The sequence below is a fragment of the Lelliottia wanjuensis genome (assembly GCF_030238365.1).
Lineage (GTDB): Bacteria > Pseudomonadota > Gammaproteobacteria > Enterobacterales > Enterobacteriaceae > Enterobacter > Enterobacter wanjuensis.
The window spans coordinates 1-56,494 of the sequence record NZ_JASSOT010000047.1 but is presented as its reverse complement, the minus strand read 5'-3'; the positions used below and the strand labels follow the sequence as shown (position 1 = coordinate 56,494).

55 protein-coding genes (1 of these 55 cut by a window edge) are annotated in these 56,494 nt (G+C 55.0%); 25 read left to right on the top strand and 30 right to left on the bottom strand.

Translation table 11 applies throughout. The features are described from left to right. The 15 genes from opgB to QQF33_RS03720 all read right to left on the bottom strand — a co-directional run. Positions 1-1,621, bottom strand: partial view of a phosphatidylglycerol--membrane-oligosaccharide glycerophosphotransferase gene (gene opgB, locus QQF33_RS03790; protein WP_285157406.1) — the 5' portion only. 671 nt of this gene lie to the left of the window's left edge; the window shows 1,621 of its 2,292 coding nt (coding positions 1-1,621); its start codon is at positions 1,619-1,621; its stop codon lies off the left edge, out of view. A 271-nt stretch (positions 1,622-1,892) separates the two neighbouring features. Continuing rightward, complete coding sequence (locus tag QQF33_RS03785) at positions 1,893-2,378, bottom strand: DUF2501 domain-containing protein (RefSeq protein ID WP_095280647.1); 486 nt, start codon at positions 2,376-2,378, stop codon at positions 1,893-1,895. Positions 2,379-2,462: 84 nt separating this feature from the next. Further along, entirely contained in the window at positions 2,463-3,200 is a 738-nt protein-coding gene (dnaC, locus tag QQF33_RS03780) for a DNA replication protein DnaC (protein ID WP_285157405.1), read from the bottom strand. A 1-nt stretch (position 3,201) separates the two neighbouring features. Continuing rightward, positions 3,202-3,741, bottom strand: coding sequence for a primosomal protein DnaT (dnaT, locus tag QQF33_RS03775; protein ID WP_285157404.1), 540 nt, complete (start codon positions 3,739-3,741; stop codon positions 3,202-3,204). Positions 3,742-3,851: 110 nt separating this feature from the next. Beyond that, positions 3,852-4,217: a DUF805 domain-containing protein gene (locus tag QQF33_RS03770; RefSeq protein ID WP_282491756.1), complete on the bottom strand. Its 366-nt coding sequence runs from the start codon at positions 4,215-4,217 to the stop codon at positions 3,852-3,854. Positions 4,218-4,321: 104 nt separating this feature from the next. Next, a complete protein-coding gene (locus tag QQF33_RS03765) occupies positions 4,322-5,308 on the bottom strand; it encodes a glutathione S-transferase family protein (protein ID WP_285157403.1) in 987 nt (328 codons plus the stop codon). A 73-nt stretch (positions 5,309-5,381) separates the two neighbouring features. Then, positions 5,382-5,774: a DoxX family protein gene (locus QQF33_RS03760; protein ID WP_282491754.1), complete on the bottom strand. Its 393-nt coding sequence runs from the start codon at positions 5,772-5,774 to the stop codon at positions 5,382-5,384. A gap of 268 nt (positions 5,775-6,042) precedes the next feature. Continuing rightward, positions 6,043-6,342 (bottom strand): YqjK-like family protein, encoded by a 300-nt coding sequence (locus tag QQF33_RS03755; RefSeq protein ID WP_282491753.1) that lies wholly within the window; start codon positions 6,340-6,342, stop codon positions 6,043-6,045. Further along, positions 6,339-6,737 carry a phage holin family protein gene (locus QQF33_RS03750; protein WP_282491752.1) on the bottom strand — a complete coding sequence of 133 codons (399 nt, stop codon included), beginning with the start codon at positions 6,735-6,737 and terminating at the stop codon, positions 6,339-6,341. Before QQF33_RS03750 ends, QQF33_RS03755 begins: the two co-directional genes overlap by 4 nt. Before the next feature lie 2 nt (positions 6,738-6,739). Continuing rightward, a complete protein-coding gene (locus QQF33_RS03745; protein WP_282491751.1) occupies positions 6,740-7,045 on the bottom strand; it encodes a DUF883 family protein in 306 nt (101 codons plus the stop codon). A 29-nt stretch (positions 7,046-7,074) separates the two neighbouring features. Beyond that, positions 7,075-7,443: a DUF1090 domain-containing protein gene (locus QQF33_RS03740; RefSeq protein WP_282491750.1), complete on the bottom strand. Its 369-nt coding sequence runs from the start codon at positions 7,441-7,443 to the stop codon at positions 7,075-7,077. Positions 7,444-7,598: 155 nt separating this feature from the next. Next, positions 7,599-7,982 (bottom strand): EnvZ/OmpR regulon moderator MzrA, encoded by a 384-nt coding sequence (gene mzrA / locus QQF33_RS03735; RefSeq protein ID WP_285157402.1) that lies wholly within the window; start codon positions 7,980-7,982, stop codon positions 7,599-7,601. A gap of 1 nt (position 7,983) precedes the next feature. Next, the gene (gene yqjA, locus QQF33_RS03730; RefSeq protein ID WP_282491748.1) at positions 7,984-8,646 is read right to left on the bottom strand and encodes a DedA family general envelope maintenance protein YqjA; all 663 of its coding nucleotides are present in this window, start codon (positions 8,644-8,646) and stop codon (positions 7,984-7,986) included. Between the two features lie 348 nt (positions 8,647-8,994). Then, the gene (gene exuR, locus QQF33_RS03725; protein ID WP_282491747.1) at positions 8,995-9,771 is read right to left on the bottom strand and encodes a transcriptional regulator ExuR; all 777 of its coding nucleotides are present in this window, start codon (positions 9,769-9,771) and stop codon (positions 8,995-8,997) included. Positions 9,772-9,890: 119 nt separating this feature from the next. Next, on the bottom strand, positions 9,891-11,189 hold the full coding sequence (locus tag QQF33_RS03720) for an MFS transporter (RefSeq protein ID WP_282491746.1): 1,299 nt from the start codon (positions 11,187-11,189) through the stop codon (positions 9,891-9,893). 480 nt (positions 11,190-11,669) lie between these two features. Here QQF33_RS03720 and uxaC point away from each other — a divergent pair, with 480 nt between their 5' ends. Both uxaC and QQF33_RS03710 read left to right on the top strand, forming a co-directional pair. Further along, positions 11,670-13,082, top strand: coding sequence for a glucuronate isomerase (uxaC, locus tag QQF33_RS03715; protein ID WP_285157401.1), 1,413 nt, complete (start codon positions 11,670-11,672; stop codon positions 13,080-13,082). A gap of 17 nt (positions 13,083-13,099) precedes the next feature. Then, positions 13,100-14,587, top strand: coding sequence for a UxaA family hydrolase (locus QQF33_RS03710; protein ID WP_285148204.1), 1,488 nt, complete (start codon positions 13,100-13,102; stop codon positions 14,585-14,587). Positions 14,588-14,704: 117 nt separating this feature from the next. On the opposite strand, the gene QQF33_RS03705 is transcribed toward QQF33_RS03710, so the two are convergent. The 3 genes from QQF33_RS03705 to QQF33_RS03695 all read right to left on the bottom strand — a co-directional run bounded on the left by QQF33_RS03705 (position 14,705) and on the right by QQF33_RS03695 (position 17,521). Beyond that, positions 14,705-15,673: a TerC family protein gene (locus QQF33_RS03705; RefSeq protein ID WP_282491742.1), complete on the bottom strand. Its 969-nt coding sequence runs from the start codon at positions 15,671-15,673 to the stop codon at positions 14,705-14,707. A gap of 275 nt (positions 15,674-15,948) precedes the next feature. Further along, positions 15,949-16,947 carry a Gfo/Idh/MocA family protein gene (locus QQF33_RS03700; RefSeq protein WP_285157400.1) on the bottom strand — a complete coding sequence of 333 codons (999 nt, stop codon included), beginning with the start codon at positions 16,945-16,947 and terminating at the stop codon, positions 15,949-15,951. Between the two features lie 70 nt (positions 16,948-17,017). Then, on the bottom strand, positions 17,018-17,521 hold the full coding sequence (locus QQF33_RS03695) for a YgjP-like metallopeptidase domain-containing protein (RefSeq protein WP_285145573.1): 504 nt from the start codon (positions 17,519-17,521) through the stop codon (positions 17,018-17,020). Between the two features lie 84 nt (positions 17,522-17,605). Between QQF33_RS03695 and rlmG the strand changes: the two genes are divergently transcribed. Continuing rightward, complete coding sequence (gene rlmG / locus QQF33_RS03690) at positions 17,606-18,742, top strand: 23S rRNA (guanine(1835)-N(2))-methyltransferase RlmG (RefSeq protein ID WP_282491739.1); 1,137 nt, start codon at positions 17,606-17,608, stop codon at positions 18,740-18,742. Positions 18,743-18,826: 84 nt separating this feature from the next. Here the strand turns inward: rlmG and QQF33_RS03685 are convergent, their stop codons facing one another. Further along, positions 18,827-20,848: an NADPH-dependent 2,4-dienoyl-CoA reductase gene (locus QQF33_RS03685; protein WP_285157399.1), complete on the bottom strand. Its 2,022-nt coding sequence runs from the start codon at positions 20,846-20,848 to the stop codon at positions 18,827-18,829. A gap of 234 nt (positions 20,849-21,082) precedes the next feature. Here QQF33_RS03685 and QQF33_RS03680 point away from each other — a divergent pair, with 234 nt between their 5' ends. From QQF33_RS03680 to QQF33_RS03665, 4 genes are all read left to right on the top strand, one after another. Continuing rightward, a complete protein-coding gene (locus QQF33_RS03680; RefSeq protein ID WP_285157398.1) occupies positions 21,083-21,922 on the top strand; it encodes a YPO3983 family protein in 840 nt (279 codons plus the stop codon). Further along, positions 21,922-22,395 carry a DUF943 family protein gene (locus QQF33_RS03675; protein WP_285148211.1) on the top strand — a complete coding sequence of 158 codons (474 nt, stop codon included), beginning with the start codon at positions 21,922-21,924 and terminating at the stop codon, positions 22,393-22,395. The genes QQF33_RS03680 and QQF33_RS03675 overlap by 1 nt, the downstream gene beginning before the upstream one ends. A gap of 99 nt (positions 22,396-22,494) precedes the next feature. Continuing rightward, a complete protein-coding gene (locus QQF33_RS03670) occupies positions 22,495-22,968 on the top strand; it encodes a DUF943 family protein (protein WP_285148212.1) in 474 nt (157 codons plus the stop codon). A 99-nt stretch (positions 22,969-23,067) separates the two neighbouring features. After that, positions 23,068-23,541, top strand: coding sequence for a DUF943 family protein (locus QQF33_RS03665; RefSeq protein ID WP_285148213.1), 474 nt, complete (start codon positions 23,068-23,070; stop codon positions 23,539-23,541). Positions 23,542-23,585: 44 nt separating this feature from the next. Here the strand turns inward: QQF33_RS03665 and lsrK are convergent, their stop codons facing one another. Both lsrK and lsrR read right to left on the bottom strand, forming a co-directional pair. Further along, complete coding sequence (lsrK, locus tag QQF33_RS03660; protein WP_285157397.1) at positions 23,586-25,166, bottom strand: autoinducer-2 kinase; 1,581 nt, start codon at positions 25,164-25,166, stop codon at positions 23,586-23,588. A 33-nt stretch (positions 25,167-25,199) separates the two neighbouring features. After that, complete coding sequence (gene lsrR / locus QQF33_RS03655) at positions 25,200-26,171, bottom strand: transcriptional regulator LsrR (protein WP_282494246.1); 972 nt, start codon at positions 26,169-26,171, stop codon at positions 25,200-25,202. A 217-nt stretch (positions 26,172-26,388) separates the two neighbouring features. Between lsrR and lsrA the strand changes: the two genes are divergently transcribed. The 6 genes from lsrA to lsrG are packed head-to-tail and all read left to right on the top strand — an operon-like array spanning position 26,389 to position 32,078. Further along, positions 26,389-27,876, top strand: a complete 1,488-nt coding sequence (lsrA, locus tag QQF33_RS03650; RefSeq protein ID WP_285148215.1) for an autoinducer 2 ABC transporter ATP-binding protein LsrA — start codon at positions 26,389-26,391, stop codon at positions 27,874-27,876. After that, positions 27,873-28,904, top strand: coding sequence for an autoinducer 2 ABC transporter permease LsrC (lsrC, locus tag QQF33_RS03645; protein WP_285145568.1), 1,032 nt, complete (start codon positions 27,873-27,875; stop codon positions 28,902-28,904). Before lsrA ends, lsrC begins: the two co-directional genes overlap by 4 nt. Further along, positions 28,905-29,888 carry an autoinducer 2 ABC transporter permease LsrD gene (gene lsrD, locus QQF33_RS03640; RefSeq protein WP_285148217.1) on the top strand — a complete coding sequence of 328 codons (984 nt, stop codon included), beginning with the start codon at positions 28,905-28,907 and terminating at the stop codon, positions 29,886-29,888. Then, a complete protein-coding gene (lsrB, locus tag QQF33_RS03635; RefSeq protein ID WP_095283484.1) occupies positions 29,885-30,886 on the top strand; it encodes an autoinducer 2 ABC transporter substrate-binding protein LsrB in 1,002 nt (333 codons plus the stop codon). Before lsrD ends, lsrB begins: the two co-directional genes overlap by 4 nt. A gap of 11 nt (positions 30,887-30,897) precedes the next feature. After that, positions 30,898-31,785 carry a 3-hydroxy-5-phosphonooxypentane-2,4-dione thiolase gene (lsrF, locus tag QQF33_RS03630; RefSeq protein WP_285145567.1) on the top strand — a complete coding sequence of 296 codons (888 nt, stop codon included), beginning with the start codon at positions 30,898-30,900 and terminating at the stop codon, positions 31,783-31,785. Beyond that, entirely contained in the window at positions 31,782-32,078 is a 297-nt protein-coding gene (gene lsrG, locus QQF33_RS03625; protein WP_285145566.1) for a (4S)-4-hydroxy-5-phosphonooxypentane-2,3-dione isomerase, read from the top strand. Before lsrF ends, lsrG begins: the two co-directional genes overlap by 4 nt. A 111-nt stretch (positions 32,079-32,189) precedes the next feature. Here the strand turns inward: lsrG and ygjK are convergent, their stop codons facing one another. From ygjK to ebgR, 6 genes are all read right to left on the bottom strand, one after another. Beyond that, positions 32,190-34,541 (bottom strand): alpha-glucosidase, encoded by a 2,352-nt coding sequence (gene ygjK, locus QQF33_RS03620; protein WP_285157396.1) that lies wholly within the window; start codon positions 34,539-34,541, stop codon positions 32,190-32,192. A gap of 16 nt (positions 34,542-34,557) precedes the next feature. Then, on the bottom strand, positions 34,558-35,616 hold the full coding sequence (ygjJ, locus tag QQF33_RS03615) for a protein YgjJ (RefSeq protein ID WP_285145564.1): 1,059 nt from the start codon (positions 35,614-35,616) through the stop codon (positions 34,558-34,560). A gap of 18 nt (positions 35,617-35,634) precedes the next feature. Next, positions 35,635-37,083 carry an amino acid permease gene (locus QQF33_RS03610; RefSeq protein ID WP_285148221.1) on the bottom strand — a complete coding sequence of 483 codons (1,449 nt, stop codon included), beginning with the start codon at positions 37,081-37,083 and terminating at the stop codon, positions 35,635-35,637. A gap of 56 nt (positions 37,084-37,139) precedes the next feature. Continuing rightward, entirely contained in the window at positions 37,140-37,589 is a 450-nt protein-coding gene (locus tag QQF33_RS03605) for a beta-galactosidase subunit beta (protein WP_285145563.1), read from the bottom strand. Next, entirely contained in the window at positions 37,589-40,648 is a 3,060-nt protein-coding gene (gene ebgA / locus QQF33_RS03600; protein ID WP_285157395.1) for a beta-galactosidase subunit alpha, read from the bottom strand. The genes QQF33_RS03605 and ebgA overlap by 1 nt, the downstream gene beginning before the upstream one ends. Positions 40,649-40,868: 220 nt before the next feature. After that, positions 40,869-41,852 carry a transcriptional regulator EbgR gene (gene ebgR, locus QQF33_RS03595; protein WP_285148224.1) on the bottom strand — a complete coding sequence of 328 codons (984 nt, stop codon included), beginning with the start codon at positions 41,850-41,852 and terminating at the stop codon, positions 40,869-40,871. A gap of 135 nt (positions 41,853-41,987) precedes the next feature. Here ebgR and QQF33_RS03590 point away from each other — a divergent pair, with 135 nt between their 5' ends. Next, on the top strand, positions 41,988-42,320 hold the full coding sequence (locus QQF33_RS03590; RefSeq protein WP_285148226.1) for a tRNA-binding protein: 333 nt from the start codon (positions 41,988-41,990) through the stop codon (positions 42,318-42,320). 68 nt (positions 42,321-42,388) lie between these two features. Here QQF33_RS03590 and ygjG read toward each other — a convergent pair whose 3' ends face one another. Next, a complete protein-coding gene (ygjG, locus tag QQF33_RS03585; RefSeq protein WP_282494259.1) occupies positions 42,389-43,768 on the bottom strand; it encodes a putrescine aminotransferase in 1,380 nt (459 codons plus the stop codon). A 435-nt stretch (positions 43,769-44,203) separates the two neighbouring features. Between ygjG and QQF33_RS03580 the strand changes: the two genes are divergently transcribed. Both QQF33_RS03580 and QQF33_RS03575 read left to right on the top strand, forming a co-directional pair. After that, on the top strand, positions 44,204-45,724 hold the full coding sequence (locus tag QQF33_RS03580; RefSeq protein ID WP_285157394.1) for a methyl-accepting chemotaxis protein: 1,521 nt from the start codon (positions 44,204-44,206) through the stop codon (positions 45,722-45,724). Between the two features lie 230 nt (positions 45,725-45,954). Further along, complete coding sequence (locus tag QQF33_RS03575; protein WP_285148229.1) at positions 45,955-47,514, top strand: methyl-accepting chemotaxis protein; 1,560 nt, start codon at positions 45,955-45,957, stop codon at positions 47,512-47,514. Here QQF33_RS03575 and QQF33_RS03570 read toward each other — a convergent pair. Beyond that, a complete protein-coding gene (locus tag QQF33_RS03570; protein WP_285145557.1) occupies positions 47,511-48,059 on the bottom strand; it encodes a PadR family transcriptional regulator in 549 nt (182 codons plus the stop codon). The genes QQF33_RS03575 and QQF33_RS03570 overlap by 4 nt on opposite strands. Positions 48,060-48,294: 235 nt before the next feature. Between QQF33_RS03570 and QQF33_RS03565 the strand changes: the two genes are divergently transcribed. Continuing rightward, positions 48,295-49,059 carry a siderophore-interacting protein gene (locus QQF33_RS03565; RefSeq protein WP_285157393.1) on the top strand — a complete coding sequence of 255 codons (765 nt, stop codon included), beginning with the start codon at positions 48,295-48,297 and terminating at the stop codon, positions 49,057-49,059. Here QQF33_RS03565 and QQF33_RS03560 read toward each other — a convergent pair whose 3' ends face one another. Beyond that, on the bottom strand, positions 49,060-50,229 hold the full coding sequence (locus QQF33_RS03560; RefSeq protein ID WP_285157392.1) for a coiled-coil domain-containing protein: 1,170 nt from the start codon (positions 50,227-50,229) through the stop codon (positions 49,060-49,062). A gap of 296 nt (positions 50,230-50,525) precedes the next feature. Between QQF33_RS03560 and QQF33_RS03555 the strand changes: the two genes are divergently transcribed. The 8 genes from QQF33_RS03555 to QQF33_RS03520 all read left to right on the top strand — a co-directional run bounded on the left by QQF33_RS03555 (position 50,526) and on the right by QQF33_RS03520 (position 55,964). Next, positions 50,526-50,825, top strand: coding sequence for a DUF1889 family protein (locus QQF33_RS03555; protein ID WP_285157391.1), 300 nt, complete (start codon positions 50,526-50,528; stop codon positions 50,823-50,825). A gap of 331 nt (positions 50,826-51,156) precedes the next feature. Continuing rightward, positions 51,157-52,941, top strand: coding sequence for an AIPR family protein (locus QQF33_RS03550; RefSeq protein ID WP_285157390.1), 1,785 nt, complete (start codon positions 51,157-51,159; stop codon positions 52,939-52,941). 805 nt (positions 52,942-53,746) lie between these two features. Then, on the top strand, positions 53,747-54,229 hold the full coding sequence (locus QQF33_RS03545) for an Hcp family type VI secretion system effector (RefSeq protein WP_229237645.1): 483 nt from the start codon (positions 53,747-53,749) through the stop codon (positions 54,227-54,229). Next, a complete protein-coding gene (locus tag QQF33_RS03540; RefSeq protein WP_285148237.1) occupies positions 54,226-54,702 on the top strand; it encodes a DUF2778 domain-containing protein in 477 nt (158 codons plus the stop codon). Before QQF33_RS03545 ends, QQF33_RS03540 begins: the two co-directional genes overlap by 4 nt. Further along, complete coding sequence (locus tag QQF33_RS03535) at positions 54,702-54,953, top strand: hypothetical protein (protein WP_285148238.1); 252 nt, start codon at positions 54,702-54,704, stop codon at positions 54,951-54,953. Before QQF33_RS03540 ends, QQF33_RS03535 begins: the two co-directional genes overlap by 1 nt. Next, entirely contained in the window at positions 54,950-55,198 is a 249-nt protein-coding gene (locus tag QQF33_RS03530; RefSeq protein ID WP_285148239.1) for a hypothetical protein, read from the top strand. Before QQF33_RS03535 ends, QQF33_RS03530 begins: the two co-directional genes overlap by 4 nt. Before the next feature lie 38 nt (positions 55,199-55,236). Then, the gene (locus QQF33_RS03525) at positions 55,237-55,671 is read left to right on the top strand and encodes a hypothetical protein (RefSeq protein ID WP_285148241.1); all 435 of its coding nucleotides are present in this window, start codon (positions 55,237-55,239) and stop codon (positions 55,669-55,671) included. Between the two features lie 35 nt (positions 55,672-55,706). Beyond that, positions 55,707-55,964, top strand: coding sequence for a hypothetical protein (locus tag QQF33_RS03520; protein WP_285148242.1), 258 nt, complete (start codon positions 55,707-55,709; stop codon positions 55,962-55,964). Positions 55,965-56,494 lie beyond the last annotated feature (530 nt).

The following is a 56,494-nucleotide window of genomic DNA, read 5'->3' as shown; positions in this document are numbered from 1 at the left end:
CGGCCAGCTGGAAGCGCAGCGGCGCGGAGTATTCACTCTCCGGCAGCGGTTCGACGCGGTTATCCGAGACGCGCAGGAGCAGCGGCAGGCGGAAATGGCTGCCCGAGAAGGCAATCATGTTTTTCTTCTGGTCGATGGTGAAATCTTTCATCTCTTTCGGGAAGTTCCACAGGCGGATCACGTCCGGTTTCCACGCCAGAATTTTCTCTTTCATGTTGAGGAACACTTCGGAGAGCGACTGGCCGGAGAGCGTGCTGCGTCCCAGCCCGATGAAGTTATCCCCGCCCAGAATATCCAGCACCGTCGCGCCGTTATCCATGGTGTTGCGTTTGGTGGCGATGACCTCCTGCTGAGGCTGATCGCCGCGCATCACGAAGAACAGGTTGCTGCGATCCTGTTTGTTCAGCTCGTCCCAGGCGGTGTTTTTCATCGCCAGATGGTCGGAAGAAACCACGATCACCGTGTTTTTGAAATACGGCGAGGCTTTGATTTTATTGATAAACGCGGCGATGTGTTCCTGGCTACAGGTCACGGCGCTGAACGACTGGTTGGTCTTGCCGTTGATGTCGTACTTTTTGCGCTCGCAGGTGCGCGAGATAAAGCCGTCCGGGTGGTGCGTATCGACGGTTAAGGCGAATAGCGAGAAGCGTTTTCCGGATTTAGACAGCTCCTCGAATTTCTTCCAGGTTTCGTCCAGCACCGTGTCGTCGTAAAAGCCCCAGTCATTGCGGTAGGACGGGTCGGCAACCGTGGTTTTCAACTCTTCCGCGCCATAGAGATGGTCGAAGCCATGGGATTTCAGGAACACGTCTTTCCCGGCGAAACGCAGGTTGGCCCCCTGCATAAAGTAGTTTTCGTAGCCGGAGTTTTTCAGGATGTCGCCGAGGCAGATATTCTGCGGGAAGAAGCTCGACATCGACGCCGAGGCGTTACCCTCGAACGGCGCGAACAGCGGGATGCCGCACTGGGAGGCGACCATCCCGGCGATGGTGTAATCGGTGCCCGGCAGCTGCGACGTGTGGCTGAAATCCAGCCCTTCGTCTTTCAGCGGGCCGAGATCCGGCGTCAGATTCGGGAAGGCATCGTTATCGAAATAGGTGCGCTCCAGACTTTCGCCGTAGATATAAACCAGGTTCAGCTTCGGGTTGGCGATGGTTTTCGATGGCTCTTTGTAGTAGGCCGTGAAATCTGGATCGCCGTCGCGGGACTGGGATTTCACCAGCTCGGTGATCTGATGGAACGCCGGGCTGGCATCCACGGAGCCGAGCGCCAGCACCAGAGCCAGCAGGCTGTAACCCATATGATGCGGAAGATGACGGCGACGGCGCAGCACCCAGCCGAGGGTGCCAAACACCGCAACCAGCGCCAGCACCAGTCCGGTGCCAGGAAGTATGTACTTACTAACTCCTGCGCCCGTCAGGCTGTTGGTGAGCGTATAGAGCACGGCGTCGTTGATACCGTCACCGGTAAAGTAATCGCTGGCGTACAGGGTAATGTTCAAAACAATAAAAATCCCCAACACCAGTAACGTGGCAATAAACCACCAGGTGTTGCGACCTGCCTTCCAGGCATAGATGCCAATGGAAGCCAGGAACAGGGCAAGGGAAATAAACTCTGACAACAGCTTATCCTCAATAGCGCCAGTCACTTAGCTGGCTAACTGATTATTTTTTGGTTAATACAATTTAATGGCGAAGTCACATAGCTGCAATTCTAGTGTCACTAAAATGTGCTGTTGTTAGGATTTGGTTTAGAAAGTGGAAATTTTGATCGCCGTCGCATCGCGTTATACGGGTGCTGAGACGTAAGAAGATGAGCAAAAAACGAGTCTGACGCCGCGTTGCCAGATTAACCTAACAAACGCGGCCTGTTGTGGCAGAAAAAGGGATGGATCAGGAGAGGAAATTAACGCCTTGTTTCAGCACCAGATCGCAGGCTTTGGTTTTCACCTGCTTCGCCAGCGCGGAGTCGCCGAGGGTGCTCAGGTTCAGCTGCTGGCCGTCTTTGGCATTCAGCAGGCCCTGAATTCCGTCCATATAGTTGGTGTCTTGTTTCTGCTCTTGCGTATCCAGGCCCAGCTTATCGAGAACCTGGTTTTTGATGTTCTGGGTGTCAGTGACCGAGGCCAGCTTCTGTTTCGCGCAATAGCCGAGGATACCCGCCGCGTTGTTCATGGTGCCCGCGCTCAGGCTCTGATTGCTGCCGCCTAACAGGCTGGTGAGAGACGATGCGGACAGACCGCCGTTCTGGGAACTACCGCTGCTTTTGCTCAGCTCGTTCGCTGCGCTGGACAAAGAGTCCTGCCATGACGCCGCGTGGGCGGCACCGGTGAGCAGAACGACGCTGAATGCTGTGCTGAGAAGAATGTGCTTTTTCATAAATTGAACTCAAAAGTGGCCCGTTTCGGGCTGGAAGTGGCTTCAGTATATACCCGCGCAAGGCGCGCCATTCCTGGAAATATCCTAATACTCTTTGCCGGTGACGCGATCGCGGTAGCTACCCCAATTAAAATTAACCCATAGACTCGCGCCAAGACGCATTCTATCCATTACACGCTCGCCTAAGAGCTGGGTCATTTCTTGAAGGGTATAGTTTGTTAGCATACCCGTAGGGCGCTTAGAAGAAGATCTTCTGTCAACTATCTGATTAATGATAACTTTCTCGTATTTTGATTCTGTCTGCACACCAATTTCGTCAATGACTAGTAAATCAACGTTACTTAGATCTTTGAGTAGCTGCTCTTCACTCATATTTTTGTTATTAAAGGTGTCTTTCATGGCGGACATGATATCCGCAACGGTGATTATCAATACTGATTTACCTTGTAGAAGAAGAGCATTGCATATAGCAGCAGCTAGGTGATTTTTACCAGTCCCAGGTTTACCAGTGAAGATAAAACTGGCGATATTATCGTCAAAACCTTCCACGTAAAGTCTAGCTTTTTCAAGTGCATTCTGTTGCCCATCATTTTCAACAATATAATTTTCAAATGAACAATTTTGATGCAGCGGACGAATGCCCGAGCGGTTGAAGGTGCGCTGCATTTTCATGGCGCGGTTTTCGCGCGTCAGGGCTTCGGAGCGCATTTTTCCCTGTTCTTTTTGCCAGGCCAGCAGCTCCTCGCCCGAGGTGAAGGCGGGCTTCACGTTGGCAGGCATCATTTTTTGCAGACGCTTCATCAGGTCGCCGACGTTTTTCATATCATCCTCTGAATCCTGGTGGGATCTGATTATCGGGTTCGGAAATCGTGTTGATATCCCGCTTAGGCTGGCCGCCGTTGCTGGCGCGGTTGATCTGCATGCTGCGGGCGAGTTTTTGCTGCCACTGCACATGATGGAATACTTTGCCTTCGGCCTGCCAGTAAGCGATAAACGCCGCCAGCTCTTCCGGCGTGGCGGGCTGCGTCAGGGCGATGCCCCACAGGGCGGCCTGTCGCTGGAAATTCGCATCCGGCTGCCAGCCAGCGTACATGGCAAATTTGCCCATCGGGACGGTAACCGGCGCGCTGGTCGGTTCTTCAAAGAATTGGGTGTCTAAGGTGACGTCGCTGGCCGGGCGCGACAGACGCGCCTCAATATCCAGAAGCTGGGCCAGGCGTTCAGGCGTGATCGCGTAAAACGCAGGCGCGTTGTCGGCAAACACGGCAAGAGTGCCGCCATCGGCTTTGGCTAAGACGCCACGAGGATCGCGCACAAAGGCATCGATACCGGCGACGCTGGTGGTCAGGAGTCTGGATGACATAACAACTTTCTCTACTGGAATACGACGTCGTGATATGGGGTCATAGTAGCACAGAGAGAAGGGGGGACGGAGGGGGATTTCCCCGGTGGCGCTGCGCCACCGGGGAACGTTCACGGCTGCAATTTCGGATCCGGCCCAAAGCGGTTTTCGCCCGGCGTGCCGCTCTGGCAGTTAAAGGCCAGAATGATCAGCCAGCCGACGATCGGGATCAACACCAGCAGCAGCCACCAGGCCGAACGATCCGTATCGTGGATCCGGCGGAACAGCACCGCCAGCGACGGCAGAAAGACCAGCAGCGCGTAAATGGTGGTGAGAATACCTTCGCCACCCGCGCGCTCCCATCCCAGAATTTTATCGACAATTCCCAGCACGAGCGTGAGGATGAAGTTCACCAGAACGAACATCCAGTACTCTTTGCGACGGGCGCGACCACTGAACCCCACGTAATTTCTCAGTACTTTTAGATACCAGTCCATTTTCTGCCTCGACATTCAGACAATCTCTTGTTTTTTAAGCGATCGAGGTAAGGATAGTCGCAGATTCTGAATTAAAAAAGGGCATCCGAGGATACCCTTAAAATTTAGCGAAAACGCGTATCGCGGCCGTGCGGCTCGTCCAGATCCTGCCACGGTCCGATGGAGATAATGCCCGTCGGGTTGATGGTTTTATGGCTGCGATAGTAGTGGGTGCGGATGTGGTCGAAATCGACGGTCTCAGCGATGCCGTCCATCTGATAAATATCGCGCAGGAAACCGTACAGATTCAGGTAATCGCTGACGCGGTGTTTATCGCACTTAAAGTGGGTGACGTACACCGGATCGAAGCGGACCAGCGTAGTCCACAGGCGAATATCGGCTTCCGTCAGGCGGTCGCCCGTCAGATAGCGGTGCTGGCCCAGGATCTGCTCCAGGCGCGCCAGGGATTCAAAGACTTTTCCGACCGCTTCGTCGTAAGCTTCCTGGCTGGTGGCAAAACCGGCTTTGTAGACGCCGTTGTTGACGTTGTCGTAGATCCAGCTGTTCAGCTCGTCGATCTTATCGCGCAGCTCTGGTGGGTAAAAATCACCGGCCCGCGCGCCCTGGGCGTCAAACGTCGTATTGAACATGCGAATGATTTCAGCAGATTCATTGCTGACGATAGTCTGGTTTTTTTTGTCCCACAGGACCGGGACGGTGACGCGACCCGTGTAGTGCGGGTCGGCGTGCAGATAGAGCTGATAGAGGAAATCGTGGTGGTAAAGATCGTCGCCGGTGGCAGCAGGGAAGTCGCTGTCGAAGGTCCAGCCGTTTTCCAGCATCAGCGGATTGACGACGGAAACAGGAATTAAGGAGTCCAGCCCTTTGAGCTTGCGCACGATCAGCGTGCGGTGCGCCCACGGACAGGCGAGGGAAACATAAAGATGGTAGCGATCTTTTTCTGCCGCAAAGCCGCCTTCACCGCTTGGGCCCGGTGCGCCATCGGCGGTCAGCCAGTTACGGAAAGCCGAAACAGAACGCTTGAAGCGTCCTCCAGTGGATTTGGTGTCGTACCAAATATCCTGCCAGACGCCGTCAACTAATTGTCCCATTCTTTCCTCCTTCAGACTTCAGATAGCAAAAGCGAGGAGAAATCTCCTCGCTTTTTTATTCAGTATAGCGTGCTTACCACTTCTTATTCAGAACACGGTCGATGCTGAAAGCGCCAGGACCGGTGATAGCCAGCAGCAGGAAGCCGCCTGCGATGGTCAGGTTTTTCATGAACATCAGGGAGTTCATACCTTCCGCAAAGTTGCTGTGGAAGATGAACGCCGTCAGCAGGGTGAAGCCTGCGGTGAACAGCGCGGTAGTGCGAGTCAGGAAACCGAACAGCACTGCCAGACCACCGCCGAACTCAAGCAGGATAGTCAGGGGCAGCAGGAACCCCGGGACGCCCATCGCTTCCATGTACTGCTGAGTACCTGCATAACCGGTAATTTTGCCCCAGCCCGCAGTGATAAACAGAATTGGCATCAATACACGCGCAACCAGCAAACCAACATCTTCTAATTTTTTCATTTTACTCTCCAGAAAACCACTTACGCGGCTGACGATTATTTGTGTGCAAATCCGGGTAGATACCGCGTGTTTGCTGTCGATGGAGAGGATAATAAACGTGACGAATGACAATTGTTAGCAAGGAAAACTGTCAATCTTCTTCAAAGATATTGAGTGAGTGGAATCGGGGAAGTGTGCCGGGTGGCGGCTTCGCCTTACCCGGCCTACGGGCACGGCTTGGTTTTGTAGGCCGGGTAAGCGTGAGCGCCACCCGGCAATACCACAGACGCTAAGACCGTAACTGCTGCTGGCGCAACGTCGATTTGACCAGACGCCAGGCACTCCAGGCACCGAAGCCGCGTCGTGCCCAGCGGACTAACATGCTGGGGTGACGAACCGACCAGATGGCCATCACGCTGCTGCCAACCAGTGCCCACGAGCGCAGGCTCAGGAAGGTGTTCCAGCCGCGATCGTAGGAACGCGTGACCTCCAGCCAGTCGCGACGGCTGGCCGTCAGATCCAGCCGTTGCTGCTGGATCTGGCTTAACAGATACGCTTTGCGTTTACGACGTTCCGTTGTGCTGCTCACGGCTTCTCATCCTCCAGCAGCGCGCGGTCGTTGGCCAGCTCCTGACGGGTATGACGCAGCAGCGTTGAACTGCGTGCTTTATGCAGCGTCCAGATCCCGCCAATGAGCGCGCCCACCAACAGCACGACGGTCGTGGCGATCATCGCGTTCAGGCGGTACTGCGGATCGATAGCCCAGATGATTAACACCATCAGGCTCATCAGCCCGAACGCGGCGAAGAGCATGGTCAGTCCCAGCATCAGCAGCATCTGGAAGAGATTGGCTTTCTCCTCTTCCAGCTCCACCACCGCCAGGCGAACCCGCGTTTCGGCAATCCCGACGAGCGTGGTTAACATACGCTGGCCAATGCCGAGGACGTTTTTAGCCGGCCCTTGTGCGTGACGAGGATCTTCCATAATCAGCGACGCGTCAGCAGAACGCCCAGAACCACACCGACGGCCGCGCCGATGCCCACGCCGGTCCACGGATTATCGCGGACATATTCGTCGGCCTTCGCAGCCGCTTCGCGGGTCTGTTTCGCCAGCGCATCACCGGTTTCACCCAGGCGATAGCGGCTCTCTTTCAGCGCGCTTTCCGCTTTGGAGCGGAGTTTGCTCAGCTCTTCTTTCGATTTGTCGGTAGAAGAGTTCAGTACCTCTTCCAGGGTATCCGCCAGGGATTTCAACTCAGCGCGCAGATGTTCTGAAGTCGTATCTTTAGACATAATTCTCTCCTGTTGAGATTTCCGTTAACTCAATAATCGCGAGCTTCAAGGGCTTTCAGTTCTTCTTCGGCCTCTTTCAGCTTATCTTCACGCTTAGCAATCTTCTCCGCATCCCCTTTCTCTTTCGCCTCTTTCAGGTCTTGACGGCGTTCAGCAATCTCGTCCTTCTGTTCAGCGATTTTCTTCTGGTGATCGGCACGCAGCTTGCTATCCGAGCAGTTGGCTTTCACTTCGCTCAGCGCTTTTTTCAGACCGTCGATACGGTGCTGATTATTATGCTTCTCGGCATAAGTGATCTCGCGCTGGATGTCCTTTTCTTTCTCCTGACAGAGAGTGTTAGCAAAGGACGCGGTGCTCAAAGAAAAAAGGGCCAAAGCCAGAGTGATGCGGTATTTCATTATAGAAACCTTCCATTGTGTTACGGCACTTGTAAAGAGTATGCCGCTTTTCCAGTGTCATGCGGAGAACTTCTGAGGGGTGCTCCGCGTACTTAAGCATAGTAAGTAAACGGGGTAATCACCAAAGTGAGTGAAAAGATTCAGAATCCTGGTAATTAACCAAACCGATGCGAGGTGTCTCGCAGCCGCGTTAACCACAGTGCCGTCTGACTCTCATCGTCCTGCAGCGCCACGATATACCCGCGCGGCAGGGAGCGGTCGAGAACCTCTTTCGCGGCAGCGCTTTGGGCGCTGGAGTCAAACTTGATCAGCAAAACGTCGTCCTGCGGCGTAATGCTTTTGAAGCGAATGCCGTTCGCATCCAGATGGTGCCAGACAGAAAAACCGTCCGGCACGCTGGCGCCCTGGCTCATCGGGCGAATGGCGAGCGTCGATTCCTGATGCTGAACTGCCGTCCACACCAGCACCATCGCGCTGAGGATCGTCAGCGCAATCAGGGCGTAAGACAGGCGGCGCAGGGAACGCGGCGTGATCACCATATTAATTGCGCGCCCCGTATTTCTTCTTCAGCAGGACGTACACCGAACCGAGCAGGCCGAACACCAGCAGCACCACCGGGAGCAGCATCAGGCAGGACATCAGCTGATCTTCGTATTTCAGGAACACCGGCGTTTTGCCGAGCAAGTAGCCGAGGGTGGTTAAAATCAGCACCCACAGCAGGCCGCTCATCCAGTTGAAGAACTGGAAACGGGCGCTGCTCAGGCCAGAAAGACCGGCGATGGTTGGCAGCAGGGTACGAACAAAAGCGATAAAGCGGGCGATCAGCAGCGCAGAGAGACCGTGCTTATGGAACAGGTGATGGGCGCGCTGGTGATAGTGGGCCGGAAGATGAGAAAGCCAGTTCTGCACGATGCGCGTATTGCCAAGCCATCGTCCCTGAATGTAACTCACCCAGCAGCCAAGGCTTGCGGCGATAGTGAGCAGTAACACCGTTTGCGGAAAGGCCATCGCTCCTTTAGCGCACAACACACCGACCAGCACTAACAGGCTGTCGCCGGGCAGGAAGGCAGCAGGAAGCAGTCCGTTCTCAAGGAACAGGATCATAAACAAGACGAAATAGAGCATGCCGATCATGGACGGATTGGCCAGGGTTTCGAAATCCTGGGCCCATAAGGCATTCAGTAATTGGGTCAAAAGTTCCATTCAGTGTTCCTGGAAATCGGTTAACGTCTCGCCTGTTATTCGGGGTAAACAGCTCAGCGACATCGTTTATGATTTCATTATGGTCGCTCGCGGACACAATGTGGTGGCCAGAACTGATCCCTGTTAAATGGCTAGGTAAGCAAGCACTAACTAAAAAATGCAATTTGCATCCAATTGTAACAAAGCCCGAGGTAATGCGTCACAGAATTTGCGATCGGCCGGGGAAATGATTTTGGCCTATGGAGAGGAACTGACGCGAGGGTATTTACACAGGCTGACACTATATATGTTTACTGACCCACAGCGAGCCGGAAGGCGCAGCGGTGCGCCTGCCAGCGTTGCGGGGACTTATTTTGCCTGACTGGATGCGGTATCGAGATGAACAACCGGATTATCAGCAAAAAGATAGCGGTCGGCGTTAAATTCGAAGTCATCACTGGTTTCGTTGAACAGCATCAGCTTGGTGTTTTCCAGATGCTGCCACATCGCCAGCTTCGCGGCATGCGGGTCTTTACGAATCAGCGCTTTAAGAATCTGATCGTGATCGTCGCACCAGTTGTCGACGGTACGGGAATCAATGTGATCGTGTAATTTCTTCCAGTACGGGTTGTGAACGCGCTGAGTCCACATTTTTTCGACGATTGCGGCCAGCGCCGTATTTTGCGTGGCGAGGGCAACCTGAACGTGGAATTGCAGATCCCATTCGGAATCGCGAAAACATTTTTCTTTGCGTGCCTGATCCTGGATTTCCATCAACTTCATGATGTCCTGCTTGGTCACCTGGGTTGCGGCAAATTCAGCGATATTACTTTCGATCAGCTGACGGGCCTGGAGCAGTTCGAACGGACCGTAGCTGGCGAACTCCAGACTTTCGTCCGGCACCGGGGAGTGTTTTGGCAGGTTGGAAATCACGTGAATGCCGGAACCTTTGCGCACCTCAACGTAGCCTTCGACTTCCAGCATGATGATGGCTTCACGCACCACGGTGCGGCTGACGCTCTTTTCATCAGCAATAAAACGTTCGGCAGGCAGTTTATCACCGACGAGATAGACACCTTGCTCGATGCGATCTTTCAGCTCGGCAGCAAGTTGCTGATACAAACGACGTGATTCGGTGATTTCCATATGCGCTCCAGGCAGGGTACGGCGGATGATTTGTTATACCACTTTTGCGAGCCAGTCTCCAGATTTCCCCATGAAAAAGCCGCCCGGAAGGCGGCTTCGTTGATATCAGATAAATTGCGCTAACTCTGTTCCGCGGGTCCGCCAACCTGAGAGTTGAGTAGCTCCTCGGCGGACTGGTTTTTCAGCACCGTCCAGATCACCACGGCACCCATCAGGTCGAAGATTGCCAGTACCGCGAACAGCGGGCTAAAGCCGATGGTATCGGCCAGCGCACCGACCACCAGAGCAAACATGGTACTCGCGGTCCACGCAGCCATCCCGGTCAGGCCGTTGGCGGTGGCCACTTCGTTACGTCCAAAGACGTCAGAAGAGAGGGTAATCAGTGCCCCAGACAGAGACTGGTGCGCAAAACCACCGATACACAGCAGGCCGATGGCCACGTATGGGCTGGTGAACAGGCCGATCATGCCAGGGCCAATCATCAGCAGTGCGCCCATGGTCACCACCATTTTACGGGAGACGATCAGGTTCACACCGAACCAGCGCTGGAACAGCGGTGGCAGGTAGCCGCCGACGATACAGCCGAGGTCAGCAAACAGCATAGGCATCCAGGCAAACATCGCGATTTCTTTCAGGTTAAAGCCGTAGACTTTAAACATGAACAGCGGGATCCAGGCGTTGAATGTCCCCCAGGCCGGTTCTGCCAGGAAGCGCGGCAGGGCGATACCCCAGAACTGACGGGTACCCAGAATCTGCCACACGGACATTTTTTTACCGTTGTTGGTCTGGTGATGGGATTCCTGACCGCCAATGATGTATTCGCGTTCTTCGTCAGACAGTTTCTTCTGATCGCGCGGGTGTTTGTAGAAGATCAGCCAGGCCATCGCCCAGGCGAAGCTCAGCACGCCGGAGATAATGAACGCCAGCTGCCAGCTGTGCATCACGATCGCCCAGACCACCAGCGGTGGAGCAATCATCGCACCGATAGATGAACCGACGTTAAAGTAGCCGACTGCTATAGAGCGTTCTTTTGCCGGGAACCACTCGGAGCTCGCTTTCAGACCCGCAGGGATCATCGCCGCTTCCGCTGCACCGACCGCACCACGCGCCAGCGCCAGTCCGCCCCAGCTGCCTGCCAGCGCTGTCGCGCCGCAGAAGATAGCCCAGGTGACGGCGAAGAAGGCGTAGCCCACTTTGGTACCCAGGATATCCAGAAGGTAGCCCGCAACAGGCTGCATGATGGTATAAGCCGCGGAGTAGGCCGCGATAATGTAGGAATACTGCTGGGTGGAGATGTGCAGCTCTTCCATTAGCGTTGGCGCAGCCGCCGCTATGGTGTTACGCGTCAGGTAACCCAGCACGGTGCCGAGCGTCACCAGTGCAATCATGTACCAACGTAACCCTTTAATTTTACGCATCTAAAACCTCATCGTTATAGTATTGCCGCGCCGGAGCACGGTACATCTCGACCGTTTCCGGGAGCTGTCTTGTAACGGGAGGGCGTAACCGGGAGTGTCTCCCGGAACGGCCCGAACCTTGCCAGTTGTCATCGTGCAGAAGTCGGTATCCGTACCGCTAATTCCGGTGATTTCACACCGGTAACGCATTCCGTCGGCTTATATGTTGCGACGGCGAAAAGATAACTTGTCATACAGCTTTAAAAGGTGAGTGACATCACAAATGTGTGAAACTTTGTGTGGTCATTATTAACCCTGCGCAAAGCCAGATGCGGCGCGGCTTGCGGCGGGGTTTGCTCCTTTAGGGGTAATTTATTTGTCAGCGTTTATTGATCTAACTCACGAAAAAAACATCGGTCTCTGGAAATTGGTGTGATAACTTTGCAGCATCTGAACACACGCTTTAGCTTTCCGACACTCTCGTGATAGAGGAAGACGATAATGACGCCGTTTATGACCGAAGATTTCCTGTTAGATACCGAATTTGCCCGCCGTCTGTACCACGACTACGCAAAAGACCAGCCGATTTTCGACTACCACTGCCATTTACCGCCGCAGCAGGTTGCCGAAAATTACCGTTTCAAAAACCTGTATGACATCTGGCTGAAGGGTGACCACTACAAATGGCGCGCCATGCGTACCAACGGCGTGGCCGAGCGCCTGTGTACTGGCGACGCGACTGACCGCGAGAAGTTTGATGCCTGGGCCGCGACCGTGCCGCACACCATCGGCAACCCGCTGTATCACTGGACTCATCTGGAACTGCGTCGTCCGTTCGGCATCACCGGCAAACTGCTGTCGCCTTCTACCGCTGACGAGATCTGGAACCAGTGCAACGACCTGCTGGCGCAGGACAAATTCTCCGCGCGCGGCATTATGAAGCAGATGAACGTGAAGATGGTCGGCACGACCGACGACCCGATCGACACCCTGGAGCACCATGCGGTGGTGGCACAGGACAGCAGCTTTGACATCAAAGTGTTGCCGAGCTGGCGCCCGGATAAAGCTTTCAACATTGAACAGGCGACCTTCGGCGACTACATGGCGAAGCTGGCCGAAGTCTCTGATACGGATATTCGTCGTTTCACCGATCTGCAAACGGCGCTGACCAAACGTCTCGACCACTTTGCGGCTCACGGCTGTAAAGTCTCTGACCATGCGCTGGATGTGGTGCTGTTCGCGGAATCGAATGAAGCCGAACTGGACAGTATCCTGGCGCGCCGTCTGGCGGGTGAATCCCTGACCGGGCACGAAGTGGCTCAGTTCAAAACCGCCGTGCTGGTGTTCCTCGGCGCGGAATACGCGCGTCGTGGCTGGGTGCAGCAGTACCACATCGGTGCGCTGCGCAACAACAACCAGCGCCAGTTCAAACTGCTGGGCGCAGACGTCGGCTTCGACTCCATCAACGACCGCCCGATGGCGGAAGAGCTGTCGAAACTGCTGAGCAAACAGAACGAACAAAATCTGCTGCCAAAAACCATCCTCTATTGCCTGAATCCACGCGATAACGAAGTGCTGGGCACCATGACCGGTAACTTCCAGGGCGAAGGGATGCCAGGCAAGATGCAGTTCGGTTCCGGCTGGTGGTTCAACGATCAGAAAGACGGCATGGAACGTCAGATGACGCAGCTCGCGCAGTTGGGTCTGTTAAGCCGCTTCGTTGGCATGCTGACCGACAGCCGCAGCTTCCTCTCTTATACCCGCCATGAATATTTCCGCCGCATTCTGTGCCAGATGATTGGCCGCTGGGTGGCTGCGGGTGAAGCCCCGGCCGATATCCAGCTGCTGGGCGAAATGGTGAAAAACATCTGCTTTAACAATGCGCGCGATTACTTCGCCATTGAACTGAACTAAGGCCGTTTGAGGTTGATATGCAATACATCAAGATCCATTCGCTGGATAACGTTGCCGTAGCGCTGGCGGATCTGAGTGAAGGCGCGGAAGTGACCGTGGAAAACCAGACCATCACCTTGCGCCAGGCGATTGTACGCGGGCATAAATTTGCCGTGTTCCCCATCGCCAAAGGCGAAAACGTGGTGAAGTATGGTCTGCCGATCGGTCATGCGCTGGCGGATATTGCGCCGGGTGAACATATTCATTCCCACAATACCCGCACCAATCTCAGCGATCTGGACGAGTACAGCTATCAACCTGATTTTCAGGCTGAAGAGGGGCAGGGGGCAGATCGTGACGTCGAGATCTACCGTCGCGCCAGCGGAGAAGTCGGGATCCGCAACGAACTGTGGATCCTGCCGACCGTCGGCTGCGTGAATGGGATTGCGCGTCAAATTCAGAACCGTTTTCTGAAAGAGACGAACAATGCCGAAGGCACCGACGGCGTGTTCCTGTTCAGCCACACCTACGGCTGCTCGCAGCTGGGGGACGACCATATCAATACACGCACCATGCTGCAAAATATGGTGCGCCACCCGAACGCAGGCGCGGTGCTGGTGATTGGCCTCGGATGTGAAAACAACCAGGTTGATGCATTCCGCGAAACGCTGGGGGATTTCGATCCTGAGCGCGTGCACTTTATGGTGTGTCAGCATCAGGATGACGAAGTGGAAGCGGGCCTTGAACAGCTGCATCAGCTGTATGAGGTGATGCGCCACGACAAACGCGAGCCGGGCAAACTGAGCGAGCTGAAATTTGGTCTGGAGTGCGGCGGGTCCGATGGTCTGTCAGGCATCACCGCCAACCCGATGCTGGGCCGCTTCTCGGATTACATGATCACCAACGGCGGCACCACCGTGCTGACCGAAGTGCCGGAGATGTTCGGTGCGGAACGTATCCTGATGAGCCACTGCCGCGACGAAGAGACGTTTGAAAAAACCGTCACCATGGTGAACGACTTCAAACAGTATTTCATCGCCCACAATCAGCCGATTTACGAAAACCCGTCACCGGGCAACAAAGCGGGCGGCATTACCACGCTCGAGGAGAAATCCCTCGGCTGCACGCAAAAAGCCGGTGCCAGCCAGGTCGTTGACGTCCTGCGCTACGGTGAACGCCTGAAAACGCACGGTCTGAATCTGCTCAGCGCGCCGGGGAATGACGCCGTCGCCACCAGTGCGCTGGCGGGCGCAGGCTGTCATATGGTGCTGTTCAGCACCGGACGTGGCACGCCGTACGGCGGTTTTGTGCCGACGGTGAAAATCGCCACCAACAGCGAGCTGGCAGCGAAGAAAAAGCACTGGATCGATTTTGATGCGGGGCAGTTGATTCACGGCAAAGCCATGCCGCAGCTGCTGAATGAGTTTATCGATACGATCGTCGATTTCGCCAACGGCAAGCAGACCTGCAACGAAAAGAACGATTTCCGCGAGCTGGCGATTTTCAAAAGCGGTGTGACGCTGTAAGGCGTCGCATGTGTTGCCAGGTGGCGGCTGCGCCTTACCCGGCCTACAAGGTCAAGGTCACCTGTAGGCCCGGTAAGCGCAGCGCCACCGGGCGATTTTCACAGGCGATAACGCAGCTTACTGCGCCTGCTGTTTCTTATCGTGCTGATGGTTAACCCACGCGTTAATGATCAGCGTCAGCGCCAGAATACCAAACACCACGCCCAGCGAAATCGCGATCGGGATATGGTAGAAATCGACGATCAGCATCTTGATACCGATAAACACCAGAATCACCGACAGGCCGTATTTCAGCATCGAGAAGCGCTCCGCCACGCCCGCCAGCAGGAAGTACATCGCACGCAAGCCGAGGATCGCAAACAGGTTAGAGGTCAACACGATAAACGGATCGGTGGTCACCGCGAAGATCGCCGGAATGCTGTCGACCGCAAAGATCACGTCGCTCAGCTCGACCAGAATCAGCACCAGCAGCAGCGGCGTCGCAAACAGCAGGCCGTTCTTACGCACGAAGAAGTGCTCGTTGTCGATGGTGTCGGTCATGCGCAGATGCCCACGGATCCACTTCACCAGCGGCTTCTCGCCAATCCCGGTTTCGTCCTCTTTCGCCAGCGCCATTTTCACACCTGTGAACAGCAGGAACGCGCCGAAGACATACAGCAGCCACTCGAACTGGGTAATCAGCCAGCTACCGGCGAAGATCATCACCGTACGCAGGATAATCGCGCCCAGCACGCCGTAGACCAGCACGCGACGCTGCAGTGCCGCAGGCACCGCAAAATAGCTGAACAGCATCAGCCAGACAAAGACGTTATCAACGGCGAGGGCTTTCTCAATCAGATAGCCGGTGAGGAAGGCGAGCGCCTGTGGGTCCGCCACCGCACGGCCTTCCGTTTGTGCCAGATACCACCAGAACGCGGCGCAGAACAGCAGGGAGAGGGTGACCCATACCAGCGACCAGGCAGCAGCCTGTTTCATGGTCATACCATGTGCGCCGCGACGGCCCTGTAAAAAGAGGTCGATCGCCAGCATGATGACCACCACGACTGCGAATCCGCCCCATAACATTGGAGTGCCGACAGAGTGCATAGAGATTTTTCCTTCCATAAAAAACAAAAACGGCCAACGTCAGAAGACGATAGCCGTTGCGTTATTTATGCAGGGACCTCGCCTTCCGGCAAGGTCTCACTTACAACCAAAAAGAACACGTGTCGTGACTCTTTTTCGTTGCCCGGCGACCGGATGCGGTATTGCACGCATCGTAATGACGACCCACCGGCAATGAAGTTACTCCCCTTTGCAGGTAACAAAATATGTCAGGACACTGATTTCGTCAATGCCCTTAACGATTCTATTACACAGCTTTACGCGATCGCTTTAGCGCTCACGTCATCCGCAGGGAACACTACACCGGTCTGACGACGAATTTCAGTCTGCAGTTTCGCCGTGGTGCGGCTCACGGCCAGCCCCGGGTGGTTCACTTCATTGGTCTCTACCAGGCGTGCGAATACCTCTGCCTCATACAGCATAGTGTTAATATGCTGAGGCTGCGTCAGCTCCTGCGCCTTGCCGCCGCGCGGAATAAAGCTCACCTTCTGGCACTCGGAGATCTTCTCGATAACCAGCGAACCCTCTTCGCCCTGAATCTCGCTCGGCAGCACCGAATCACTGACTTTGGAATGCTGGAGCGTCACGCTGAAATCGCCGTAATCCAGCACCACAACGCCGTGGGCATCTACGCCGCTATCCAGCAGGCTGGCGGAGGCGGTCACGCCGTGTGGCTCGCCCCACAGGGCCACCGCAGAGGCCAGGCAGTAAAAACCGATATCCATGATCGAGCCGTTCGAGAAGGCCGGATTAAAGGTATTGGGATTTTCGCCGTCGAGATAGCGCTGGTAGCGCGAGGAGTACTGGCAGTAGTTAATAAAGGCTTTGCGCACTTTGCCGAGTTTCGACAACGACTGCTGCAACAGCAGGAAGTTAGGCAGGCTGGCGGTTTTGAATGCTTCGAACAGCACCACCTGATTTTCCCGCGCCATCTGGATGGCGGCTTCCACTTCCTCAATATTGGACGCCAGCGGCTTCTCGCAAATCACATGTTTTTTGTGCGCAAGGAACTGCAGGGTCTGAGGGGAGTGCAGGGAGTTCGGGCTGGCGATATACACCGCGTCAATCGCATCGCTCTGGGCCATCTCATCAAGCGAGGTAAACAGATGCTCAACGAGATAATCGTTCGCAAACGTCTGTGCCTGTTCAAGGCTGCGGGAATAGACGGCGGTGAGTTTGAATTTGCCGGTTTCATGGGCGGCGTCGACGAACTGGCGCGTGATCCAGTTCGTGCCTATAACTGCGAAACGTATCATAAACGTTCACGTACTCCGTAGCGGGGAACCTTTTGTCACTTTAGCACGCGTTGATGACAAAACCAGTGCTTCACACCGCATTACCATTTAACGATAAATGCGTTAGCCACAGGCGCGTATCAAACTCCAGCTGGTGGTACTGCGGCTCCATGTGGCAGCACAACGAATAGAACGCTTTGTCGTGCTCCTTTTCTTTCAGATGCGCCAGCTCATGCACCACGATCATGCGCAAAAAAGCTTCCGGCGCATTGCGGAACACCGTGGCAACGCGGATCTCCGCTTTGGCTTTCAGCTTGCCACCCTGCACGCGTGACACGGCGGTGTGCAGACCCAGCGCATTTTTCAGCACGTGGATCTTATTGTCATACATGACTTTGTTGATCGGCGGGGCGTTACGCAGAAACTGACTTTTCAGATCCTGCGTGTACTGCCAGAGCGCTTTATCCGTCGCGAAGCTGTGTGTTCCTGGATAACGTTTTTCAAGAACACTGCCCAGGCGCTGTTCGGCAATTAAGGTGCGAACCTGGGAGAGTAAATTCTCCGGATAGCCCTGGAGATAACTAAGATTGCTCATCAACGCTCCACGCAGTTTATAAACAGGGTATACTCACGCACCCTTTTCAGGGATAACGCCAAATTTTACCACTCAGGAGGGCCGATGAGCCACTTAGACAACGGTTTCCGTTCACTCAATCTTAAACGTTTCCCGGAAACGGACGACGTTAACCCGCTTCAGGCGTGGGAAGCGGCGGATGAATATCTGCTGCAACAGTTGGATGACACTGAAATTGTCGGCCCGGTTCTGATCCTGAATGACACCTTCGGTGCGCTGGGTTGCGCGCTGGCCGAACACACGCCTTACAGCATCGGCGACTCCTATTTAAGCGAGCTCGCGACGCGTGAAAACCTGCGTCACAACGATATCGCGGAATCCAGCGTCAAGTTCCTCGACAGCACCGCGGAATACCCGCAGGCGCCGGGCGTGGTGCTCATTAAAATTCCAAAAACGCTGGCTCTGCTGGAACAACAGCTGCGCGCCCTGCGTCAGGTCGTGACGCCAGAGACGCGCATTATCGCGGGCGCCAAAGCGCGTGATATCCACAACTCCACAATTGAGTTGTTCGAAAAAGTGCTGGGTCCAACCACCACCACCCTGGCGTGGAAAAAAGCGCGTTTGATCAACCCGACGTTCACCAAACCTGAACTTGCCGATGCGCCAGAAACTCTGAGCTGGAAGCTGGATGGAACCAACTGGACCATTCACAACCATGCTAACGTCTTCTCGCGCACGGGTCTGGATATCGGCGCACGCTTTTTCCTGGAACATCTGCCGGACAATCTGGAAGGTGAAATCGTCGATCTCGGCTGCGGTAACGGCGTGGTTGGCCTGACGTTGCTCGAGAAAAACCCGGAAGCCAGTGTCATCTTTACCGATGAATCGCCAATGGCCGTGGCGTCGAGCCGCCTGAATGTTGAAACCAACATGCCGGAAAACCTGGATCGCTGCGAGTTCATGATCAACAACGCCCTGTCAGGCGTGGAGCCGTTCCGCTTCAACGCCGTGATTTGTAACCCGCCGTTCCACCAGAAACACGCCCTGACGGATAACGTGGCATGGGAGATGTTCCACCACGCGCGTCGTTGCCTGAAGATTAACGGCGAGCTGTACATCGTGGCGAACCGCCACCTCGACTACTTCCACAAACTGAAGAAGATCTTCGGTAACTGCGCAACCGTCGCCACCAATAACAAATTCGTGGTGCTGAAAGCGGTGAAACTGGGTCGTCGTCGCTAAACTGTTTTTGCCGGGCGGCGCGTCGCTTGCACCGGCCTGTGAGGTTTTGTAGGCCCGGTAAGCGCCGCGCTACCGGGCACCAGGTTAAATGGTTAACGCCAGTTTTGTCCCCTGCGCAATCGCGCGTCGGGCGTCCAGCTCCATCGCCACATCGCACCCGCCAATCAAATGCACCGTTTTCCCGGCCTCGCGCAGCGGATCCGCCAGATCGCGTTTTGGCTCCTGTCCGGCGCACAAAATCACATGATCCACGCGTAACACCTGCGGCTCACCGCCGATCGTCAGGTGCAGCCCCTCATCGTCGATCTTCTGATAACTTACCGCCGGGATCATCTTCACGCCGCGCGACAGCAGCGTCGCGCGGTGGATCCAGCCGGTGGTTTTACCCAGTCCTTCGCCCGGTTTACTGGCTTTACGCTGGAGCATCACGATCTGGCGCGGGCTTTTCGGCAACTGCGGTCCTTCCGGACGCAGACCGCCGGACTGATTCAGGCTGGTGTCGATCCCCCACTCCACGCAAAATTCAGCGATATTCTGGCTGGTCGCTTCGCCCGGCTGACTCAAATACATCGCCGTATCAAAGCCAATACCGCCGCAGCCGATAATCGCCACGCGTTCGCCGACCGGGACTTTATCGCGCAGCACGTCGAGATAGCTCAGCACTTTCGGGTGATCGATGCCCTCGATCGCCGGGGTGCGTGGGGCGATCCCGCTGGCGATGATCACTTCGTCAAACGCGGTCAGATCTTCCGCGCGGACAAACTGATTGAGCCGCAGATCCACGCCCGTCAGGGCGATCATCCGGCGGTAATAGCGCAGGGTTTCGTAAAACTCCTCTTTGCCGGGGATCTGCTTGGCGATATTAAACTGCCCGCCGATCTCCGCCAGGGCGTCGAACAACGTCACCGAATGCCCGCGTGACGCGGCATTAATGGCGAACGCCAGCCCCGCCGGACCTGCACCGACCACCGCCAGACGTTTGGTTTTCACCGCCGGAACAATCGGCATTTTAGTTTCGTGACAGGCGCGCGGATTGACCAGGCAGGAAGTGACTTTGCCGACAAAAATCTGGTCCAGACACGCCTGATTACAGCCGATGCAGGTGTTGATCTCATCCGCGCGACCGCTCTGCGCTTTGGACAGCAGCTCCGCATCGGCGAGAAACGGACGCGCCATCGACACCATATCGGCATCGCCTTTTGCCAGCACGTCGTCTGCGACCTGCGGATCGTTGATTCGGTTGGTGGTGACCAGCGGGATCGACACTTTGCCTTTCAGTTTGCGTGTCACCCAGCTAAACGCCGCGCGCGGGACCGGCGTGGCGATCGTCGGAATGCGCGCCTCGTGCCAGCCGATGCCGGTATTAATGATAGTCGCGCCCGCTGCTTCGATGGCCTGCGCCAGCTGAACGGTCTCGTCAAACGTGCCGCCACCTTCGACCAGGTCGAGCATCGACAGGCGGAAGACGATAATAAAATCAGCCCCGGCGCGCTCGCGTACGGCCCGCACCACTTCGACGGCAAAGCGCATCCGGCGCGGATAATCGCCGCCCCATTCGTCATCGCGCTGGTTGGTGCGTGCGGCCAGAAATTCGTTAATCAGATAGCCTTCGGAACCCATGATTTCCACGCCGTCGTAGCCAGCTTCACGCGCCAGTGCGGCGCAGCGGGCGAAGTCGTCGATCAGCGCGAGGATCTCCTCGTGGGTGAGAGCGTGGGGTTTAAAGCGGTTGATCGGTGCCTGAATGGCGGAGGGGGCGACCAGATGCGGCTGATAGCTGTAACGCCCGGTGTGCAGGATTTGCAGGGCGATTTTGCCGCCTTCTTTGTGCACCGCGTCGGTCACAATCCGGTGATGCGGCAGTTGGCTGACGTCGTTCAGCACCGCGCCGCCCTCCATGCCGACGCCAGAAGGGGCAGGCGCCACGCCTCCCGTGACAATCAGCGCCACGCCGTGGCGCGCGCGCTCGGCATAAAACGCCGCCAGACGCTCAGCGCCGTCCGGATGCTCCTCCAGACCGGTATGCATAGAGCCCATCAACACGCGGTTTTTGAGCGTAGTAAACCCCAGATCGAGGGGGGCAAAAAGCGACGGATAGCGGCTCATAATCTCTTCCAGTGTAAAATTATTGTTATGTGGTCGGATGAGTTACTAATTTAGCCAGTCGCAGGCAAAAGGGGAAAAGAGGAGTGCGGTGAATGTGATGGGATTCAAAGATCTGACTACCCAAAGCCCAGCAATAAACAATTTGATAAAAGACCTGTTTATGAAAGGGTTTTTATTTTAACGTGTGAGACTGAAATTTCATAACTCATTGATTATTAAATGGATGAATAATAAATGGATAACTCTTTCAGCTCATCAATGTATCTCCCCTGCACACTCTTTGAAACGGTCTCGCGCTTTGATGACAGGAGTGCCGACGACATGCAGTGTGGTGATATGGGGGAGCGAGAACTCCTGGCGCTCGGTCTCAGGGATATCTCTGCGAAAGTCGATCCCTACCGGCTTGTTCGCTATGACCTTCCTAATCGATATGAACTGGACTCCCCCTTTAGTTCATCGGTATCGGGTGTAAAAATATCTCACCAGCAGTGTGTTGATATTTTATTTAACGAAATGAAGGAGCTTTCCCAGATGTTCTCTTTTGAGGGCAAGTATAAGATGCTTATTGGAGAGATGATTGATCATTTTAGGTTTGGCAATGGCTGCGGGTTTTATAGTGAACGGCTGAATTTGGCATTTCATGAGAGATTAAATAGCTATTTACAGGATAACCCACGCTTACTAGTAGAAAGTTATATTGGGAAGTTTTTTTCAAAAAAAAACTATAATTATCCAGAGCTCTTACATGAGATTAAATATACATTATTACGTTCGGCTTTGCCTAAATTTAACTCTAATGAAGATAGGATTAATGGACTAGGTATTACGGTGCATGATATTGCAGCCCAAAGCATAACGCTTTTTTCGCTACAGGAATATGCTATGGGTTGGAGTGCGACTTTATTTTTCGAAGCCCAGGATCATTTTGGACTTGATGTCATCGATATTCAAAATAAACTTTATAATAAATTTCGATTTTTCCGTATTTGGTTTTTCTTGCAGCGGCACAGGGATTTTGCATTTAAACCTTTCTTTACGAATTTTCATACTGTAGAGAAAATTGGGAAATGGTGATGAAAAAGAAACTACCCGTTATGCTGTTATGTCTGTTCCTTCTTGGTGCATTCTATAATTTATGGACGATACGACCCGTCAATATTCTGTATGTCTATTCTCAAGAAGGCGTCACAGTGACAATAGTTGTCGATCATATGCCCTGGACCGACCAAGAAAAAATTTCCTGGTATCTGGCCCGTCGTGATGATTTCAAAAGAAAATACCCTTATTTTGGAGATATATGGCAATCCTATTATATCACCGATGTTAGTGACGGGTTCACCAATTATGAGAAAAGCCCGCATGAGGATCTGTTTTGCATCCCAACGATAAAAAGTGAGAATAATTGCCTTGTTAAAGATTATTTTTTAATTGTTCGGGAAGATCCTGACAGCAATACGCATTTTTATCTGGACAGTGAAAATGAGTACCAGCTCACCCCCGATAATAAAATCGAACGCATTTTCAGACCGGAATATCTGAATCAATAATGGTGAAGGTAGGCCGGATAAGCGATGTGGCACAGGGGTTTTACATTTAAACTTTGCTCTACCGAATTTTCATTCGGTAGAGCAAATCGGGAAATAATAATGAAAAAGAAACTTCCAGTGATGCTATTATGTCTGTTCCTTCTTGGTGCATTATATAATTTATGGACAATAAGGCCCGTCAATATACTGTATATCTATTCTGATGAAGGTGTCACAGTGACAATAGTCGTGGATCATATGCCCTGGACCGACCGGGAAAAAATTGCCTGGTATCTGGCTCGTCGTGATGAATTTAAAAGAAAATACCCATCATTCGATAATACGTGGCAAACTTATTACATCACCGATATCAGTGACGGGTTCACTAATTATGCCAAAAGTCCACATGAGGATCTGTTTTGCATCTCTGAGATAAAAGGTGACGATAAATGCCTTGTTAAAAACTATTTTTTAATTGTTGATGAATATACGAATAGCGGCCTGCGATTTTATCCGGATAGTGACATCGAGTACCAACTCACTCCCGATAACAAAATCGAACGCGTTTTTCGGCCAGAATATCTGAATCAATAATGGTGAAGGTAGTCCGGATAAGCGATGTGGCACAGGGGTTTTGCATTTAAACTTTGCTCTACCGAATTTTAACTCGGTAGAAAAACTCGAGAAATAATAATGAAAAAGAAACTACCCGCTATGCTGTTATGTCTGTTCCTTCTTGGGGCATTCTATAATTTATGGACAATAAGGCCCGTCAATATACTGTATGTTTATTCTAATGAAGGCATAACGGTGACATTAGTCGTGGATCATATGCCCTGGACCGACCGAGAAAAAATTGACTGGTATCTGGCTCGACGTGATGAACTTAAACGAAAATACCCACCATATGATAATGCATGGCAATATTATTACATCATCGATATTAGTGATGGTTTCACCAATAATGAGAAAAGCCCGCATGAGGATCTGTTTTGCATCCCAACGATACAAAATGAAAATAATTGTGTCGTTAAAAATTATTTTTTATCTGTTTATGAAAATCCTTATAGCAATACTCGTTTTTATACGGACAGTAACATCGAGTACCAACTCACTCCCGATAACAAAATCGAACGCGTTTTTCGGCCAGAATATCTGAATCAATAATATCGAAGGTAGGCCGGATAAGCATCGCGCCATCCGGCATCTTTTCAAGGTGCCACAACCCTTACAAGCCCCGGCGCCTGCCACATCGACGTCGTCAGCCCGCTATCCACCAGCCCAAGCTGATCGGCGTAGACAGCCTGCCACTTCTGCATCATGCCGTCGTACAGCTCGCGGTGCTCAGGATTAGGCGTAAACTCCCGGCTCCAGCGCACCAGTTTTTCCCCCGTGGAGGCCATATCCGCATACAACCCGGCCCCCGTACCTGCCGCAATCGCGCAGCCCAGCGCAGTCGCCTCTTTCACTTCCGGGACGCGCACCGGCAGTCCGGTGACATCGGATAAGATCTGACTCCAGAGAGCCCCTTTTGCACCGCCACCGGCGAAGACCAGGCTCTCAAACGTCACGCCGGAAAAGTGCGAAATCTGCGCCAGATTGCAGGCGGAGACAATCGCCGCATTCTCCTCCAGCGCACGGAACAGCGTCGCTTTGTTGCATTTTTCCGGGTCGATGGAGAGGTTAATAAACGACGGTGCCGCGTGGTACCACTGCTTAAAATGCATCGCGTCGGAGAAGATCGGCATCACGCCGTGTGAACCCGCCGGAACGCGACTTGCCATCTCTTCGAGAAGGGCGTAGGCGTCCATCCCCATTCGCTCGGCAATCAGCTTCTCTTCGGCGCAAAACGCATCGCGGAACCAGCGCATCGTCAGCCCGGTAAAGAAGCTGATGGATTCCGCCTGCGCCATACCGGGGATCACGTGCGGATTCACCCGGATATTCATCTCCGGGTCGGTACGCACCTGTGGGAGATTCACCACCTGCTGCCAGAAGGTCCCGCCCAGTACCGCGGTTTGCCCGGCGCGAACGACACCCAGCCCCAGACAGCCCAGCTGCACGTCGCCGCCGCCCATCACCACCGGCGTGCCTTCGCGCAGACCGCTCTGCGACGCCGCCTCGCGGGTCACGGCCCCGAGAACGGTACCGGTCTCTTTGACCGGCGAGAGAATATCGGCGCGCAGCCCGGCCATATCCAGCAGAGCAGGGCGCCAGTCGCGGCTGAACAGATCGAGCATCCCGGTGGTGCCCGCGTTAGAGGGGTCCACCGCCAGCTCGCCGGAGAGCTTCGCCGCCAGCCAGTCGCTGATCATGGTGATCGTCGCCGCTTTGCGATAGATATCCGGGCGATGATGCGCCAGCCACAGCAGGCGCGGCATGGCGGAGAGGGCCAGAGTCTGGCCGGAAACGTCATACACTTCGGATTCGAAACGGTAGTCGTGGATCTCTTTGAGTTCCGCCACTTCGCGGCTGGCGCGGGCATCGACGTTGGCGCAGGCCCAGATGGCGTCGCCGTTGCGATCGTACAGCACAATCCCCTCGCGCATTGAGCAGCAGGCGACAGACTGAATATCCGCCGCGCTCAGGTGCGCACGCTCCAGCGCCTGATGGATGCACTGACAGGCCAGCCGCCAGTTGGTGTCGAGATCGAACTCCATCGAGCCAGGCACGTTCTCCACGCTCAGGTGTTTCCACTCCGCCTGGCCGACGGCAATCTGGTTGCCCTGCAAATCAAAAACTACGGCGCGAACGCTTCCCGTCCCTGCATCTAACGCTAAAAGATAACTCATAGCATGCCTCGTGTCTGGCACGGGGCAGGTGGCTTAGTTCGCCAGGGCCAGCACCGCGCGGGCTGTCGTCTCTTCCGTCACCAGGCCATTAATCAGGCGACCTTTCAGTGCGGCGTAAATCGCATCTGCTTTCTCTTCCCCTCCGGCCACGCCGACGATGGTTGGCAACTGCGCCAGTTCGTCGAGCGTGACGCCGAGCAATTCCTGATGAATCTCCAGATCCGGCACCCGCTCGCCTGCGGCGTTGAGGAAATAGCCGAGGATGTCGCCGACCGCCCCTTTGCGCGCATACATGAGCTGCTCGCCTTCGCTGATATAGCCCGAGCGCAAAATGGTGGCGTCACGGCGCTGATTCACGGAGCCAATCCCCACGACCGCTGCGTCGGCGGCGGTGGCGGCGAGGATCACATCCCGCACGCTGGCTTCGCGTTTTAAAATTCCGGCCACTTCTGCCGATGAAACCCGCAGCGGAGCCGGGATCATGCTGATGCTACAGGCCGCATCCAGTTGGCCGATGCCGGTCATATACGGCCCCACGCCGCCGGACAGCGTCACCAGCCGCACCTGCTGGGAGCTAATAAAGCCGCTTAAGTGCTGAATGCAGCTCATGGTCGCTTCACCAAATCCCACCGCCAGCAGCTGTCCGGGTTCCAGTAAACCCATCAGCGACTGCGCCGCGCCAATCCCGAGGCGCACGTTCATCGGCGCGGTATTCAGGGCCGGCACCACGCGCACCATTTTCAGGTTAAAGCGCTGCTGTAATTCGGTCTCCAGCGCCAGACACCCTTCGTAGCGGGAGTTAATCTGTACGCGGATCACCCCCGACTGACGCCCTTTTTCCAGCAAGCGCGAGATCTTAAGGCGCGGCAGGCCTAAGCGCTCGCCAATATCATTCTGCGTCAGGCCGTCGTGGTAGTAACACCACGCCACCCGGGCGACCAGTTCTTCCTCTGCCAGCGCCAGTCCGGCAAACCGACTCTCTTCGGCAATGCGTTTATCGCCCATATTTGAACTCTTATAAAAATTTAGATCATATGTTCGCTCTGACGCGGGCAGAAAGTGTGAGCCACGCGGCAAAACGGATCATTTAAAAATCGATGCTCAGTAATTAGGATCTCAATCCATGAAATTGTGATCCCTGCACGGTTGTCAATATAGTTCACCGTCTACGCTTTTGAACATTATTAAATCAAAAAATCATTTGTTCAATAACGGAGCGATGATGACGGTCCTGATCGAAGCGCGTGATATCCACAAGCAGTTCTCCGGCGTACCGGTGCTGAAAGGCATTGATTTCACGCTGCTGTCCGGTCAGGTTCACGCCTTAATGGGCGGGAACGGCGCGGGAAAATCAACGTTGATGAAAATCATCGCCGGGGTCGAAACGCCCGACGGCGGTGAACTGACGGTGGAAGGGAAGCCATTTGCGCGCCTCAAGCCCGGCCAGGCGCACCAGTTAGGCATTTATCTGGTGCCGCAGGAGCCGATGCTGTTTCCCAATCTCACCGTGCGGGAAAACATTCTCTTTCGCCTGCCGCGCGAGAATACGCTCGAAAAACGCCTCGCCGAGAAACTCCAGCAGCTCCAGTGCCAGCTCAATCTCGACGCCGCCGCCAGCACCCTGGAAGTGGCGGATCAGCAGATGGTGGAGATCCTGCGCGGACTGATGCGCGAGGCGAAGATCCTGATCCTCGATGAACCGACTGCGTCGCTCACCCCTGGGGAAACCGAGCGCCTGTTTCGCCAGATCCGCGCGTTGCAGGCCCTCGGCGTCGGCATCGTATTTATCTCCCACAAACTGCCGGAGATCCGCCAGCTTGCCAGCCATGTGTCCGTCATGCGCGACGGGGCGGTGGTGCTGAGCGGCGAAACGACTGAATTTGATGACAACGCCTTAATTGCCGCCATGACGCCCGTCAGCCGGGATCATGCCTTAAGCGACACGCAAAAACTGTGGCTGGCCCTGCCGGGCAATCGCCGCACCCAGGCGCAGGATTTCCCGGTGCTGCGGGTGGAAGATCTGACCGGCGAAGGCTTTATCGATCTGAATCTGGAGATCTACGCCGGGGAGATCGTCGGCCTGGCGGGTCTGGTGGGATCCGGGCGCACCGAGTTTGCCGAAACGCTCTACGGACTGCGGCCCGTGCGCGGCGGAAAGATCTGGCTGGAGAATCAGGAGATCGGCGGCGATTCGGTGCTGTCGCGTCTCGATAAAGGGCTGGTCTATCTGCCGGAGGATCGGCAGGTGTCCGGCCTGTTCCTTGATGCGCCGATCCGCTGGAACACTGTGGCGCTGAATGAGCCGTCCATCTGGCAGCAGCGCAAGCGCGAAGCGGCGGTAGTGGAGCGTTATCACCGGGCGCTGGGGATCAAACTCAATCACCCGGATCAAACCGTGCGTACGCTCTCGGGCGGTAATCAGCAGAAAGTGCTGCTGGCGCGCTGTCTGGAGGCCAATCCGCTGCTGCTGATCGTCGATGAACCGACGCGCGGGGTGGACGTATCGGCCCGCGCAGACATCTATCAGCTGATCAAAAGCGTGGCGGCACAGAACGTGGCGGTGCTGATGATCTCCAGCGATCTCGATGAATTTCCGGGCCTTGCCGACCGGGTACTGGTGATGCATCAGGGCGTGCTCAGCGGTGAACTGCCGCGCCACGCCGTGAGCCTCGACCGGATGATGGCGCTGGCCTTTGGAGGGCAATCATGAAGACGTTACTGAAAAACCGCGAGTTGAGCGCCTTCCTCGCCATTCTGGCGCTGTTCGGCGTGCTGGTGGCCCTCAATCCGGCCTATCTGAGCTTTCAGACGCTGGGGATGATTTTCGCCAGCTCGCAAATCCTGATCCTGCTGGCCCTGGGCGCGACCCTGGTGATGCTGACGCGCAACATTGATGTCTCGGTCGGGTCTACCGTCGGGCTGTGCGCCATTGCCGTCGGTGTGGCGCTGAACAACGGCTACAGCCTGCCGGTTTCTATGCTGTTTGCCGTGGCGATTGGCGCGCTGGCGGGGGCCTTTAACGGGCTGCTGGTGGTTGGGCTGCGCATCCCGGCGATTGTCGCCACCCTCGGCACGCTGGGGTTGTACCGCGGGGCGATGCTGCTGTGGACCGGCGGAAAGTGGATCGAAGGTTTGCCCTCAAGCCTGAAAGCCCTGTCGGAGCCGGTCGCTGTCGGCATTTCGCCGCTTGGGATGGTGGTGCTGTTTCTGGCGCTGATCGGCGCGTGGACCCTGTCGCGTACCGCGTCGGGCCGCGATTTTTACGCCGTGGGCGATAACCTCGCCGCCGCGCGTCAGCTCGGCGTGGCGGTAAACCGCACCCGGATGATCGCTTTTACCCTCAACGGTGTGCTGGCCGCCTGCGCCGGGATCGTCTTCGCCTCGCAGATCGGTTTTGTGCCCAATCAGACCGGCAGCGGGCTGGAGATGAAAGCCATCGCCGCCTGCGTGCTGGGTGGGATTTCGCTTCTCGGTGGAACCGGGACGCTGATCGGCGCGTTTCTCGGTGCCTTCTTCCTCACGCAAATCGACACCGTGCTGGTGCTGTTCAAACTCCCGGCCTGGTGGAATGACTTTATCGCCGGGCTGGTGCTGCTCGGCGTGCTGGTCCTCGACGGGCGCTTGCGTCAGGCGCTGACCCGCCATCAGCGCGCGCTGAAGTACAGCCGTTTCCAGCCGGGCAACAAAGGGGGAAAGCACGTCACCCCGTTTCCGAAACGCAAAAAAGAGGTGGCGTAAATGAAGCTTAACTGGGAAAGCGCGCTGCTGATTTTACTGGTGCTGGAGATCCTGCTGTTCGGGGCCATCAACCCGCGGATGTTAGACATCAACATGCTGCTGTTCAGCACCAGCGACTTCATCTGCATCGGCATCGTGGCGCTGCCGCTGACGCTGGTGATCATCAGCGGCGGGATTGATATCTCTCTCGGCTCGACCATTGGCCTGTGCGCGATTGCGCTGGGCGTGATGATGCAGGCGGGGTGGCCGATGGGGCTGGCGATCCCGCTCACGCTGGTGCTCGGCCTGCTGTGCGGCCTGTTTAACGCCGCGCTAATTCACTACACCGGCATCAGCCCGCTGGTGATCACTCTCGGCACGCTCTACCTCTACGGCGGCGGGGCGCTGCTGCTCTCGGGCATGGCTGGCGCGACCGGCTACGAGGGCATCGGCGGCTTCCCGGACAGCTTCACGGCGTTTGCCAACCTCACGCTGTTTGGCCTGCCGATCCCGCTCGTGCTGTTCGCGGCGATCACCTTCTTCTTCTGGCTGATCACCCATCGCGGGCGCTTTGGCCGACACCTGTTTTTGATCGGGCAAAACCCGCGCGCGGCGCGCTATGCGGCGCTGTCGGTCAACGGCATGCCCTATGCCCTGTACGGCCTGGTCGGCGTGGCCTCGGCGATTGCCGCCCTGGTGATGGTCTCCTATTTCGGCTCGGCGCGTTCCGATTTGGGGCGCGACCTGCTGATGCCTGCGCTCACGGCGGCGGTGCTCGGCGGGGCAAATATTTATGGCGGTTCAGGTTCGGTTGTCGGTACGGCGCTGGCGGCATTGCTGGTGGGGTATCTGCAGCAGGGTTTACAGATGGTCGGCATCCCCAATCAGGTGTCGAGCGCGCTGTCAGGGGCGCTGCTGGTTGTGGTGGTGATGGGACGTTCGCTGAGTCTGCACCGTGAATGGCTGCGCACTCTTCTCACAAAAAATACCCGGAGCGTAAGATGAAAACAAAACTGATAGTCCTGGCGATGGCGTTAAGCTTTGCCTCGGCGCAGGCCGCCGAACGGATTGCCTTCATTCCGAAACTGGTCGGCGTCGGCTTCTTTACCAGCGGTGGCAACGGCGCGAAAGAGGCGGGTAAAGAACTCGGCGTGGACGTGACCTACGACGGCCCGACCGAGCCGAGCGTCTCCGGCCAGGTGCAGCTCATCAACAACTTCGTCAACCAGGGCTTCAACGCCATTATCGTCTCCGCCGTCTCGCCGGACGGGCTCTGCCCGGCGCTGAAACGCGCGATGCAGCGCGGCGTGAAAGTGCTGACCTGGGATTCCGACACCAAACCCGAATGCCGCAGCGTCTACATCAACCAGGGCACGCCGGAACAGCTCGGCGGCCTGCTGGTGGATATGGCCGGAAAACAGGTCACCAAACCGAACGCCAAGGTCGCCTTCTTCTACTCCAGCCCCACCGTGACCGACCAGAACCAGTGGGTGAAAGAGGCGAAGGCCAAAATCGAGAAAGACCATCCGCAGTGGCAGGTCGTGACCACGCAATTTGGCTATAACGACGCCACCAAATCCCTGCAAACCGCTGAAGGGATTTTAAAAGCCTATCCGGATCTGGATGCGATCATCGCCCCGGACGCCAACGCCCTGCCAGCGGCGGCGCAGGCGGCGGAGAACCTCAAGCGCGAAGGTGTGGCGATTGTCGGCTTTAGTACGCCAAACGTGATGCGCCCGTACGTCGAGCGCGGCACGGTGAAAGCCTTCGGCCTGTGGGATGTGGTGCAGCAGGGCAAAATTGCGGTCAATGTCGCCGATCATTTGCTGAAAAAAGGCGATCTTAACGTGGGCGACAGCGTGGATGTGAAAGGCATCGGCGTGCTGAAGGTCGAGCCGAACAGCGTGCAGGGTTATCAGTATGAGGCGAAAGGGAACGGCATCGTGCTGTTGCCGGAGCGCGTGGTGTTCACTAAAGAGAACATCGACAAATACGACTTCTGACGGGGGAGAACATGGCTGATTTAGATGACATCAAAGACGGAAAAGATTTTGGCATCGGCACGCCGCAGCAGAACGTGCCCTTTACCCTGAAAGGCTGCGGGGCGCTGGACTGGGGAATGCAGTCGCGGCTGGCGCGCATCTTCAATCCAAAAAGCAACCGGACGGTGATGCTGGCCTTTGACCATGGCTATTTTCAGGGACCGACCACCGGGCTTGAGCGCATTGATCTGTCGATTGCCCCGCTGTTTGCCGAAACCGACGTGCTGATGTGTACCCGCGGCATTTTGCGAAGCCAGGTGCCGCCTGCCACCAACAAACCGGTGGTGCTGCGCGCGTCGGGCGGTAACTCGATTCTGGGCGAGCTGTCGAACGAGTGCGTGGCGGTGGCGATGGAAGATGCGCTGCGCCTGAACGTCTGCGCCGTGGCGGCGCAGGTCTATATCGGCAGCGAGTTTGAGCATCAGTCGATCAACAACATTATCAAGCTGGTGGATGCGGGAAACCGCTACGGCATTCCGACGCTGGCGGTGACCGGCGTCGGGAAAGAGATGGCCCGCGACGCGCGCTACTTTTCGCTCGCCAGCCGCATTGCCGCTGAAATGGGGGCGCAGTTCGTCAAAACCTATTTCGTGGAAGAGGGCTTCGAAAAAGTGACCGCCAGTTGCCCGGTACCGATTGTGATCGCCGGGGGTAAAAAGCTGCCGGAGCACGAGGCGCTGGAGATGTGTTTCCGCGCCATCGATCAGGGGGCGTCGGGCGTGGACATGGGGCGCAACATCTTCCAGTCCAGCGCGCCGCTGGCGATGCTGAAAGCGGTGAAAAAAGTGGTACACGAGAACATGAGCGCCCGCGAGGCGTTCCAGTTCTGGCAGGAAGAGAAACAGGGAGAGGTGAAATGAATGTGACGTTAGTGGAAATCAATATCAAACCGGAACGCGTGGATGAGTTTCTGGAGGTGTTTCGCGCCAACCACGAAGGGGCGATTCAGGAGCCGGGGAATCTGCGTTTTGACGTGCTGCAGGACCCGCGGGTGAAGACCCGGTTCTTTATCTACGAGGCGTACAAAGACGAAGAGGCGGTGCTGGCGCACAAGCAGACCCCGCACTATCTGGCGTGCGTCGATAAGCTTGAGGCGTTGATGTCGGAGCCGCGTAAGAAACGGAGTTTTGTGGGGTTGATGCCGGAAGGCTGATGCCCTCACCCTAACCCTCTCCCACAGGGAGAGGGGACCGTCCAGTGCGATCAGGGGGCATTCGGTTTTCTCCCTCTCCCCTGGGGAGAGGGCCGGGGTGAGGGGCCCAGACTACTCCTTACGGAAAAAATCGTTATACAACATATACAAATGCGCAGAACTCCATGAGAAGTTCGGCGCACCCTGCTGCGCGCCGGTCAGCGGGTTGTAGTTCTCCTGAATCGGCCCATCGCTGGTCAGCCCTTTGGCGTGCTGGAAGAACGTATCCGCCAGTTTCAGCGCCGCGTCGCGATGCCCGTAGCGTTCCATCCCTTTGAGCCCAAACCAGAACTGATCCACCCACACGCGTCCGCGCCAGTAGATATCTGCGCCAAACGCCGGGTTGGTTAACGCCGCGGTGCCGAGCGGCACAAAGGTATTAAACTCTTTCGGGTCGAGCATCACGTTCACCACCGCATCGGCGTGCACCTGCGTTGCCGCGCCGTTAAACAGCGGCGACCAGCCTTCCGGCCCTTTGCCGCGCTCGACGATCGGTCTGCCCGCGCAGCCGTTGGCCAGCGGTTTATCTTCGATGCGAATGTCGTAATAGAACTGCGTTTTCGCATCAAACATGCAGGTGTTGATGTACTCCGCGAGTTTATCCGCCAGTTGCGCGTAGTGCTTCGCCGCTTCGGGTTTGCCGAGGATCGTCGCCATTTCCGCCAGATAGCGGTTATCGCTGAACATATAGCTCGCCTGATCGACGGACTCCTGCATCAGGGAATAGCCGAGCAGGGTGCCTTTGGCGTCGCGGTTTTCGGCGAAACTCACCGTCCAGTCGCTGCGCTTCCCGCCGTTCTGCACGTATTTATCCAGCTGATCTTTGTCGATAAAGCCAAACACCGCCGCATCGTCGCGTCCGGACTCCCAGGAGGCCGCCACCTGCGCCGGAATTTGCAGGCTGTCGTACTGGCCTTTGCTGACGGTCGTGTCGTAATTCTTAAGCCCTGAAAGGGTTTGTTCTTTATCGCCAGTTTTCACCGTGAACAGCATCTCGCCGTTTTCAGTGTTATGGGCTTTATCGCGCGTCGCCCCGTATTCCGGCACGCCGTTGTGGTTGTGATCGCGGTTGCGCAGCCACCAGTCGTGATAAGCCACCAGTTTCGGGTACATCTCCTCCAGCCAGGCTTTGTCCTGGGTGGTTTTATAAACCGCCATCACCGACCAGGCCGCAAGACTCGGCTTGGTGTTGCGTTCGTTCCAGTTCCCGCCGTCGCCGCCGCGATCCGGGCTGAGGTTCCAGGCGATCAGATCCGGGACAAATCCGGCATCCTGCGGGCGCACTTTATCGTCGGCTTTCACTTGCCACGAGAAGACCGCGCGGATGTTCTCTTTAGCGATCTCCGGGTTGAAGTGCGCCATCGCAAACGCCTGCTTCCAGGTGTCCCACGGCCAGGTCTGGTTGCCGGAGAACCAGCGCCCGGTGACCGACGGCGTGACGGTATTGAATTTCACCGCGCCGCCCGGCGAGCGCCAGTTGCCGTTCAGGGTTTCGATGGCTTTTACCGCGACGCGCGTCTGTTCCGGCGTGGCGTCCGGGTTGGTCAGCCCGCGCTGCAAATAACCTTCCCAGCGCTGCTCCGACGCCTGCATAAAGTGCGCAGGACGGGCGAGGATATCGCGGATCTGCGCCTTCTCATGGCTGACGTCATCGGCGGTCAGCAGATGGGAATACGTCGTCCAGATCCTCGTCGAACCGTTGACGCGCGCGGTGCTGGTGAAGCGATGCCCGTCAATGTGGGTCTCAACGGGAATCGACTTATGCACCTGATACTGCGATGCCCCGGAGGTCAGCAGATCCCAGGTTGAACGCACTTTGCCAAAGGTCGCGTTCACGCCATCGCGCGTGGCGATCAGGCGGCGCTGATAGTCCGGGTACGCTGCGTCGATGGTTTTATCGGAGACCGCTTTGCCCTCTTTGGCTTCCAGTTTTTCCAGCAGCTCGCCGTCCCATTGCAGCACCAGCGGCGCGTCAGTGGTGATTTGCGTTTCCAGAAGCGAGGTGCGCGGGCTGGCGAAACGCAGGGTCATGACGATCTTCACGCCCGGCGCGGTCAGGGTCTGGACTAACGCGCCAGGAAGACTCCAGGCCTGCATTGTGAAATCCACTTTTTTGCCGCCGCGGGTGACCGTCAGGCGGTCAAAGTTAGTGGCCATAAAGTTGATGTACTCTTCCGTCAGCAGCGCCGGGCCGGGGAAGCCGCCCATGGTTTCCGGGCCGTCGGGCAGGAGATGTCCGTGCCAGGCCCCGAGATCGAAGAAGGGGTTAAATCGCTGGTGGTCGTCGCTGTCGAAATCCTGCATGTAGTGCGGCGCGCCGACGCGGTTAATCACGTTTTTATAGTGGTCGGCAGTCGTTGCATGCGCCGACAGGCTGAGCAGCAGCGCGCAGGCCAGCGGGGCAAGTGGGGTGGTCAGTTTCATGGTCAATCGGTCCTTGTTACCAGTAGAAATATTGCATCAGGAAAACCTGGTCGCTCGGGTCGCCCGAGGCGGTTTTCATGTACCAGCGGCTGTCGGCGGCGGTAGCAAAACGCCCGTTGCCGTATTCGTACCAGATGCCGAACTGCATAAACGAGGTGGTTTCGTTGGCGGAATCATCAGGGCGATGTTTGGCGTAGCTCCAGGCGGTGGAGAAGTAGAGCCCTTTCAGGGTTTCGACCATCGCGCTTGCCATAAACCCGGTCTCCGTGCCCGGCACGTTTTGCCCTTTGGCGCGCCCGGTATGATGCCATGCGCGGGCGGCCAGATTGGGTGACAGCAGTCCGGTTAAGAACAATTCGCCGGTGCCGTCGGTCACTTCCAGGCCGTTCATCCAGGTCACGCCGTCGATGAATTCGTACTGTAAATAACCGTTCATCATCGCCGGATAAGTGTACTTATCGTCGTAGCGATCGTACTTGCCGAAGTGCAGCCAGGCCTTGCTCTCGTCGTGATGCCCGGCGGGCGTGGCGGTCACGCTGTAGCGCAGTTTGCCCGCCAGGTTTTGCACTTTCAGCGCGGTCATGATGTCGCGGGTGTTGGGGATGACATAGCCCAGATCCGGGGTGAAATCGCCCCACCATTGCAGGTCGTCGAGGGACGAATCCTGGCGCAGGCTGAGCATGATTTCGGTGCTGTCCTCCGTGCGATAGCCGCCGTAAAAACGGTTCAGACCGCCCTCAAACCCGCCCCAGCTGTGGTCGGGAACCCAGGCGTTGCCCTGATGGTCCGCCTGTACAGTCCAGCCTTCGCCGTAGATCAGGCCAAACCACGGGCCGTGTTTGATCTCCAGCCCGCCTTCGATATATGTTCCGTCGCTGTATTTGTGTTTCTCCGGGCCTTCGAGATCCATATACCCGCCGACGCCCAGCTCGCCGTAAAAACGGTATGACGTGGCGCTCAGTTCCGGCGTGCGGGTGTCGTCATGTTCTGCTGGTCTTGCTTCTTCCGCGGCCATCGATGGCGTGCAAAAAGAGAGGGCAGCCAGTGCCCCGTAAAGAGTCGGTGTTATTTTCATTTTGTTTTTCGGGTGTGATCAGGAGGCCGTCGAAGCAGGAGCGGCTTCAATCTTTTTTTCGTCTTGCGATAATCCCTTGATGTATTTGCTGTATTTCCACCACGCAAAGCCAAGGAAAATCACGATGCCGCCGACGTTGTAGAACACAATCGTCAGAATATTGCCGCCCGTCGGGAAGGTGGAGGCAATAAAGCCAATGGTGAAAATCACAATCAGCATCGACACAACGACCGTACCCGTGGTGCGTGAGCCCATTTTGAAATCACGCGGCAGGTGGTCGAGTTTGCGGCGCAGGTTCAGGTAGGCCAGCATGATGAACAGCGGCGGCAGCATCGAGGCGGCGGCGGTCATGTTGATCACCGTGTTCATCAGATCCTGCGCGGTGTTTGATCCCATGGTCGGGATAATCATCAGCGGGATCACGATCAGATACTGGATCCACGCCGCGCGCGCCGGAACGCCGTTCTCATTGAGGGCGACGGTTTTCGGCCCAAAAATACCGGACGGGATTTCCGAGAAGAAGATTTTCACCGGCGTGGCGGTCCACATCAGCAGGGAGCCGAACATGGCGGTAAAGGAGACGAGGCCGACAAAGCGGTTCATCAGCACTTCCGGCAGGCCGAAGTACACCGCCAGACCGTGGAATACCTGCACCGAACCGCCGGTAAACTTCAGCTCTTTGCTGCTGATAAAGACGTTGATCAGCACCGAGGAGATGGAATAGAGCACGCCGATGAAGATCCCGGCGAGGATGATCACTTTGACGAATGATTTCGATCCGCCCTTCACGTCGTTAACGTATACGGCGACAGATTCCGCGCCGCCCGCGGCCATGAAGATCCAGGTGGTAATCCCGAGGAACGCCCAGTTAAAGTTGGGGATCATCGCCTCGACGGTGATCGGATCCGCAGGCTGCACGCCGCCGACCAGCGCCGCGCCCGCCAGCAGAATATAGGACATCGTCAGGAGCAGCATCAGCGTGGAAGTGACGGAGGTGATCGGCCCGAGCATCTTCGCGCCGTTGGTCGAGACCCACGTCGAAAAGGCAAACAGCACCAGACTCAGCACCACGGTGGCAAACGGCGTGAGAATGTACTCATAGCCGAGAAAAGCGTAGGAGGCGTAGGCAATGACGCGCGGTAATAACGAGGTGAAGAAGAACAGATTCACGAACCAGTAGGTGTAGGCGGTAATAAACGCCCAGCGCCCGCCGAGGGAACTTTTCACCCACGCATACACGCCCGCCTCGGAGTTTTTATTCAGCGAGACGAATTCGGCGATGATGAGACAAAACGGAATAAAGTAGAACAGCGTCGCCAGGAAGAACATCGGCGCGGACGCCAGCCCCAGCTCGATATTATTGTTGATGACGTTGTTGAAGCTAAAAACGGCGGCAAAGGTCAGCGACAGCAGGCCGAACTTGCCGATGGTATTACGCTTGGACTGTAAAACAGTGGACTCTGACATAACGAATCTCCAGGTACAGGGAGGATAGCGGCGCTACATCGGCGCCGCCGGATTTTTTATTTGTTATGGAAATAGCCGTCTTCAACGGTCACCCGCAGGACGACCTTTTTCACCGCGCCGTCGCTGATAAAACGGTAGGCTTCGTCGATATCGCAGATCACCATCTGTCCTTCGTGCACCTCCACCGTATTGCCGCAGCCTTTGAGAAACTCGCGGTCGGTTTCGTCGCGGTAGCACTCCACCACCTGTAATTGTGCTTTCGGGGCAAACTCGATTTTTTGCGCCCCTTGCAGGTAGTAATGCACGTCGAAATATCGTCTGTGCCCGAGAAACAGCGCGTCGGTGGTGGTGTCGGTGGTCAGGCGATAGCTCAGCGAATCGCCAATCGAATGGGCCACGCCGGGGCGAATGTTGTCGATGTTGTGGATGGCTTCCACGCAGCGCTGCCATTTGCGACCGCCCTGGTAGCGGCGGGTAAACTCTTCCAGGTTGTTCAAAATATCCATTATTCGGCCTCGCTTTCGGCGGCTGCGGGAGTGAGAGAAAACGCCTGGGTCTGCACATCGCCGCAGGTCGGCAGCAGGGTGAAGGCGTAGCGGAACGGCTGGAAGCGCACGCGCCAGCTGTCCAGCACTTCGCTGCCCCAGGAGTTCGAACCCAGTCCCAGCAGATGGTGGTCAAGATTCAGCGTGATGTGCCCGCTGCGCTCGAGTTCGTTGCAGTGGCGCGCGGCGTGGATCGCCTCGCTGCGGTACGGCCAGGCGCTGAAGTGGATCGGCTGTTGCGGCACCACGAGCAGGCCGTGGCCGCTATGACTGGTTAGCGCCGCCCAGCGCACCTGCTGGCGGTTGCCGTTGTTCTGCGGGAACGGGTAGTTCTCGAACATCGCGTTGACGTTGCTTTTCCAGACGTCGATCAGGTTCGCCTGCTGGCTGTCCGGGTAGTTCTCGCCCGGCCCGCGCCCGTAGTACGTCACCTGGTTGAGGTTTTGGTTGATGCCGAGCGTAAAGCCGATGCACGGGATGATGTGCGGATAGTCGCCGTACGGTGTCCCCGACAGCTCGACGCTCAGGGCGCCCGCCGGAGTGACGCGCCAGCAGTAGGTGCAGCGCATGCCGAAATCAAACACCGGCGGCGCCAGGGTGGTGCGGGTTTCCATTACCAGGTCATCGCCGTCGCGGGAAATCTCAATGGCGCGCAGATGCTCCTGCATGATCTGCAGATGATTCGGTTCCCACAGCCCTTCGTACTCCTGCTTGTGGTTATCAATCATCGGCTTGAAGAAATTGATTTTGCCCTCTTCGGCAATCAACTCTTCACCGTTCACCTGCCACGACGTGAGCTTGCCGCTGAGTTTTGAGAACGCCATGCGGAAGTTGTGCCCGCTGACGGTGCAGGTCAGGCGTTCATCGCGGACGATTAGCGGCGTGGCGCTGACGGCCAGGGGCTTCGCGGCATGCGTGCGCGGGGCCAGCGCAAACTGATACTGGGCAATCAGGTGATTCGCATCGCTGTAGGGCGTGGCGGAATCTTTGCTGACGAAGACGTTGACCCAGCTTTCGCGACCGTCTGTCTCTGGGACGGTAATCTGAACGGTGCGGGCGCTGTTCGGGGCTAAATCGCTTACTTTCAGCGCCTGGCTGCTGAGCAACTCGCCTTCGGCTTTGATCTCCACGCGCAGGGTGTAGTCGTCGAGTGTGCTGAACCACAGTTTGTTCTCGACCCGCAGCTCGCCGCGCGCCACATCGACGGCGTGAACTTTCACCGGGGCGATCACCTGCTTGTACTCCCGCAGGCCGGGGCCTGGGGTTTGATCGGAGTAGATCAGCCCGTCGAGGCAGAAGTTGGCGTTATTCGGGTAGTCGCCAAAGTCACCGCCGTACTGGTAGAACGTTTTGCCGTCCGCGTCCTGCGCCTGAATACCGTGATCGCACCACTCCCAGACGTAATGCCCCTGCAGACAGTCGTGACGATAAAAGACGTTCTGGTATTCGCTTAAGCCGCCGGGACCGTTGCCCATGGCGTGGGCGTATTCGCAGATGATGCGCGGTTTCGGGTGCGGAAATTCGCCGAACTCGTTCATCAGCGGCACGCGGGTGTACATGGTGGAGATGATGTCCACCACTTCGGCGTCGCGGTCCTCTTCGTAATGCACCAGACGGGTGGGATCCAGCGCCTTGCAGGCTTTCGCCATCGCGCGGACGTTGCACCCGTAGCCGGACTCGTTGCCGAGCGACCAGATGACAATCGACGGATGATTTTTCTGCGCCTGCACGTGGCGCACGATGCGCTCAACGTACACGCTTTCCCACGTCGGATCGTCGGTGATGCGGCTCAGATCGCCGACGTTGGCGAAACCGTGGGACTCGACGTCCGTCTCCGCCATCACAAACAGGCCGTAGAGATCGCACAGCTCGTAAAAGCGCGGATCGTTCGGGTAGTGGGCGGTACGCACCGAGTTGATGTTGTGCTGCTTCATCAGGATCAGATCTTTTTCCACCCGATCCATACTCACCGCGCGGCCCTTGCGATGATCGTTATCGTGGCGGTTAACGCCGTGGAGCATCACGTAGCGGTTGTTGATGAGCATCAGGCCGTCACGCACCTGGATATCGCGGAAGCCCACGCGCTGTGGGACCACTTCCAGCGTGTCGCCTGCGGCGTTTTTCAGGATCAGCAGCAGGTGATAGAGATGCGGGGTTTCGGCTGACCACTGCTTTGGCTGTTTGACGTCGATGCTGAAGTCAACGGTCTGACGCTTCCCGACGCTGGTCTGGGTTTCGCCCTGATACAGCGGCTTTTCGCCGTCGAAAAGCTGAACCTCGAGGGTGACCTTTTCCGACTGGGCAGTCAGGTTTTCCAGCTCGATGTGGCAGGCGAGGGTGGCGTCGCGGTAGTCGTCGTTAAAGGTGGTGGTGACGGTGAAATCGTCGATATGCGTGAGCTGGCGGCCCACCAGGTAGACGTCGCGGAAAATCCCCGCCGTCCACCACATATCCTGATCTTCGATGTAGGTGGAGTCGGCCCACTGCATCACTTTGACGCACAGCAGGTTTTCACCCGCGTGAATGTAAGGGGAGATATCGAACTCCGCCGTCAGGCGACTGCCCTTGCTGAACCCGACGTAGTGGCCGTTCACGTAGACTTCGAAATAGGTCTCTACGCCGTCGAATTTGATAATCGTCTGGCGCGCGCTCCAGCTGTCGCCGAGAGTGAACAGGCGTTGATAGGCCCCGGTCGGGTTGGCGCTCGGCACGAACGGCACGTCAATCGGGAAGGGGAATCCTTCGTCGGTGTATTGCAGCTTGCCGTGGCCTTCCAGCTGCCACATGGACGGCACGCCGATCTGGCCCCAGTCGCTCATCAGCTGGTGGGGGAAGGACTCTGGCACTTCCAGCGGGTGGTCGAAATAGCGGAACGTCCATTGGCCGCTCAGCAGCAGAAAATGGCTGCTGGCCTCACGGGCAAAGCGGCGGGCCTGGTCGATATCCTGATAAGCAAAAAAGTACGTGCGCGGCGGCAGCCGGTTTTCGTGCGTCAGTTGAACATTCTCCCAGCGGTTCATCTCATCTCCCTGCGGGTTAAAACATCATTGCAGGGGAGTTTAGTAAATATTTTACTAAATAAAATCAGTAAAACTGAAATGAGTTAAGCGGATCACGAAAATAAGGGGGTAGGGAGGAGGGTGGGGAAATTGCCGGGTGGCGGCTACGCCTTACCCGGCCTACAGGAGAATGGTTGTTTTTGTAGGCCGGGTAAGGCGTAGCCGCCACCCGGCATGGGGTTTAACGCGTCGTACCGCGCAACTTCAACCGGCTCGGCACAAACACCTGCAGCGGCAGCGCACGGCCATCGCGCGCTTTTTCCAGCAGCAGGTTCACGCCCTGGCTGCCCATCATTTCCGAGTGGATGCGCACGGTGGTCAGCGGCGGGAAGGTAAAGCGGGCGGTGGGGATATCGTTGACGCTAATCAGGCTGATATCCTGCGGAATCGTCAGCCCTTTCTCGTGGATCGCCCGCAGCACGCCGATGGCTATAGAATCCGAGGCGACAAACAGCGCCTCGGGGAAATCCTCCTGCGCCAGCATCTTCGTCGCCAGCTCATAGCCCGACGAACTGGAGAAGCCGCCGCGCCAGATGTCTTTCTCCGACACCACGCCTTTAAGCTGGCCATATTCGACGAAGGCTTTTTCGCGGATGTCCGCTTTGCCCGGCTCGTCTTCCCCGCCGATAAAGCCGATGCGCTGTACGCCCTGTGCGGCGAAGAAGTCGATCACCTCTTTGCTGATGCGCACCAGGTCGATATCCACCGAGTCAAAAGCGGAACCCGCCTCGTGAAAATCGATAAAGCAGATATTGTCGCTCAGGGCCTCTGCTGCCTGGCGCATTGGTTCTGCCGGTTTGCCGACAATCAGGATCCCGCTGACCTTGCTGATCTCCGGCAGCCCCTGATTTTCATAGCAATTCGTCAGGCCGATATTCAGCTTTTCGCATTGGGTTTCAATGCCATGGCGGATGGCCAGGTAGTAGGGGTCGTTGATTTCCAGCTCCTGACGGTAGCTGTAGAGCGCCAGCACGTGGTGACAGGCGTCGTGCTGGACCAGGCTTTTGCGCGCGCTGCTCCCGCGATATTCCAGTTTTTCAGCGATTTCGAGGATCCGGTGGCGGGTCTCCTCTTTGACGTTCAGCGTCCGGTCGTCGTTCAGAATGCGCGACACGGTAGCCTGCGACACGCCCGCTTCCTTTGCGATATCTTTCAGTGTTGCCATGGGGCCCCTCAGCGCGGGAGTTAAAATAGAGTCTGCCGCCATTGTAATGAATCCCGCCTGTTTAGTAAAAATCCATTGATCGCCAGCGCCGCTTATGCTGTGATAATTTTACTAAATATTTACTTGAGGGTTATCATGGAAAAGGTTTCGTACGGGGATTTCGCCCGCCTGGAGATGCGCACCGGGAAAATTATCGACGTTAAGCGCCACGCGAATGCCGATAAGCTGTACATCGTGCAGATTGATATTGGCGAGCGCCAGTTGCAGACCGTCACCAGCCTGGTGCCGTATTACACGGAGGAGGCGCTGCTGGGGAAATCGGTGGTGGTGCTGTGTAATCTGGAAAAGGCCAAAATGCGCGGGGAAGTGTCGGAATGCATGTTGTTATGCGCCGAAACCGAGGACGGCAGCGAAAGCGTGTTGTTGACGGCGGAGCGGGCGATGCCGTCAGGCGTGCGTATCGTTTAAAAAATGCCGGATGGCGCTGCGCTTATCCGGCCTACGAAACCACACTCACGTAGGCCGGATGGTGGCACTTATGCCTCTTCCACACTCACCCTCATCGCCGCCAGCGCCTTACGGGCCGCTTTCAGCACGGTCTCGCACTGCTCAATGGTCAGCGTCAGCGGGGGTTCGATACGAATAGTTTTCGAGTTGTTCAACGTCCCGGCCACTAACACCCGCTGGCGGAACATCTCGCTCGCGAAGTTGTAGCCGATTTCGTTATCCACAAACTCGATGGCCATCAGCATTCCTTTCCCGCGCGCGTCCTGCACCAGGTCCGGGTATTCACGGCCTAATTGCAGGAAGCCGTCCAGCAACATATCGCCTTTCTGTTCCGCCTGAGCCGGTAAGTTCTGCTCCAGCAGCACGTTGATGGTCGCCAGCGCGGCCGCACAGGCCAGCGGGTTGCCGCCAAACGTCGTGGTGTGCAGGAACGGATTATCGAACAGCACCGAGAACACCTCTTCGGTGGCAACGGTCGCGCCAATCGGCATCACGCCGCCGCCGAGAGCTTTCGCCAGACAGAGAATATCCGGCTGCACGTTCTCGTGTTCGCAGGCAAACATCTTGCCGGTGCGGCCCATCCCCGTTTGCACTTCGTCGAGGATCAGCAGCGCGCCAAACTCATCGCACAGCTTACGCACCGCAGGCAGATAGCCCTGCGGCGGCAGGATCACCCCGCCTTCGCCCTGAATCGGCTCGAGGATCACCGCCGCCACGTCGTCACCGGTTTTCCGGCACTCGGTCAGCACGGTGCGCATCGCGTTGATATCGCCGAACGGCACGTGGCGGAAGCCCGGCAGCAGCGGCATAAAGGGTTTGCGGAAGGTCGATTTTGCCGTCGCCGACAGTGCGCCAAGGGATTTGCCGTGGAACGCGCCGGTAGTGGCAATAAAGGTGAATTTGCCGCGCGGCGACTGGTACGCTTTGGCGAGTTTCAGCGCCGCTTCGACCGATTCCGTGCCGCTATTGCAGAAGAAGCTGTATTTCAGTTTGCCAGGCGTTAAGGCCGCCAGCGTTTTCGCGAGCATGGCGCGAAGCGGGTCGAGCAGTTCCTGGCTGTGAAGGGGTTGTTTCGCGAGTTGATTCTGTACGGCGGAAACCACAGTTGGATTACGGTGCCCCACGTTGAAAATTCCAAAACCACCCAGGCAATCAATAAACTCCTGTCCCTGGGTGTCGACAAGCGTATTCAGACTTCCCGCTTGCCACTCTACGGCTCCGTAATCCCCGCCAGCGGTAACAGATTTTCGGTACTCTAAAAACCCTGGATTCACATGCTCTTTAAAGTAGTCAATCACCTCTCGGTTAAGTTGTTTCATCTCCTCATGGTCAAGCGTTCGCTTTTCGATGAGATTCAGTGCGTGCGCGGTACAGGCGAGAGCCGAGGCGCTGGAAGGTAACCTGTTCAAAATGAGCTCCGGGGGATCGCGTATCACATGATACTGAATTAATTATTGCAGGGATTACGCCACTTCCGGTGACTTAACGAAAATCGGGATAAACGCCAGGTTAAAATAATGTTGCGCAAAATTTAATCGTGCCGGAAGGAAGGTTCTCAGCTTTGCCGGTGGGCTTTATTGCGTGGCAGATGCCCGGAAAAACGTCAATTGCACCGGCGTGGTGCGAGGCGTGCTACTTAAGGAGGCGTTAACTGGTCAGGCTTTGTGGGTAATTTCTTCATGAAAGTATTTGAAATCAATCAATTAGAAATGCGTACAAAAAGTGCGGTTTAACTGCAATTTGCGATCTCGATCGGATTTAACAACTAAAGATAAATTATTTACCGCCGAAAAGAGATAAACCCACAAAATTAACATTCAAATAACCTGCAAGGGATGCCCATCATGTCCGCTCAACCGTATGTCACTCAGAATGACTATCCTCTGAACGACGATACCACCCTCATGTCCACCACCGACCTCCACAGCCACATGACCCACACCAACGACACTTTCGTGAAAGTGAGTGGCTACCAACTCAATGAACTGCTGGGCCAGCCGCACAACCTGGTGCGCCATCCGGATATGCCGAAAGCGGCCTTTGCCGATATGTGGTACACCCTGAAACAGGGCGAGCCGTGGAGCGGGATTGTGAAAAACCGCCGTAAGAATGGCGACCACTACTGGGTGCGCGCAAACGCCGTGCCGATGGTGCGCGGCGGTGAGGTGACGGGCTACATGTCGATTCGTACCCGGGCGACGGCGGAGGAGATCGCGGCGGTGGAGCCGCTCTATCAAGCCCTGAACGAGGGACGCAGCAAGAAGCGCGTCCATAAAGGGCTGGTGGTGAGTAAGGGCTGGCTCGGGAAATTACCGGCGATGCCGCTGCGCTGGCGGGTGCGTGGCGTGATGGCGGTGCTGTTTGCGGTGCTGGCGGCCACCCTTATTGCGACAAATGCGAGCTGGGCCGCACTGGGCGCGAGTGCCCTGGTGATGCTGCTGGGCACCGTGCTGTTCGAGCAGCAAATCGTCCGTCCGGTAGAGAATGTGGCGCGCCAGGCCCTTAAAGTGGCGACCGGCGAGCGCAACAGCGTCGACCATTTGAACCGCAGCGACGAGCTGGGGCTGACCCTGCGTTCGGTCGGACAGCTGGGGCTGATCTGCCGCTGGCTGATCAATGATGTCTCCAGCCAGGTGGTGAGCGTGCGCGATGGCAGCGACCGACTGGCGAAAGGCAATGAAGATCTCAACGACCGCACCCGTCAGACGGTGGCGAATGTGCAGCAGACCGTGAGCACCATGAATCAGATGGCAGCTTCGGTGCAGAGTAACTCTGAAACCGCAGCGGCGGCCGATAAACTCTCAATTGTGGCGAGCGGTGCGGCGGCAGAGGGCGGTCATGCGATGCAGACCGTCGTCAAAACCATGGATGATATTGCCGACAGTACCCAGCGCATTGGCTCCATCACCAAGCTTATCAACGACATCGCCTTCCAGACCAATATCCTGGCGCTCAACGCGGCGGTGGAAGCGGCACGTGCGGGCGAGCAGGGTAAAGGCTTTGCCGTGGTGGCCGGAGAAGTGCGCCATCTGGCAAGCCGCAGCGCCAGCGCCGCGAACGACATCCGCAAGCTGATCGATGCCAGCGCCAGCAAGGTGCAGTCGGGGTCGGATCAGGTTTACGCCGCCGGGCGCACCATGGATGACATTGTCGAGCAGGTGCAAAACGTGACGCGCCTGATTGCCCAGATCAGCCACTCGACATCCGAGCAGGCGACCGGGCTGTCGGACCTGACCCGCGCGGTGGCCGAACTGGACGACATCACGCAGAAAAACGCCGATCTGGTGGAAGAGAGCGCTCGCGTCTCGGCGATGGTGAAGCACCGCGCCGGACGTCTTGAAGATGCGGTGACAGTTCTCCACTGAGTCAGTAAGATTCAGGAACAAGCCCGCTTATTTCGGCATGAATAAGCGGGCTTTTTTATTAATAAATAAGCGGTATTTATTGATATTAAATTAAATCCAAACATCATTAATTCATGTGGCTTATATATTGTAATAGTGTTGGTGAAATTATTTATTCTATTAATAAAGTTACCGCGCCAATATCCGATAACGCTGAGTATCTAAGAAATAACCACATTAATGGTGCAGCGATGTTCTTGCATAACGTGAAGATCGGGAAAAAATTATTTTTGGGTTTTGGCTTTTTAATGGTGTTGATGGTGCTGAGCGCCAGCCTGTCGCTCGTGGGGTTGAGCCGGGGAAATAATGAGATGAAATCCATTCTCACCCATGATTATCCCGCGACGGTTAAAGCCAATGAATTAATTGATTCATTCCAGGAATTTGTCAGCATCCAGCAACTGATGCTGCTCGACGAGAAAGGCCAATATACCGGGCAGTCGCAGGAGCGCCTGAAAGAGATCAGCGCGCATATCAGCGTCATTTATAAAGAATTGACGAATACTCTGCACGATCCTAAATCCGTACAGATCCTGGCGGAGTTTCGCGACGTACGTCAGCAGTATCTGGATTCCCGTTTTCGCATTCTCAAAGCGGTGCAAAACCACGACCGGGAGGGGGCGATTCGGGAGATGATGACCAAAACCGTCGAGGTGCAGCAGACTTACAAAGACAAAGTGCAGGAGTTGATCGCGGTACAAAATACCGAGATGCAAAACGCAGGCGCGCTGGTGGAGGAGGATTCGAGTAGCAACCGTATGTGGATGATGACCCTGACCGCGTTTAGCGTGGTGATCGGCAGTGCGATCGGCTGGTTGATCGTGCGTTCCATTACTCGTCCGCTGGGCGAGGCGGTCTCGTTTGCCAAAGCCATTGCCGACGGCGATCTGACTCGCAACATCACCACTCACAGCCAGGACGAGACCGGGCAGCTGCTCTCTGCGCTGATGGAGATGAAAACCCGCCTGCTGGATATTGTGCAGCGGGTGCAGTCCGGCTCTGAAAACATCTCCAGCGCGGCGGCGCAAATTGTGGCGGGGAATCAGGATCTGGCGGCGCGCACTGAAGCGCAGGCCAGCTCCGTGGAGCAGACGGCGGCCTCGATGGAGCAGATCACCGTGACGGTGAAAAACACGGCTGCCCATACGGGAGACGCGACGAATTTGTCCGCCGATGCCGCGAGTGCGGTCAAAAACAATGGCGAGATGATGATGCAGGTGACGCAGAAAATGCGCCTGATTAATGACACGACTCATCGTATGTCGGACATCATCAACCTGATCGACACCATTGCCTTCCAGACCAATATTCTGGCACTCAATGCGGCGGTTGAGGCCGCGCGCGCCGGTGAGCACGGACGAGGTTTTGCGGTGGTGGCGGGTGAAGTACGCCAGCTGGCGCAAAAAAGTGCCTCCTCAGCCCGCGAAATCCGCCAGTTGATCGAAAACTCAACCCTCCAGGCGCAGGACGGGATGACCCTGGTCGAAAAAGCCAGCGGGCTGATTAACGGTATGGTCGGAAATGTCGAAGAGATGGATGTGATTTTGCAGGAGATCCGCCAGGCCAGCCACGAGCAGACGCAGGGCATCTCGCAGATTAACAGCGCGATTGGCCTGATTGACTCCACCACCCAGCAGAACTCTGCGCTGGTGGAGGAGTCGGTTGCGGCGGCGGCGTCGCTTAACGATCAGGCCATGCACCTGAAAGAGTTAGTCAAAGTGTTCCGCGTGAGCGAGGATGCGCTGGCTTAATCCAGCTGGGAGATATCCAGCGCCGCGCGGTCGATCACGCCGATGATCTGTTTGAGCTGCGCGTCGCTTAACTCTCCCTGATTCACTTTCAGGTCCAGAACCGCTTTAAAGTTATCCAGAGCGCGCTTCATCTGCGGGTTTTTACGCAGCTGGAAGCCGACGCAGCGCGCGGTAATACGCGCCTGAATGTGCTCCAGATGTTCCTGATTTTCGTCCAGCCACTGCTGCCCGGCCACGGTGATTGCAATCTTCCTGCGCCCGCCTTCTTCTTCCGAAATGGTAATAAATGCCTGATCCTGCAGGAAATCGAGGGTCGGGTAGATCACGCCAGGACTGGGGGTGTAATTCCCCTGGGTCATGCTCTCAATCTCTTTGATCAGCTCATAGCCGTGGCTGGCGTTGCGGGTCAGGATCTCCAGAATCACCAGGCGTAATTCGCCGTGGCCGAAGAAGCGCTGACGGCGCCCGCCGCCCCCGCCGTGGTGCTCTCCGCCGCGGCCATGATGATGGTGGCCGCGATCGAAATCGTCGTGTGAATGTCGCATAGGTTTTCTCCTTAATTTGATATATCTAATTTATATCTAAATCTCTCTTTTTAGCAATGCTGTTTTTTGTATATATTTTAGTTGATTGAAATTATTGGTTTTATTTTTGATTTTTATGCTCTGGAATGTGCTGGCTTCTGTATATCAAAAAAAGACTTGCAATCTCCTTTGTTAGCAATCATTATCATTTAAAATTTATTTAGATATATCGTATTCACATCACGAAGGCAGAAAAATGACATCAACCCGCTACCCACAACGTGTACGCAATGAACTGCGCTTTCGCGAGCTGACCGTGCTCCGCGTTGAGCGTGTCACTGCTGGCTTTCAACGCATCGTCTTAGGCGGCGAGGCGCTGGAGGGCTTCAGCTCACAGGGTTTTGACGACCATACCAAAGTCTTTTTCCCGGCTCCGGGCGCAACTTTTGTCCCGCCGGTGGTGACCGACGAAGGCATCGACTGGGGCGACGGCGTGCGCCCGATGGCGCGTGACTACACGCCGCTGTACGACGGCGATCGCCACGAACTGGTGCTCGATTTCTTCGTGCACGATGGCGGTGTCGCAAGCCAGTGGGCGGTGCAGGCGAAAGAGGGCGATAAGCTGACCATCGGCGGCCCGCGCGGATCGCTGGTAGTGCCGGAAGATTATGCGTGGCAGCTGTATGTGTGTGATGAGTCCGGGATGCCTGCGCTGCGTCGTCGACTGGAGGCGATCGCGCAACTGCCGGTTCGCCCGGAGATCCGCGCGGTGGTGACCGTCGGTGAAGAATCTTACAAGGACTATCTGGCGCATCTGAGTGATTTCAACATCACCTGGATTGTCGGGCACAGCGAGCAGGCGGTGGCGGATCGTTTGGCTGAAGTGAGTGTGCCTGCCGAAGATTACTTTATCTGGCTAACCGGGGAAGGGAAGGTGGTCAAAAACCTGAGCCGCCAGTTTGAGACTGACGCGATTGACCCGCAGCTAGTGCGTGCCAGCGCGTACTGGCACGCGAAGTAATTAAGCCACTTCGTCGAGCTGCGCTTCGTTCACCTGATTTTCGAGCGCAGCGCGTACGTCATGCAGCGCTTTCTCCTGCTGGGCAAAATAGGACTCCATATTGCTCAGCGAGGAGACCAACAGCCAGGACTCCTCTTTTTCCAGCTCCGCCAGCTCGTTCACTAATGTGTCGATTTGCTCGCGTACCTGCGCCATCTTTTTGCGAATACGTTCCAGATCGTTCAGGCGGTCGCTTGCCATCAGCGGTTCAAAGCCCTGCTGCAGACGCGCCACCAGTGAACGGATAGCTTTCACATCGCCGCGCTGTTTGGCCTGATTGAGCTGCACCATCATGGTGTTGGCTTCTTCTTTCAGATCGTCCGCCACCAGATCCGGATGGCAGAGCTTGCTGGCCTGACGCCAGAGCCGTTTCAGCTCGTTCTGATCCTCTTCCGACAAGTCCTTGCCTTTGCGCAGACGCACTTCGGCATCGTGGTGCTGCTCGCGGTATTTCTCGTACTCTTCGTTGGCTTCATCCCGCGCCTGACGCGCCGGTTCTTCTTCGCGCGTTAAGCCCATTTCGAGCTCTTGCGCTTCGGCCAGCAGATTGGCAATCAGATCGCTCTGCTGCTGCAGATGTTTACGCGCGTCGGCAGCCTGCACCGAATCGGCGGGCAGCGCGCGCCAGCGCTGGGTGAGCGTCGTCAGCACTTCGACGGCCTGCGCCATGTATTGCTGGCAGCGACGATAGTCCTCTTCGCGACGACGCGCCTCCGCCTGCTGACGGCGCAGATTCAGCTCCGCCAGCGTTTTACGCAACTGAAGGATTTGCGACATCAAAGGGCCGAGGCGGGAGAAATAGAGATCGTTGAACTCATCGAGCTGCTGAACGCGGGCGTTGCGGCGGTCAATCAGATCGCGCAGACGCTCTTCCAGCGCTCGCAGCTCCAGCTTGCTGGCGGCCACCTGCGGATCGCGCCACTGCGTCAGCGAGCGCTGACTCTGCAACCAGGCGGTGATGGCTTTTATCGCTGCGGTGTAATTTTTATTCTCAAGCGCCGCGACGATCGCCTGTAGCTCATCGTCATACGCTTCACTTTTCAGCCGTGCCAGCTGGCTGTCGATGATGTCGTCATCTTCCAGTTCAATGGCATTTTTAATAATTTCTAGCCGCTTGATCGGTGTGCTCATGATGCCTTTCGCTTTAGCGCTTAAGTATTTGAGTTAAGGTTAGTTGTGGTAAGAGCTACAGGAAATAATACACACGGATGATGATCGGCGCGACGGGGGATTTCTTTAGTTTTAGATGTTTGTGAGGGGGTTAATGGTTCGGGGGTGTGGTTTATGCAATGCTTCAGGAATGTATCGGAAGTGCTCAAGGGTGTGTGATGTGGTTTCCGGTACCGTGACAATCTCTTTGAATTTCCGATCAATTTCAGGCCATAGCAAACCTTTGTTTACTAAAGGTTAATTTTAAGGATAAGAGTATGCCAACAGTCATTGAGAAAGCATTGGATTTCATTGGTGGTATGGACACTTCCGCGTCAGTGCCGCAGTCGATGGACGAGAGTACAGCGAAGGGAATATTCAAGTATTTGAAAGAGTTGGGTACACCAGCCAGCGCCGGCGACGTGATGGCGCGCGGGGCTCAGGAGGGATGGGATCCCGACTTTACGAAGAAAGTGGCCGGATGGGCCGAGAAAATTAACGCAACCGACCACGTAGTGATCAAGAACCCTGAATACTTTTCTGCCTATATGCAGGAGCAATTGCGGGAGCTCGTGTGAGTTGTCCACGACGCTGATTGGTTAATCCTGGAAATGACTAAGGGCTTACGTTTTGGCGTAAGCCCTTGATGTTTGGTTGAGGGGCTGGACTTGAAACACTGATCTTTGATTATTGTGTTCTAATTTAAAAAAATTATAATGGGTTATGTTTTATTTATATAGTTAGTTTGTTATTTAATAAAATTAACCATTTCTGATCACTGTATATCCATATTTTTACCCATTTCATAAAATGTGATCCAGGTCCTCTTCTCTCCGTTGATAATTCATATGATGAATCATCCGATAATTATTATTTATTGGCATTTTAAACCTAAGGATAACATATCGCATGTCGTATCAAGATTTCGATGATTGCCAATTTATGTTGGCATTAAAACAAAGAGACGATCTAGACCCATTTAAAGAGAATAAAATTGCTGCATTTGGAATGGAGTTATGCTTCAGTATTGATGACCCCATTGCGACTTTGCTACCCGCTGTTACGGGAGGCGGTGGTGATGCCAAAATTGATTTGCTTTTTGTAAGCCGCGATCTTGGTGTGATAGTCGTCTGTCAAGCATATGAGTCGAGCAGATTTAGGAAAAGTGCTTTAGGCAATAAAGGAACTGATTTGGGGCACGCTATGTCAGTTTTGCTGGCAACAGATGAGGCAAAACTTCCGGAGGGAGTTGCTCCTCATATCAAAGATGCAAGGGCTGCTATAAGAGAAGGCACCATTCGTGCGGTTCATGTTTGGTATGTGCATAACTGCCCTGAGAGTCTTCAAATCCAGCAGGACATGGAGCTCTGTGTGGCTGGAATTAAAACTATGTTGGATGCATATGGTGATGTTAGTAAAAACATTGCATTGCAGTTTAAAGAAGTAGGTTTAGAAACATTAGACAGTTTTTATCGTGCATCATCACAGTCGATCGCTGTTACTGATCTATTTGAATTTGGTGAGCCTCGAAAAGGTTTTTTAATGCATGACGCTGATTGGAAAACTTTCATTACGACTGTTAACGGTCAATGGTTGGCCGATCTTTATCGGAAATATGAGAGTAGGGGGTTGTATAATCCAAACGTCCGAGGGTTCATGGGAGCTAACAATAAAGATTCGGACAAGGTTATAAATGCAGGAATACAATCTTCAGCGAAAGAGTCACCACAGGATTTCTTCGTTTTTAATAATGGCATCACAGCCTTAGTACACGATTTTGAATTAGTCGACGATGCACTAATTAAATCAGTTACCGGCATTGGGATTGTGAATGGCGCTCAGACCACTGGTTCGTTAGGGGAGCTAGATCCACGAGAAGATTTGTCTAAAATAGAGGTTGGCGTAAGATTTATCAAGTGTGAAAATAAAGAAACCGTTCGTTCTATTACTAGATTCAATAATAGTCAAAATAAAGTTATTCAATCTGACTTTAGAGCGCATGACACAATTCAGAGTAGGCTTAGAGATGAGTTTAGAACTTTACGGATCGCTGAATATGATGGCGGCTTAAGAGGCCATATTTTCGAGAATAAGAAAAATAAAATTGAATCACATACTGCTGCACAGGCTCTTACTGCATGGCATGGTAGCCCATATGATAGTTATCATAATAAGATGCAGATATGGGAGGATGATAAACATTACAAAATTGCTTTCAATGAAGTCATTTCTGCTCAGCATGTTCTTTTTGTTTATTCACTCAACGAGGCAGCCAATTTACTCAAATCAGAATTGCAAGAGAAGCAGAAACAAGGTCAGATAATGCAGGATGAAAAAGATCTCCTTGGTTTTCTGAATGAGCGAGGAAGTGCTTTCATGACTGTACATGGTATGAGTGGTCTTTTAGAAACATTACTAGAAACTAAAATATTGTCACCATATAAAATTGGATTCAAAAAAACAGTTTCAAAAGATCAGGCATGCGATTTATGGATGAATCTTCTTAAGGTATTTTCGAAACTTGTTGTTCTCTTGCGGCCTGGTACAACAGGGCGATTATCAAATAGCGGTGAAATTCAAAAGGCTCAAAAAGAATTTATAAGATCAGCCGGAACTATTGCTCCATTCATGAAATCAATGACAGGTGGTAACCCATTTGAATTTTTCGTAAAAAAAATAGATAATAAAATATAATTTAGTAAGGGGCGAAAGCCCCTTTATTTTTTAGAATAAATATAATTTAAGTGATATAAATATATCCTCTAGATATTTTCATGTTTAAATGTCCCAAGATAGGCTAACACATAAGAATAACTAATTATAAAATGATGGCAAGACATAACTCAACAATTAAAGTTACAACATGCGTACACTGCAGGACGTTAACGGGAAGTCGTTAAACATCCTACCGGCTTTACTCATTGTGCCAGCAGCGCTAAATCAGACGCAGCACGGGCCATTAACTCTGAGTCCTCTCTATTCGTGATTAATGAGAATGGAGAGCAGAACCAGAACAGCGGAATTAACAAAGTGGTTAAGGACATGACTAAGATAGTGGTAGATCTTCGCCTCAATGAGACCAGTACTAAGTAATGGTATGAGACAGCAGCACAGGGCACAGACACATTAGGGGTAGCCTATCTTTTTGGATTTCATTGACAACATCATTATCGACCTAACTCATTGTTATTTAGTTCTGATTTTTTGATGATGGTGGGTTGTTCATTTTTTTGTTCATAATCCGACGCCCGCCCACCCATCGAGGCAGCCTACTTTTTTTAATTTCACGGGTGTGAAAATTTGATGGGTAGGCAATCTGGCATGTTGGCGCGTGTAGAGATTCCATACCCCTCCCGCTTAATTTATTGAGTGCGATTATTAATATAAGTTATCCATATTAATAATTTATCGAGGTTTCTGTGCTTATAAAAAATTACATTTTGTCAAATTCAGTAGCTGTAAGGTTTGGTTGATTTTTCAACTAAATGGAATTAATGAAGTGGCTATTCCAGCTTATTTATGGCTTAAAGACGACGGCGGCGCGGATATTAAGGGCGGGGTTGATGTAAGGGATCGCGAGGGTAGCATAGAGGTGCTCGGTTTTGGTCACGGTTTGTTCCTGCCGACCGACAACAATACGGGCAAGATCACCGGCACGCGGGTACACAGCGCGCTCAATTTTGAAAAGGAGTTTGATTACTCCAGCCCCTATCTTTACAAGGCCGTAGCCACCGGCCAGACGCTTAAGAGCGCTGAATTTAAGTGGTACAAAATCAACGATGCAGGCCAGGAGGTGGAATACTTCAATATGCTGCTGGAAGGCGTCAAAATCGTTTCTGTATGCCCGCTAATGCACAACTGCAAAAACGAAAGCACTGAGAAACACAATCACCTCGAGGGGATCGCCCTCCGCTACGACAAAATCACCTGGAAGCATTGCGACGGGAATATCATTTTCTCTGACTCATGGAACGAACGATGATCCGGTGTACGTTCAGGCTGAATGGCAACGGCTTATCAAACCTCAGTTGCCCTGGTATTGGTTTCTTCCCCGCGTACTCGGGGAACGAAGGTCAGCATCGTAATAACCCGGCCTCAGTTGCAGTTAAAGGGGCTGGCCCGTTGCCCCCAGGTCAATACTACATAGTGGACAGACCTCGAAGCATTGGCACCCGGGTGAAGGACGTATTTGCCACTAAATACACAGGATCCGATCATTCAATATGGTTTGCGCTATACCGCGTAGATGGAAGCATTGACGACCACACGTTTATTGAAGCGGTAGAACGAGGAAATTTCAGGCTTCACCCAGCAGGCTATGAGGGGATAAGCAACGGGTGTATTACGTTGCCGTCTCCTTCACACTTTTTGATCTTGCGAGATGCCCTCATGAAAACCCCTAAGCTTCTGGTATCTGGCTCACTCTATGCATACGGCACAGTTCAGGTGTATTAATGATGACGCCAGCAAAACAAGCCGGGTTATGGCTCGCACAGTTTTTGTCTTTTTTCATCATTTTTGCGGCGTTCTACCTCCTCTTGCCTGAGGTATATTTATTTGAGCTCTTCAGTAATTCGATAGGATTTATTACGGAGGCTGACTGGAACGATTTGTTTATGTTCACAGCACTAGGCTTGTCAGTGCTCATTAATGCCTTATTAATATTGGTTGTAGGCACGCTAAAGCAGAAACGTGGCGGCAGATGAAAGCTATTCATATTGCTCTGCTGTGGCTGTTGTCTTTCGCTGCTTATGCTGTGGTGGTGATCCTGATGTATGCGCTTGTCCCTGCTGGTGATCTCTTTGCGCTATATGAAAAGATCGCCGGCCCGGTTCCCGGTGCCGAGTGGGATAACATGTACAACAATCTGATAATACTTGGCAGGGCTGCAATAACCTTCCTGCTGGTGTGGCTGGTGGCATTCGTTGCAATGAGACGATCACGCAGATAACTCGCTACGTGACTTCATGGCGTAAGGACGTATTTCATATGAACCGGATTATCCCAATAGCTGCGCTTTTCCTGCTGGCCATGAGTAACGCCATGGCGAAAGACTGTACCCCGGCGGATGCCGAGGCGGCAGATCTTGCCGTGGATAGTCTCAGCAGCTGGCAGGCGGTTAGCGAGAACTACAGCCATTACGGGCAATGCGACGACGGGAGCATAGCTGAGGGTAACTCTGAGGCGGTGATCCGCCTGCTGGTGGACAAGTGGAACACGCTGCCGGCGCTCGATGCGCTGGCGAAAAAAAATCCCGCCTTTGGTGATTGGGTACTTAATCACATCGACACCACGCTAGACAGTGGGGATTTAGAGGCGGTTGCCAGACGTGCTCAGAAAAACTGTCCGGACCACAGCAAACAACTATGTGAAAAAGTTGGGAGCGCGGCAGACCAGGCGCTAGAGGAGCAAAAGGATCCATAAAAATACGGTGATTGGGAATGCCTCAGGGAGTTGCGATGTCACGCCCTGCTAAGTGGTCTTTGCGCCTGCTGGCGTTTCTGGCTATTACTTTCGTGCTGATGCTTTCGGGAATGTTCGATCCGCTGGCCGAAAGTCTGAAATATGCCGTCACGGACCTGATGAATTATATCCCGACGGAGAAGATAGAACCTTACCCCGACCGCGTGGAGGATAACTATTTCACGATGTACATAGTGCTTAACGCGCTGGTTGCCGGTATCGCTATTTTTCTCGGTGAAAAGATTATCAGGTGATTCAGCAAGGCCCGTTTACGGGCCCTTACCCCCTCTGCGAATTCGCAATTTTCCCCTAAGATTTCCTAAGGTTTTAAACTGCGAATTCGCAAATTTAAATCTTAGAAAAAAGTATCGTGAAAGCATTGCTGTGTCTGTCTTTACGCGTGTTTATAAACTGCGAATTCGCAGTTTGTGAGGCTTAGAAATGCCAGGATGAAAACGATGAATCAAACCGCGAAAAATAATGAATCAATAGAGGCATACCGCCAGCGCCTTGCTGATAATGCCGTTAACGGTGAGCTATCCTCTGTTGAGCGCATATAGGCGCGCGCAGAGCTCCTGAATAGCTTTATCTCTGATGAATGGATGCCACCAGCGGATCAGCTTGCATTCCGTGTCCGCGTCTCTCAGCTGGTGGATAGTGTGGTTATTGGCAAGAATCATACGGCCATGCCTGCCCACAGGCAGCTAATTGATCTGGAGGGACAGATTTACACCCCTCTGCGTATGGCCGCTGCAGAAGAGTTTGAGCGCCTCAGGAATGCCAG

What these genes read in the sequence shown, in the direction of transcription:
- QQF33_RS03665 (WP_285148213.1), top strand. Translation starts at nt 23,068, where the DNA reads ATGAAAAAGAAACTACCCGCTATGCTGTTATGTCTGTTCCTTCTTGGG.
- lsrC (WP_285145568.1), top strand. Translation starts at nt 27,873, where the DNA reads ATGAAGACGTTACTGAAAAACCGCGAGTTGAGCGCCTTCCTCGCCATT.
- QQF33_RS03610 (WP_285148221.1), bottom strand. Translation starts at nt 37,083, where the DNA reads ATGTCAGAGTCCACTGTTTTACAGTCCAAGCGTAATACCATCGGCAAG.
- QQF33_RS03550 (WP_285157390.1), top strand. Translation starts at nt 51,157, where the DNA reads ATGTCGTATCAAGATTTCGATGATTGCCAATTTATGTTGGCATTAAAA.
- ebgA (WP_285157395.1), bottom strand. Translation starts at nt 40,648, where the DNA reads ATGAACCGCTGGGAGAATGTTCAACTGACGCACGAAAACCGGCTGCCG.
- uxaC (WP_285157401.1), top strand. Translation starts at nt 11,670, where the DNA reads ATGACGCCGTTTATGACCGAAGATTTCCTGTTAGATACCGAATTTGCC.
- QQF33_RS03740 (WP_282491750.1), bottom strand. Translation starts at nt 7,443, where the DNA reads ATGAAATACCGCATCACTCTGGCTTTGGCCCTTTTTTCTTTGAGCACC.
- QQF33_RS03520 (WP_285148242.1), top strand. Translation starts at nt 55,707, where the DNA reads ATGTCACGCCCTGCTAAGTGGTCTTTGCGCCTGCTGGCGTTTCTGGCT.
- QQF33_RS03670 (WP_285148212.1), top strand. Translation starts at nt 22,495, where the DNA reads ATGAAAAAGAAACTTCCAGTGATGCTATTATGTCTGTTCCTTCTTGGT.
- yqjA (WP_282491748.1), bottom strand. Translation starts at nt 8,646, where the DNA reads ATGGAACTTTTGACCCAATTACTGAATGCCTTATGGGCCCAGGATTTC.
- QQF33_RS03720 (WP_282491746.1), bottom strand. Translation starts at nt 11,189, where the DNA reads ATGCGTAAAATTAAAGGGTTACGTTGGTACATGATTGCACTGGTGACG.
- QQF33_RS03535 (WP_285148238.1), top strand. Translation starts at nt 54,702, where the DNA reads ATGATGACGCCAGCAAAACAAGCCGGGTTATGGCTCGCACAGTTTTTG.
- QQF33_RS03565 (WP_285157393.1), top strand. Translation starts at nt 48,295, where the DNA reads ATGACATCAACCCGCTACCCACAACGTGTACGCAATGAACTGCGCTTT.
- QQF33_RS03680 (WP_285157398.1), top strand. Translation starts at nt 21,083, where the DNA reads ATGGATAACTCTTTCAGCTCATCAATGTATCTCCCCTGCACACTCTTT.
- lsrA (WP_285148215.1), top strand. Translation starts at nt 26,389, where the DNA reads ATGACGGTCCTGATCGAAGCGCGTGATATCCACAAGCAGTTCTCCGGC.
- QQF33_RS03525 (WP_285148241.1), top strand. Translation starts at nt 55,237, where the DNA reads ATGAACCGGATTATCCCAATAGCTGCGCTTTTCCTGCTGGCCATGAGT.
- exuR (WP_282491747.1), bottom strand. Translation starts at nt 9,771, where the DNA reads ATGGAAATCACCGAATCACGTCGTTTGTATCAGCAACTTGCTGCCGAG.
- QQF33_RS03695 (WP_285145573.1), bottom strand. Translation starts at nt 17,521, where the DNA reads ATGAGCAATCTTAGTTATCTCCAGGGCTATCCGGAGAATTTACTCTCC.
- QQF33_RS03540 (WP_285148237.1), top strand. Translation starts at nt 54,226, where the DNA reads ATGATCCGGTGTACGTTCAGGCTGAATGGCAACGGCTTATCAAACCTC.
- QQF33_RS03580 (WP_285157394.1), top strand. Translation starts at nt 44,204, where the DNA reads ATGTCCGCTCAACCGTATGTCACTCAGAATGACTATCCTCTGAACGAC.
- QQF33_RS03705 (WP_282491742.1), bottom strand. Translation starts at nt 15,673, where the DNA reads ATGCACTCTGTCGGCACTCCAATGTTATGGGGCGGATTCGCAGTCGTG.
- QQF33_RS03760 (WP_282491754.1), bottom strand. Translation starts at nt 5,774, where the DNA reads ATGAAAAAATTAGAAGATGTTGGTTTGCTGGTTGCGCGTGTATTGATG.
- QQF33_RS03575 (WP_285148229.1), top strand. Translation starts at nt 45,955, where the DNA reads ATGTTCTTGCATAACGTGAAGATCGGGAAAAAATTATTTTTGGGTTTT.
- ygjK (WP_285157396.1), bottom strand. Translation starts at nt 34,541, where the DNA reads ATGAAACTGACCACCCCACTTGCCCCGCTGGCCTGCGCGCTGCTGCTC.
- QQF33_RS03530 (WP_285148239.1), top strand. Translation starts at nt 54,950, where the DNA reads ATGAAAGCTATTCATATTGCTCTGCTGTGGCTGTTGTCTTTCGCTGCT.
- lsrK (WP_285157397.1), bottom strand. Translation starts at nt 25,166, where the DNA reads ATGAGTTATCTTTTAGCGTTAGATGCAGGGACGGGAAGCGTTCGCGCC.
- ebgR (WP_285148224.1), bottom strand. Translation starts at nt 41,852, where the DNA reads ATGGCAACACTGAAAGATATCGCAAAGGAAGCGGGCGTGTCGCAGGCT.
- QQF33_RS03685 (WP_285157399.1), bottom strand. Translation starts at nt 20,848, where the DNA reads ATGAGCCGCTATCCGTCGCTTTTTGCCCCCCTCGATCTGGGGTTTACT.
- QQF33_RS03770 (WP_282491756.1), bottom strand. Translation starts at nt 4,217, where the DNA reads ATGGACTGGTATCTAAAAGTACTGAGAAATTACGTGGGGTTCAGTGGT.
- mzrA (WP_285157402.1), bottom strand. Translation starts at nt 7,982, where the DNA reads ATGGTGATCACGCCGCGTTCCCTGCGCCGCCTGTCTTACGCCCTGATT.
- QQF33_RS03560 (WP_285157392.1), bottom strand. Translation starts at nt 50,229, where the DNA reads ATGAGCACACCGATCAAGCGGCTAGAAATTATTAAAAATGCCATTGAA.
- QQF33_RS03700 (WP_285157400.1), bottom strand. Translation starts at nt 16,947, where the DNA reads ATGATACGTTTCGCAGTTATAGGCACGAACTGGATCACGCGCCAGTTC.
- QQF33_RS03765 (WP_285157403.1), bottom strand. Translation starts at nt 5,308, where the DNA reads ATGGGACAATTAGTTGACGGCGTCTGGCAGGATATTTGGTACGACACC.
- QQF33_RS03785 (WP_095280647.1), bottom strand. Translation starts at nt 2,378, where the DNA reads ATGAAAAAGCACATTCTTCTCAGCACAGCATTCAGCGTCGTTCTGCTC.
- QQF33_RS03555 (WP_285157391.1), top strand. Translation starts at nt 50,526, where the DNA reads ATGCCAACAGTCATTGAGAAAGCATTGGATTTCATTGGTGGTATGGAC.
- lsrR (WP_282494246.1), bottom strand. Translation starts at nt 26,171, where the DNA reads ATGGGCGATAAACGCATTGCCGAAGAGAGTCGGTTTGCCGGACTGGCG.
- lsrF (WP_285145567.1), top strand. Translation starts at nt 30,898, where the DNA reads ATGGCTGATTTAGATGACATCAAAGACGGAAAAGATTTTGGCATCGGC.
- QQF33_RS03605 (WP_285145563.1), bottom strand. Translation starts at nt 37,589, where the DNA reads ATGGATATTTTGAACAACCTGGAAGAGTTTACCCGCCGCTACCAGGGC.
- lsrD (WP_285148217.1), top strand. Translation starts at nt 28,905, where the DNA reads ATGAAGCTTAACTGGGAAAGCGCGCTGCTGATTTTACTGGTGCTGGAG.
- QQF33_RS03750 (WP_282491752.1), bottom strand. Translation starts at nt 6,737, where the DNA reads ATGGAAGATCCTCGTCACGCACAAGGGCCGGCTAAAAACGTCCTCGGC.
- lsrB (WP_095283484.1), top strand. Translation starts at nt 29,885, where the DNA reads ATGAAAACAAAACTGATAGTCCTGGCGATGGCGTTAAGCTTTGCCTCG.
- dnaC (WP_285157405.1), bottom strand. Translation starts at nt 3,200, where the DNA reads ATGAAAAACGTCGGCGACCTGATGAAGCGTCTGCAAAAAATGATGCCT.
- lsrG (WP_285145566.1), top strand. Translation starts at nt 31,782, where the DNA reads ATGAATGTGACGTTAGTGGAAATCAATATCAAACCGGAACGCGTGGAT.
- QQF33_RS03570 (WP_285145557.1), bottom strand. Translation starts at nt 48,059, where the DNA reads ATGCGACATTCACACGACGATTTCGATCGCGGCCACCATCATCATGGC.
- rlmG (WP_282491739.1), top strand. Translation starts at nt 17,606, where the DNA reads ATGAGCCACTTAGACAACGGTTTCCGTTCACTCAATCTTAAACGTTTC.
- dnaT (WP_285157404.1), bottom strand. Translation starts at nt 3,741, where the DNA reads ATGTCATCCAGACTCCTGACCACCAGCGTCGCCGGTATCGATGCCTTT.
- QQF33_RS03590 (WP_285148226.1), top strand. Translation starts at nt 41,988, where the DNA reads ATGGAAAAGGTTTCGTACGGGGATTTCGCCCGCCTGGAGATGCGCACC.
- QQF33_RS03745 (WP_282491751.1), bottom strand. Translation starts at nt 7,045, where the DNA reads ATGTCTAAAGATACGACTTCAGAACATCTGCGCGCTGAGTTGAAATCC.
- ygjJ (WP_285145564.1), bottom strand. Translation starts at nt 35,616, where the DNA reads ATGAAAATAACACCGACTCTTTACGGGGCACTGGCTGCCCTCTCTTTT.
- QQF33_RS03675 (WP_285148211.1), top strand. Translation starts at nt 21,922, where the DNA reads ATGAAAAAGAAACTACCCGTTATGCTGTTATGTCTGTTCCTTCTTGGT.
- QQF33_RS03710 (WP_285148204.1), top strand. Translation starts at nt 13,100, where the DNA reads ATGCAATACATCAAGATCCATTCGCTGGATAACGTTGCCGTAGCGCTG.